The organism is Streptomyces caatingaensis (assembly GCF_001187435.1).
Taxonomy (GTDB): domain Bacteria; phylum Actinomycetota; class Actinomycetes; order Streptomycetales; family Streptomycetaceae; genus Streptomyces; species Streptomyces caatingaensis.
Genome location: NZ_LFXA01000018.1, coordinates 227,397 through 283,618, shown reverse-complemented (window position 1 = coordinate 283,618; position 56,222 = coordinate 227,397). Strand labels below are relative to the sequence as shown.

Annotated in this window: 53 protein-coding genes and 1 tRNA gene (2 of these 54 cut by a window edge); 22 read left to right on the top strand and 32 right to left on the bottom strand. The window is 73.0% G+C overall.

Features of this window, described 5'->3' with window-relative positions:
* The 3 genes from AC230_RS27960 to AC230_RS27950 form a co-directional block, all read left to right on the top strand.
* Positions 1-837, top strand: partial view of an acyl-CoA dehydrogenase gene (locus AC230_RS27960; protein ID WP_049719140.1) — the 3' end only. The gene continues 990 nt to the left of window position 1, outside the view; 837 of the gene's 1,827 nt are visible here — the last part of the coding sequence; the start codon falls outside the window, past its left edge; it ends in the stop codon at positions 835-837.
* A 74-nt stretch (positions 838-911) separates the two neighbouring features.
* Positions 912-2,201: a M18 family aminopeptidase gene (locus tag AC230_RS27955; RefSeq protein ID WP_049719139.1), complete on the top strand. Its 1,290-nt coding sequence runs from the start codon at positions 912-914 to the stop codon at positions 2,199-2,201.
* Between the two features lie 33 nt (positions 2,202-2,234).
* Positions 2,235-2,840 carry a DUF4232 domain-containing protein gene (locus AC230_RS27950; protein WP_049719138.1) on the top strand — a complete coding sequence of 202 codons (606 nt, stop codon included), beginning with the start codon at positions 2,235-2,237 and terminating at the stop codon, positions 2,838-2,840.
* An 85-nt stretch (positions 2,841-2,925) separates the two neighbouring features.
* Here the strand turns inward: AC230_RS27950 and AC230_RS27945 are convergent, their stop codons facing one another.
* Together AC230_RS27945 and AC230_RS27940 are read right to left on the bottom strand one after the other, a co-directional pair.
* Positions 2,926-4,755: an NHL domain-containing thioredoxin family protein gene (locus tag AC230_RS27945; protein WP_049719137.1), complete on the bottom strand. Its 1,830-nt coding sequence runs from the start codon at positions 4,753-4,755 to the stop codon at positions 2,926-2,928.
* 339 nt (positions 4,756-5,094) lie between these two features.
* Positions 5,095-5,373, bottom strand: coding sequence for a DUF7848 domain-containing protein (locus AC230_RS27940; RefSeq protein ID WP_049719136.1), 279 nt, complete (start codon positions 5,371-5,373; stop codon positions 5,095-5,097).
* Positions 5,374-5,708: 335 nt separating this feature from the next.
* On the opposite strand from AC230_RS27940, the gene AC230_RS27930 reads away from it, so the two are divergent.
* On the top strand, positions 5,709-6,815 hold the full coding sequence (locus AC230_RS27930; protein WP_049719519.1) for a helix-turn-helix domain-containing protein: 1,107 nt from the start codon (positions 5,709-5,711) through the stop codon (positions 6,813-6,815).
* Between the two features lie 413 nt (positions 6,816-7,228).
* On the opposite strand, the gene AC230_RS27925 is transcribed toward AC230_RS27930, so the two are convergent.
* The 5 genes from AC230_RS27925 to AC230_RS34425 form a co-directional block, all read right to left on the bottom strand.
* Positions 7,229-7,807, bottom strand: coding sequence for a recombinase family protein (locus AC230_RS27925; RefSeq protein WP_049719134.1), 579 nt, complete (start codon positions 7,805-7,807; stop codon positions 7,229-7,231).
* Between the two features lie 447 nt (positions 7,808-8,254).
* Complete coding sequence (locus AC230_RS27920) at positions 8,255-9,016, bottom strand: hypothetical protein (protein WP_157868671.1); 762 nt, start codon at positions 9,014-9,016, stop codon at positions 8,255-8,257.
* 337 nt (positions 9,017-9,353) lie between these two features.
* Entirely contained in the window at positions 9,354-10,904 is a 1,551-nt protein-coding gene (locus tag AC230_RS27915) for a recombinase family protein (protein WP_078871630.1), read from the bottom strand.
* A gap of 287 nt (positions 10,905-11,191) precedes the next feature.
* On the bottom strand, positions 11,192-11,380 hold the full coding sequence (locus tag AC230_RS27910; RefSeq protein ID WP_049719131.1) for a hypothetical protein: 189 nt from the start codon (positions 11,378-11,380) through the stop codon (positions 11,192-11,194).
* A gap of 3 nt (positions 11,381-11,383) precedes the next feature.
* Positions 11,384-11,515, bottom strand: coding sequence for a hypothetical protein (locus AC230_RS34425; protein WP_277816935.1), 132 nt, complete (start codon positions 11,513-11,515; stop codon positions 11,384-11,386).
* 184 nt (positions 11,516-11,699) lie between these two features.
* Between AC230_RS34425 and AC230_RS27905 the strand changes: the two genes are divergently transcribed.
* A complete protein-coding gene (locus AC230_RS27905; protein WP_049719130.1) occupies positions 11,700-12,932 on the top strand; it encodes a dienelactone hydrolase family protein in 1,233 nt (410 codons plus the stop codon).
* Here AC230_RS27905 and AC230_RS27900 read toward each other — a convergent pair.
* Complete coding sequence (locus AC230_RS27900; RefSeq protein WP_049719129.1) at positions 12,929-13,714, bottom strand: carbon-nitrogen family hydrolase; 786 nt, start codon at positions 13,712-13,714, stop codon at positions 12,929-12,931. The two genes, AC230_RS27905 and AC230_RS27900, sit on opposite strands and share 4 nt — an antisense overlap.
* Before the next feature lie 119 nt (positions 13,715-13,833).
* Here AC230_RS27900 and AC230_RS27895 point away from each other — a divergent pair, with 119 nt between their 5' ends.
* Positions 13,834-14,664, top strand: coding sequence for a maleylpyruvate isomerase family mycothiol-dependent enzyme (locus tag AC230_RS27895; RefSeq protein WP_049719128.1), 831 nt, complete (start codon positions 13,834-13,836; stop codon positions 14,662-14,664).
* A 65-nt stretch (positions 14,665-14,729) separates the two neighbouring features.
* On the opposite strand, the gene AC230_RS27890 is transcribed toward AC230_RS27895, so the two are convergent.
* The 6 genes from AC230_RS27890 to pdhA (AC230_RS27865) all read right to left on the bottom strand — a co-directional run bounded on the left by AC230_RS27890 (position 14,730) and on the right by pdhA (AC230_RS27865) (position 21,696).
* Entirely contained in the window at positions 14,730-16,037 is a 1,308-nt protein-coding gene (locus tag AC230_RS27890; protein ID WP_049719127.1) for an MFS transporter, read from the bottom strand.
* Positions 16,034-16,699 (bottom strand): GntR family transcriptional regulator, encoded by a 666-nt coding sequence (locus tag AC230_RS27885; RefSeq protein ID WP_049719518.1) that lies wholly within the window; start codon positions 16,697-16,699, stop codon positions 16,034-16,036. The genes AC230_RS27890 and AC230_RS27885 overlap by 4 nt, the downstream gene beginning before the upstream one ends.
* Before the next feature lie 75 nt (positions 16,700-16,774).
* A complete protein-coding gene (locus tag AC230_RS27880; protein WP_049719126.1) occupies positions 16,775-17,590 on the bottom strand; it encodes a helix-turn-helix transcriptional regulator in 816 nt (271 codons plus the stop codon).
* 366 nt (positions 17,591-17,956) lie between these two features.
* Positions 17,957-19,543, bottom strand: a complete 1,587-nt coding sequence (locus tag AC230_RS27875) for a dihydrolipoamide acetyltransferase family protein (RefSeq protein WP_049719125.1) — start codon at positions 19,541-19,543, stop codon at positions 17,957-17,959.
* A gap of 21 nt (positions 19,544-19,564) precedes the next feature.
* A complete protein-coding gene (locus AC230_RS27870) occupies positions 19,565-20,545 on the bottom strand; it encodes an alpha-ketoacid dehydrogenase subunit beta (RefSeq protein ID WP_049719124.1) in 981 nt (326 codons plus the stop codon).
* On the bottom strand, positions 20,545-21,696 hold the full coding sequence (gene pdhA / locus AC230_RS27865) for a pyruvate dehydrogenase (acetyl-transferring) E1 component subunit alpha (RefSeq protein WP_049719123.1): 1,152 nt from the start codon (positions 21,694-21,696) through the stop codon (positions 20,545-20,547). The genes AC230_RS27870 and pdhA (AC230_RS27865) overlap by 1 nt, the downstream gene beginning before the upstream one ends.
* Positions 21,697-22,066: 370 nt before the next feature.
* Between pdhA (AC230_RS27865) and AC230_RS27860 the strand changes: the two genes are divergently transcribed.
* The 3 genes from AC230_RS27860 to AC230_RS27850 all read left to right on the top strand — a co-directional run bounded on the left by AC230_RS27860 (position 22,067) and on the right by AC230_RS27850 (position 24,377).
* Positions 22,067-22,726: a response regulator gene (locus tag AC230_RS27860; protein WP_049719122.1), complete on the top strand. Its 660-nt coding sequence runs from the start codon at positions 22,067-22,069 to the stop codon at positions 22,724-22,726.
* Between the two features lie 97 nt (positions 22,727-22,823).
* Positions 22,824-23,249, top strand: coding sequence for a pyridoxamine 5'-phosphate oxidase family protein (locus tag AC230_RS27855; protein ID WP_049719121.1), 426 nt, complete (start codon positions 22,824-22,826; stop codon positions 23,247-23,249).
* A gap of 15 nt (positions 23,250-23,264) precedes the next feature.
* On the top strand, positions 23,265-24,377 hold the full coding sequence (locus tag AC230_RS27850) for a phosphotransferase (protein ID WP_049719120.1): 1,113 nt from the start codon (positions 23,265-23,267) through the stop codon (positions 24,375-24,377).
* A gap of 17 nt (positions 24,378-24,394) precedes the next feature.
* Here AC230_RS27850 and AC230_RS27845 read toward each other — a convergent pair whose 3' ends face one another.
* Entirely contained in the window at positions 24,395-26,131 is a 1,737-nt protein-coding gene (locus AC230_RS27845; RefSeq protein WP_078871628.1) for a protein kinase domain-containing protein, read from the bottom strand.
* 363 nt (positions 26,132-26,494) lie between these two features.
* On the opposite strand from AC230_RS27845, the gene AC230_RS27840 reads away from it, so the two are divergent.
* Positions 26,495-28,114: a protein kinase domain-containing protein gene (locus AC230_RS27840; RefSeq protein WP_049719119.1), complete on the top strand. Its 1,620-nt coding sequence runs from the start codon at positions 26,495-26,497 to the stop codon at positions 28,112-28,114.
* A 111-nt stretch (positions 28,115-28,225) separates the two neighbouring features.
* Here the strand turns inward: AC230_RS27840 and AC230_RS27835 are convergent, their stop codons facing one another.
* From AC230_RS27835 to AC230_RS27825, 3 genes are all read right to left on the bottom strand, one after another.
* Positions 28,226-28,786, bottom strand: coding sequence for a bacterial proteasome activator family protein (locus tag AC230_RS27835; RefSeq protein ID WP_078871627.1), 561 nt, complete (start codon positions 28,784-28,786; stop codon positions 28,226-28,228).
* Between the two features lie 82 nt (positions 28,787-28,868).
* Positions 28,869-29,381, bottom strand: a complete 513-nt coding sequence (locus AC230_RS27830; RefSeq protein WP_049719117.1) for a hypothetical protein — start codon at positions 29,379-29,381, stop codon at positions 28,869-28,871.
* Between the two features lie 61 nt (positions 29,382-29,442).
* Positions 29,443-30,423 carry an NAD(P)H-quinone oxidoreductase gene (locus AC230_RS27825; protein ID WP_049719116.1) on the bottom strand — a complete coding sequence of 327 codons (981 nt, stop codon included), beginning with the start codon at positions 30,421-30,423 and terminating at the stop codon, positions 29,443-29,445.
* A 176-nt stretch (positions 30,424-30,599) separates the two neighbouring features.
* Here AC230_RS27825 and AC230_RS27820 point away from each other — a divergent pair, with 176 nt between their 5' ends.
* Positions 30,600-31,673, top strand: a complete 1,074-nt coding sequence (locus AC230_RS27820; protein ID WP_198535629.1) for a potassium channel family protein — start codon at positions 30,600-30,602, stop codon at positions 31,671-31,673.
* 12 nt (positions 31,674-31,685) lie between these two features.
* On the opposite strand, the gene AC230_RS27815 is transcribed toward AC230_RS27820, so the two are convergent.
* From AC230_RS27815 to pdhA (AC230_RS27795), 5 genes are read right to left on the bottom strand one after another with little or no spacing between them, the layout of a single operon-like run.
* Positions 31,686-33,797, bottom strand: a complete 2,112-nt coding sequence (locus AC230_RS27815; RefSeq protein ID WP_422125646.1) for a molybdopterin molybdotransferase MoeA — start codon at positions 33,795-33,797, stop codon at positions 31,686-31,688.
* Positions 33,794-34,645, bottom strand: a complete 852-nt coding sequence (locus AC230_RS27810; RefSeq protein ID WP_049719115.1) for an NTP transferase domain-containing protein — start codon at positions 34,643-34,645, stop codon at positions 33,794-33,796. The genes AC230_RS27815 and AC230_RS27810 overlap by 4 nt, the downstream gene beginning before the upstream one ends.
* 15 nt (positions 34,646-34,660) lie before the next feature.
* A complete protein-coding gene (locus AC230_RS27805; protein WP_049719114.1) occupies positions 34,661-36,115 on the bottom strand; it encodes a dihydrolipoamide acetyltransferase family protein in 1,455 nt (484 codons plus the stop codon).
* The gene (locus AC230_RS27800; RefSeq protein ID WP_049719113.1) at positions 36,115-37,149 is read right to left on the bottom strand and encodes an alpha-ketoacid dehydrogenase subunit beta; all 1,035 of its coding nucleotides are present in this window, start codon (positions 37,147-37,149) and stop codon (positions 36,115-36,117) included. The genes AC230_RS27805 and AC230_RS27800 overlap by 1 nt, the downstream gene beginning before the upstream one ends.
* Positions 37,146-38,282 carry a pyruvate dehydrogenase (acetyl-transferring) E1 component subunit alpha gene (pdhA, locus tag AC230_RS27795; RefSeq protein ID WP_049719112.1) on the bottom strand — a complete coding sequence of 379 codons (1,137 nt, stop codon included), beginning with the start codon at positions 38,280-38,282 and terminating at the stop codon, positions 37,146-37,148. The genes AC230_RS27800 and pdhA (AC230_RS27795) overlap by 4 nt, the downstream gene beginning before the upstream one ends.
* A 169-nt stretch (positions 38,283-38,451) precedes the next feature.
* Here pdhA (AC230_RS27795) and AC230_RS27790 point away from each other — a divergent pair, with 169 nt between their 5' ends.
* Positions 38,452-38,973: an Lrp/AsnC family transcriptional regulator gene (locus AC230_RS27790; protein WP_049719111.1), complete on the top strand. Its 522-nt coding sequence runs from the start codon at positions 38,452-38,454 to the stop codon at positions 38,971-38,973.
* 18 nt (positions 38,974-38,991) lie between these two features.
* Here the strand turns inward: AC230_RS27790 and AC230_RS27785 are convergent, their stop codons facing one another.
* Entirely contained in the window at positions 38,992-39,582 is a 591-nt protein-coding gene (locus tag AC230_RS27785; protein WP_049719110.1) for a TetR/AcrR family transcriptional regulator, read from the bottom strand.
* Complete coding sequence (locus AC230_RS27780) at positions 39,579-41,099, bottom strand: 3-hydroxyacyl-CoA dehydrogenase (RefSeq protein ID WP_049719109.1); 1,521 nt, start codon at positions 41,097-41,099, stop codon at positions 39,579-39,581. The genes AC230_RS27785 and AC230_RS27780 overlap by 4 nt, the downstream gene beginning before the upstream one ends.
* Before the next feature lie 169 nt (positions 41,100-41,268).
* On the opposite strand from AC230_RS27780, the gene paaN reads away from it, so the two are divergent.
* Complete coding sequence (paaN, locus tag AC230_RS27775; protein WP_049719108.1) at positions 41,269-42,960, top strand: phenylacetic acid degradation protein PaaN; 1,692 nt, start codon at positions 41,269-41,271, stop codon at positions 42,958-42,960.
* Positions 42,961-43,411: 451 nt separating this feature from the next.
* On the opposite strand, the gene AC230_RS27770 is transcribed toward paaN, so the two are convergent.
* From AC230_RS27770 to AC230_RS27760, 3 genes are read right to left on the bottom strand one after another with little or no spacing between them, the layout of a single operon-like run.
* Entirely contained in the window at positions 43,412-44,164 is a 753-nt protein-coding gene (locus AC230_RS27770) for a TrmH family RNA methyltransferase (protein ID WP_049719107.1), read from the bottom strand.
* Between the two features lie 52 nt (positions 44,165-44,216).
* Positions 44,217-45,593 (bottom strand): HTTM domain-containing protein, encoded by a 1,377-nt coding sequence (locus AC230_RS27765; protein WP_422125655.1) that lies wholly within the window; start codon positions 45,591-45,593, stop codon positions 44,217-44,219.
* Entirely contained in the window at positions 45,587-46,270 is a 684-nt protein-coding gene (locus AC230_RS27760; RefSeq protein WP_049719106.1) for a DUF5819 family protein, read from the bottom strand. Before AC230_RS27760 ends, AC230_RS27765 begins: the two co-directional genes overlap by 7 nt.
* Positions 46,271-46,568: 298 nt before the next feature.
* On the opposite strand from AC230_RS27760, the gene paaA reads away from it, so the two are divergent.
* The 5 genes from paaA to AC230_RS27735 are packed head-to-tail and all read left to right on the top strand — an operon-like array spanning position 46,569 to position 50,179.
* Positions 46,569-47,552: a 1,2-phenylacetyl-CoA epoxidase subunit PaaA gene (paaA, locus tag AC230_RS27755; protein ID WP_049719105.1), complete on the top strand. Its 984-nt coding sequence runs from the start codon at positions 46,569-46,571 to the stop codon at positions 47,550-47,552.
* Positions 47,549-47,836, top strand: coding sequence for a 1,2-phenylacetyl-CoA epoxidase subunit PaaB (paaB, locus tag AC230_RS27750; RefSeq protein WP_049719104.1), 288 nt, complete (start codon positions 47,549-47,551; stop codon positions 47,834-47,836). The genes paaA and paaB overlap by 4 nt, the downstream gene beginning before the upstream one ends.
* A gap of 11 nt (positions 47,837-47,847) precedes the next feature.
* Positions 47,848-48,564: a 1,2-phenylacetyl-CoA epoxidase subunit PaaC gene (gene paaC, locus AC230_RS27745; RefSeq protein ID WP_049719513.1), complete on the top strand. Its 717-nt coding sequence runs from the start codon at positions 47,848-47,850 to the stop codon at positions 48,562-48,564.
* Entirely contained in the window at positions 48,558-49,097 is a 540-nt protein-coding gene (gene paaD / locus AC230_RS27740) for a 1,2-phenylacetyl-CoA epoxidase subunit PaaD (RefSeq protein WP_049719103.1), read from the top strand. The genes paaC and paaD overlap by 7 nt, the downstream gene beginning before the upstream one ends.
* On the top strand, positions 49,097-50,179 hold the full coding sequence (locus AC230_RS27735) for a 2Fe-2S iron-sulfur cluster-binding protein (RefSeq protein WP_049719102.1): 1,083 nt from the start codon (positions 49,097-49,099) through the stop codon (positions 50,177-50,179). Before paaD ends, AC230_RS27735 begins: the two co-directional genes overlap by 1 nt.
* A 19-nt stretch (positions 50,180-50,198) precedes the next feature.
* On the opposite strand, the gene AC230_RS27730 is transcribed toward AC230_RS27735, so the two are convergent.
* From AC230_RS27730 to AC230_RS27720, 3 genes are read right to left on the bottom strand one after another with little or no spacing between them, the layout of a single operon-like run.
* Positions 50,199-50,546, bottom strand: coding sequence for a rhodanese-like domain-containing protein (locus AC230_RS27730; protein WP_049719101.1), 348 nt, complete (start codon positions 50,544-50,546; stop codon positions 50,199-50,201).
* 43 nt (positions 50,547-50,589) lie between these two features.
* The gene (locus AC230_RS27725) at positions 50,590-51,393 is read right to left on the bottom strand and encodes a J domain-containing protein (protein WP_049719100.1); all 804 of its coding nucleotides are present in this window, start codon (positions 51,391-51,393) and stop codon (positions 50,590-50,592) included.
* A gap of 47 nt (positions 51,394-51,440) precedes the next feature.
* Positions 51,441-52,466, bottom strand: coding sequence for an ABC-2 transporter permease (locus AC230_RS27720; RefSeq protein WP_049719099.1), 1,026 nt, complete (start codon positions 52,464-52,466; stop codon positions 51,441-51,443).
* A gap of 82 nt (positions 52,467-52,548) precedes the next feature.
* Between AC230_RS27720 and AC230_RS27715 the strand changes: the two genes are divergently transcribed.
* Positions 52,549-52,983, top strand: a complete 435-nt coding sequence (locus AC230_RS27715) for a MarR family winged helix-turn-helix transcriptional regulator (protein WP_049719098.1) — start codon at positions 52,549-52,551, stop codon at positions 52,981-52,983.
* Positions 52,984-53,124: 141 nt separating this feature from the next.
* Here the strand turns inward: AC230_RS27715 and AC230_RS27710 are convergent.
* A tRNA-Leu gene (locus AC230_RS27710) sits at positions 53,125-53,208 on the bottom strand.
* Positions 53,209-53,568: 360 nt separating this feature from the next.
* On the opposite strand from AC230_RS27710, the gene AC230_RS27705 reads away from it, so the two are divergent.
* The 3 genes from AC230_RS27705 to AC230_RS27695 form a co-directional block, all read left to right on the top strand.
* On the top strand, positions 53,569-54,420 hold the full coding sequence (locus AC230_RS27705; RefSeq protein WP_049719097.1) for an FhaA domain-containing protein: 852 nt from the start codon (positions 53,569-53,571) through the stop codon (positions 54,418-54,420).
* 10 nt (positions 54,421-54,430) lie between these two features.
* A complete protein-coding gene (locus AC230_RS27700; RefSeq protein WP_049719096.1) occupies positions 54,431-54,973 on the top strand; it encodes an FHA domain-containing protein FhaB/FipA in 543 nt (180 codons plus the stop codon).
* Between the two features lie 75 nt (positions 54,974-55,048).
* Positions 55,049-56,222, top strand: partial view of a Stp1/IreP family PP2C-type Ser/Thr phosphatase gene (locus AC230_RS27695; RefSeq protein ID WP_049719512.1) — the 5' portion only. The gene runs 359 nt beyond the window's last position; 1,174 of the gene's 1,533 nt are visible here — the first part of the coding sequence; it begins with the start codon at positions 55,049-55,051; the stop codon falls past the right edge of the window.

Below are 56,222 nucleotides of genomic sequence, written 5' to 3'. Positions count from 1 at the left end.
GCGAACTTCATGGACAAGACCGCACCCAAGGTCACCATCACCCACCACCCCGACGTCCGCCGCTCGCTGATGACGCAGAAGGCGTACGCGGAGGGCATGCGCGCCCTCGTCCTCTACACGGCCGCCGTCCAGGACGAGATCATCGTCAAGGAGGCCGCGGGCGAGGACGCCAAGGCGCTGCACGGCATCAACGACCTGCTCCTGCCGATCGTCAAGGGCTACGGCTCGGAGAAGTCGTACGAGCAACTCGCCCAGTCCCTCCAGACGTTCGGCGGCTCCGGGTACCTCCAGGAGTACCCGGTCGAGCAGTACATCCGCGACGCCAAGATCGACACCCTCTACGAGGGCACCACCGCCATCCAGGGCCAGGACTTCTTCTTCCGGAAGATCGTCCGCGACCAGGGCCAGGCGCTCACCGCGCTCTCCGAGGAGATCAAGAAGTTCCTCGCCGAGGCGCCCGGCGGCGAGGACCTGGCCGCGGCCCGCGACCGGCTCGCCAAGGCCGCCACCGACCTGGAGGCGATCGTCGGCACCATGCTGACCGACCTCGCCGCCACCGAGAAGGACGTCAAGTCCATCTACAAGGTCGGCCTCAACACCACCCGCCTGCTGATGGCCTCCGGCGACGTCGTCGTCGGCTACCTGCTGCTGCGCGGCGCGGCCGTGGCCGCCGGGAAGATCGCGGACGCCTCCGCGAAGGACAAGTCCTTCTACGCCGGCAAGATCGCGGCCGCGAAGTTCTTCGCCGCGAACGTCCTGCCCGGCGTCTCGGTCGAGCGCACGCTCGCCGAGGGCGTGGACCAGTCGCTCATGGAGCTGGACGAGGCCGCGTTCTGAGCCCGCCCGACGCCCGTACGAGGGCCCGCTCCCAGGGGGAGCGGGCCCTCCCGCGTGCTCCCTATCCTGGCCCCATGAGCACTGCGCACCGCTTCGACCGCGGCCACACCGACGACCTCATCTCCTTCCTCGCCGCCAGCCCCTCGCCCTACCACGCGGTGGCCAACACGGCCGCCCGGCTGGAGAAGGCGGGCTTCCGGCAGCTCGCGGAGACCGAGGCGTGGGACGCCTCCGCGGGCGGCAGGTTCGTGCTGCGGGGCGGCGCGATCATCGCCTGGTACGTGCCCGAGGGCGCGGCGCCCGCCACCCCGTTCCGCATCGTCGGTGCGCACACCGACTCGCCCAACCTGCGCGTCAAGCCGCTGCCCGACACCGGGGCGCACGGCTGGCGCCAGATCGCCGTGGAGATCTACGGCGGCACGCTGCTCAACACCTGGCTCGACCGCGACCTCGGCCTCTCCGGCCGGATCACCCTGCGCGGCGGCGAGCACCGCCTGGTCAACGTCGACCGCCCGCTGCTGCGCGTCCCGCAGCTCGCCATCCACCTCGACCGGGGCGTCAACGACGGCCTGACGCTGGACCGGCAGCGCCACATGACGCCGCTGTGGGGCCTGGGCAAGGCCGAGGAGGGCGACCTCATCCGCTTCGTCGCCCGGGAAGCGGGCGTCGAGGCGCGGGAGATCACCGGCTGGGACCTGATGACGCACAGCGTCGAGCCGCCCGCCTACCTCGGCCGCGACCGCGAGCTCGTCGCCGGGCCGCGGATGGACAACCTCCTCTCCGTGCACGCCGGTACGGCCGCGCTGGCCGCCGCGTCGGCGTCCGGCGCGCTGTCGTACATCCCCGTCCTGGCCGCCTTCGACCACGAGGAGAACGGCAGCCAGTCCGACACGGGTGCGGAGGGGCCGCTGCTCGGCAACGTCCTGGAGCGCTCGGTATTCGCGCGCGGCGGCACCTACGAGGACCGGGCGCGGGCCCTGGCCGGCACGGTCTGCTTCTCCTCCGACACCGGGCACGCCGTCCACCCCAACTACGCGGAGCGGCACGAGCCGGGCCACCACCCGGTGGCCAACGGCGGCCCGTTGCTCAAGACCAACGTCAACCAGCGGTACGCGACGGACGGCGGCGGGCGGGCGCTGTTCACCGCCGCGTGCGAGCGGGCGGGCGTGCCGTACCAGCACTTCGTCTCGAACAACTCCGTTCCCTGCGGCACGACGATCGGGCCGATCACGGCGGCGCGGCACGGCATCACCACGGTCGACATCGGCGTCGCTATCCTCTCCATGCACTCCGCGCGCGAACTGTGCGGCGCGGACGACCCGCATCTGCTCGCCTCGGCGCTGACCGCCTTCCTCGAAGGCTGAGCCGTCCGCCGTACCGTCCCCGGGGGAACCACCATGACCGCCCGTCCTCATCTTCCCGCCGCCCTCGCCGTGTTGACGGCCGTCGCCGCGCTGTCCCTCACGGGGTGCGGCGGGGGCGGGAGTTCGGACTCCTCCGACGCGAAGTCCTCCGCTTCCTCCGCTTCCTCCTCCTCGGAGGCCCCCGACATCGGCGCGGAGGGCGAGGACAGCGCGGCCTCGGGCGCGGCGAAGGGGGACGCGTGCGCGCCGTCCGACGTCAGGCTCCAGGCGCGGCCCGCTCCTTCGGGGCGCGTCCTGCTGGTCGCGACGGCGTCCAAGGCGTGCACGGCGTACGGCTTCCCGTTCCTCCGCTTCGACAAGGACCAGGCGACGGCCGACATGGTCGCCGCCTCGAAGCCGGCGTCGCCGGTGCGGCTGGCCCCCGGCAAGTCCGCTTACGCGGGGGTCGTCCCGACGTCGAAGGACGGCGGCACGCCGCGGGAGGCCACGGAGCTGTCCGTCTCCTTCCAGGCGAAGAACGGCGACCCGGTCGAGGGCGGCGAGACCAGGGCCGCGCTCCCCGGCGGGAAGCTGAAGATCGACGACGGGGTGCGGACGACGTACTGGGTGGCGGACGAGGCGTCGGCGCTCAAGGGCTGACGCCGCCCGCTCCCTCCGGCCCGCCCTCTCCCCCGCCGGAGGGGGCGGCCCCCGGGACACGGCGAGAGGACGGGCCGGGACGGACTCACCCGTCCAGACCGGCCAGCACCAGCGGCAGCCGCTCCGCGCCCCCGGCGACCACGCGCACCGGAACTCCCCAGTCCTGCTGGTGCACATGGCACGCCGGGTACTCGTTCTCCGGGTCGTCGTCGCACGACGCCGCCATCGCGGACACGTGCAGCACCCCCTCCGCGACGTCCGGGGACAGCACCAGCCGGCGGCCGAGGTCCGTGCCCTTGCCCGCGCCCTCCGCCAGCAGCTCCGGCGGCGTGGCGCTCACCAGCAGCCGCGTGGACGGCCCGTACCGGGTGTCCAGCTTCTGCCCGGCCGGCGCCTGGAAGACGACGTCCAGCAGCAGCTCCCCGGGGGCGACCTCGGTCGCCTCCCGCCGCGTGCGGTGCGCCACGGACTCCACGCGCACCGCCTCCTCCGGCAGCCGCAGCCGCGTCAGCCGGTGCCGTGCCGACTCGACGACGAGGATGTCGTCCGAGCCGGGCACGAGCACGGCGCCGGAGGGCTCGCGCAGATCCGTCGCCACCGTGCTGACCTGGCCCGTCGCGGGGTCGTAGCGGCGCAGCGCGTGGTTGTAGGTGTCGGAGACGGCGACGGAGCCGTCCGGGAGGACGGTGACGCCCAACGGGTGCTGGAACAGCGCCTGCCGCGCGTCCCCGTCCCGGTGCCCGAAGTCGAAGAGCCCGGCCCCGACGGCGGTCCGCACGGCGAACCCGTCCCCGTCCCGCTCCACGTACCGCAGCGCGGAGGTCTCGGAGTCGGCGACCCACAGCCGGTCGCCGTCCGCCGCCAGCCCGGAGGGCTGCGCGAACCACGCGTCGGCGGCGGGGCCGTCCACGAGCCCCTCGTTCGTCGTGCCCGCGACGGCCTCGACGGCGTCCGTCGCCGGGTCGTACGTCCAGAGCTGGTGGACGCCGGCCATGGCGATCCAGAGCCGGTCCGCGTACCAGGCCAGGTCCCAGGGGGACGAGAGCGCCACCTCGCGGGCCGGGCCGGACGTCGCCGCCCCCTGCCACCACTGGCGGCCGGTGCCGGCGACGGTGGTGACCCGCCCGGTCGCGGGGTCGAAGGCGCGCAGCGCGTGGTTGACGGTGTCGGCGACGACCACCCGCCCGTCGGGCAGGAGCGCGAGCCCCTGGGGCTCGCTGAACCGCACGGGCTCGTCGCTCAGCCCGCGCTCCCCGGTGCCGATCCGCCGGACGACGGTCTCGCCGTCCCCGGCCAGCTCCACGAGCTGGTGCCTGGTGGTGTCCGACACCAGGAACCCGCCGCCCGGCAGGGCCAGCACCTTGCCCGGGAAGCGCAGATCGGTCGCGACCGGCTCGGGCGCCACGTACGGCCCGTCCCCGCGCCGCAGCGTCCCCTTGGCCGCGTGCTCGGCCTCCAGCTCGGTGACCAGCGCCTCCAGCGCGTGCGCGTGCCCCTCGCCGGCGTGCTGGGCGACGACGTACCCCTCCGGATCGATCACGACGAGCGTCGGCCACGCCCGCACCGCGTACTGCTTCCACGTCGCGAGCTCGGGGTCGTCCAGGACGGGGTGGTGGACCCCGTAGCGCTCCACGGCGTCCACGACCGCCCGGTGCTCGGCCTCGTGCACGAACTTCGGCGAGTGCACGCCGACGACCACCGTGGTGTCCCGGTGCTTCTCCTCCAGCTCCCGCAGCTCGTCGAGCACGTGCAGGCAGTTCACACAGCAGAACGTCCAGAAATCTACAACAACGCACTTACCTCGCAGGTCCGCGAGGGACAGATTTTTGCCACCCGTGTTGATCCACCCGCCCTTGCCTATCAGCTCGGGAGCACGGACACGGGGACGGCGCGGAGCGGGGGAAGCAGCGTTCATGCACCCAGGGTGCCATCCGTGTATGAACGGAGGATCACAGGCGCCCGACCGGGCCAATCGAAAGCCCCACCCGCACGCCACGGGGGCAGCGCACGAGCAGGGCCCTTCTCCCTCACCGCTCCCGCTGATCCGCGCAAAACCTGCACGGGAACGGGCACGGCGGATGCTCGTTGACCCGAGGTATGTAGACGACACCAGAGCGAACGTTCAGCGCCCCGCCGTACTCGGTCCACCACCCCTCGGGAGAGTCCGCGTACGGGCCGTCAAGGTCGTCCACAAGGCTCACCGGCTCCGGGGCCTGTAACGGGACTGCCGGACACCTCTGGAGTCTCGCGGGGGTCACCGCTGCGCCGCCCGTTCTTGCCGGGCGAGACGGCCCGCCAAGACGGCCCCCGGGGGCGTGCCCACGACGATCGCGTACCCGAACGTCTGCCAGAAGTGGCGGTGTCCGGTGTCACGGGTGTGGTTGAAGGTCCATGCCTCGGCTTCCGCCTGGCCGTCCTTGATGATGAAGCGTTCGCCGCAGCCCTCTTCAGCGCAAAAGACGGCGAACTCTGCGGCCGTGGCCGGGTCCTGGAGCGTCGTCCAGTCCGCGTACCAGTGGCGACTACGGCTCACTTGGCGCCCCCCGCCCGCGCAACGCAGTCCGTGTGCCAGTACACGACGACCGGGGAGCCGGAGGCTCGTTCGATGTCCCCGCGTCGGCAGATCTTGTCAGTGCGGATGGGTTTCCGGCACATCCCGCACGTCTGCCCCTTCGGGGGGTAGGTCACGTACTCGTACGGGTGCCCGGTCTCGCGCGTTCTCGCCATCGTCGCTGTCCCCTCGCGTCCAGGTGTGCCGATCGTCCCGGCGGATATGGGGCCCGGATAGGGGCATCGCTGGGGGCAAGTGTTGTTCGATCAGCCGTTCTTATGCCGTCAAGGACCAGCGGTAGGGGCAAGATGGGCTTCATGACCATCGGGGAACTAATCAAGGACCTCCGCAAGGCTCGCGGCTGGAGCCAGGGCCGGTTAGCTTCAGAGATCAACAAGGCATTCGGTACCACGCTGACTCGGGAGTACATCGGCCGTTGGGAGCGTTCCGCAGTGACACCGGGACCGTTCTACCTCCGGTGCTTGTCCGCAGTCCTAGATGTCCCCCTGGCTGTCCTTGAGGATGAAGTGAACCGACGGACGTTCCTCTCCGATGTCGCTGCCACCGCGATAGCCCCGGTGGTCGCCTCCGACCTGCTCAGCATGGGGTTCGCCGCACGGCTTCAAGGCGGCCCATCCGTAGACAGGTGGGAAGCCAAGTTGGCCACGTACGGTACCGAGTACATGAGCCTTGGCGCTGCTGATATTCAGCGGCGCGTGAGCGGCGAACTCGTCGTGGTTCAACAGCAGTTGGAGGACCCGCACCTCTGGTCCGTCGCCGCACGGCTCATGACGTTGTACGCCAAGACTTTCCCCGGTTCGGACGGCGCCAAGGCAGTGCACTGGTATCGCCTAGCAGCGCGCGCAGCGGACCACTCTGGAGACGACGAGGCGCGCGTCTGGGTCCGGGGGCGGGCCGCTATCGCCCTGGGGTACGAGGGCGCCTCTCTGGGGGTCGCAGACGTCCTTGCCGATCAAGCCCTAGCTGTCGGTGCTGACAGGCCCTCTCTGGGGCTCCTGAACGCCGTCTACGGCAAGGCCCACGCCGCAGCACTCCGGGGCGACAGTGAGGCGGCCCGCAACCTGGACACCCATGGCCGCCGGATCTTCGACCGGGCAGGGTCGTACGAGCAAACCAGCGACTATGCCGTTCCGTGGTGGCGACTCAACGTATTCCGGTCCCTGCTACTGGCCCGCCTCGGAGATGAGAAAGGGGCCCTTGAAGCGCAGGAACAGGCGGCACGAGAGCTACCCGCAGAGTTGCCCCGGTTCGCTACCCACCTAGAACTGCACCGGGGCCTAATGCTTGCCCGGTCCGGGGACAGCGCAGGAGGGGCCGCCTATGCCCAAGCCGCTATGGACGCGCTGCCGCCCGAGAAGCACAGCCTCACGCTGCGGATGCTCATGGACGAGATCAGGGCCTGAGAGCCTGTGGAACCGGTCCCCTAGCCAGCCCAGCGAAGGGTCAGCCACAGGTGCTCAGGCACTCGGACGAAACCCCCAGACGCGTACGCGGACGGCGCTGCTATCGGCCCCCGGCACGGGAGAAGGCGCTTAGGGGCCACTACCCACCCCTTGACACGCCGTTCCGACCCGCTACCAAGGCGTTCACAGGGCATATCTCAGGCGCAGTGAGACACGTTGCAGCAGGTCAAAGCCAATGTTTCGGGTCGAAAAACGGTGTCACACTCAGCACGCGAACGCGGAGCTTGGACCGGGATCGCCAGACGTACGAACGAGCGAACTTCCGCAGCGCCCTGCCCCCTCGCTGCGCCGACACAGCGAAAGACCGCCTGTCGTGAAGACAGACGGCCTCTCAAGCCTCGGGGCGCAGCGGACTACGACGCGTCGCCCAACGCCCGGTACAGCGTCGCCCGGGACACACCAAGCGCCTTCGCTATCGCCGTCACGCTCTCGCCCTTCGCACGGCGCGCCTTCGCAGCGGCAAGCTTGTCAGCGTCCATCACGGCCGGACGCCCCCCGGTACGCCCCTGCGCCCTGGCAGCGTCCAGCCCCGCCCGGGTCCGGTCCTTGATCAGGGCCCGCTCGAACTCCGCCATCGCGCCCACCACCTGAAGCATCAGCCGGCCGTCCGCCGTACCGGGGTCGATGCTCGCCAGCGCACCCGTCAGGACCTTGAACCCCACCCCCCGTTCGGCAAGAGCGTCCACCATCGTCACAAGGTCAATCAGCGACCGGGCGAACCGGTCCAGCTTCCACACGCACAGCGTGTCCCCGGGGCGCAGGTAGTCCAGCGCGGCAGCAAGCTCCGAGCGATCCGTGTTCTTCCCGCTCGCCTTGTCCGTGAAGATCCGGGCGCAGCCAGCATCCGACAAGGCGTCAAGCTGCAACTGCGCTTCCTGGTCGTCCGTGGAGACTCGGGCGTAACCGATGAGGTGTCCGGTGTTCGTCGTCATGCCCCGACTGTCTCACAACCCGTCTCAGAACATCAAGGGTTTCGGAGAGGTTGTGAGACGGGTTTTGAGTCACGATCCCGGCCCGTCCGGCGCGTCGGCGAGGGTGTCTCACAAACCATCGTTTGATGGACGCCCTGCCGACAGTCACTCACGGCAACGACCCACCGAAATGCCCGAATTGGCCATGCGAGGAAAAAGTCTCCCTGCCGATCAGTGCAGCGAGGGAGAGGGGGCACCCGCCTGGGAGTGGTGACGATGTGACGAACTGAGGCATGATTCTGTATTCCCTAAGAGTTCTCTATAGGGATACAGAGACCTACCCTCACTTCGTCACTTCGTCACCCGCGCCGCCGACCGGGCGACTGGAAAACCCGTACACCCGGCGAAGTGCTATACGGTTCCGGTCTCCGGCGGCAGGCTCAGCGGGTCATCCCCCACCCCTTGGCGTCATTCGCCCAGCGCCACGCCCCGCCAACCCTCATAACCCGCAAGCTTCCGGCGCGCACCAAACCGCCGGTCCATCGCAGCGAATAGCGCGCGTTTACCTGCCGTCGCGCCCAGCGAACGAGCCAACACGGGTTCAGCGACGCAGAACGCATCCCACACGGCCGTCGTGCGTACATGGACGCTCCGGGGCGCAGCGGCGAGACGCTTGACCCACTCGCCAGGATCACGCATCGGAGCGCGGAAGCTCTCGAACTGCGAAGCCAGCGAAAGGAGTTGAGTCGCCCGGCTGTTGGGGGCCGACAGGATCTCCGAAGCTACGGAGCCAATCACCGGAACTACGTCCGGATCGATGGGCGCAGCGGGAATATGGATGTACGACGCATCCCGTGCCAACTCGTCCGCAGCCTCATTCAGGTACTCTTTCGCGCCCGGGTCGGTGGCTGCGTTTGCCTGGATTCGCAGCTCGCGCATCTGATCCATCAGGTACTTCCAGCGCGCCCGCGCGTCCACCGCCTCAGCGTGAGCAGCGTGCAGCCCAGCCCCAAGGTCGCGCAACCACTCACCCATGCCACGCCGGATCAGCGGCAGATCACGGCGTTCCCCGCCCGGCGTCGTCCAGTCCGCCCCCGTCCACACGAACGGCGTCGGGCGCCCCGCCTTGTCGGCGTGCTGCGCCGCCGTCTCCAGCGCGCTGCGAGCGACCGCGTCGTCTATGTACTTCCCCAACTTACCCAAACCCCCATAAGAAATATGTTCAATCACTTTTCTCCCCGCTGTCCGCAGATCGCGAAGCGATCGAGGACCCCAGTAAGTGACCCAAGGTGACCCAAGAACCACCCATCAAGTGACTCTGTAGTCGTGCAAAGTCCCAGGTCACCCGCCATTTAGGTGAAAAGAGAGCAACAAAAACACAAAACAAGCTATAGGGCAAACGGGAAACGGGGTCCGTTTCGCCATCCACCCCACCTCGCCGAACACGGCAAACCCTAGGCGCACCAGCCGACAACGCCCCTCGGAGTCCATGTGCGCCCCCAGGAATGCCGAACGGCCCGGCACCGGGGAATCCCGGCATCGGGCCGTGACAGGCACTCAGGCAGGCTTACAGAGGCATAACTTCCCTGACCGTCGCCCACTCAATCCGGACTCGCTGCTCAGGCACGAATCGTCGTCCGCGCTGTCCCTTGCTGACCTCAACGCGCTCGATCGCAAGCGACAACCGTTCCCGGCGCTCTACATTCGTGGAGTCACCCCACGCTTCGCGCAGGATCTCGCTGTCCAGCATCGGAGTCACGTCCACCGATGGCATCGGCAGCGTCGCCAAGTCGGCGCGCAGTCCGTCTATGCGTTCCCTGAGCCGCCCCGTCAGCCGGTTATACCGCTCCACCGCCGCAGCCCCCTTGAACTCGCCGCGCACGTAGCGAGCATCTTCAAGGTCGGCCAACCTCGCTTCCTCATCCTCGATCTCCGCCTTGATGGCGTCCCGCTTGGCGAACGTCTCCGGATCAGACCGGTGAACCCAGCGGTCAGCCATCGCGACCACCAGAGGGTCAGTCGGCTCAAGAGCGGGAAGCTTGGACAGGAAGCTCTCGGCGACGTATTCGTCTACGCGGTCGGCCATCGCGTTGGCTCCGGGACACTGGTTCCCCGCGCGGCGCGCCATGCATTGGTAGCTGTTGCCCACACGGTGCATCCGCCGCCCACAGCCCGGCACCCCACAGAAGATCAACCCCGTGAGCAGCGCTGTCCCTTCGGCCTTCGGACGGCGCTTGCCCGCGTGTACGAACGTCCGCTCCTCAAGCTGCCGGAGGATCTTGTCTCGCTCGCCCACGGTGACGATCCCCTCCCCGATCTCCACCGTGTCCAACGTCTCCGGATCCCGGTACGGGAAGACGCGCCCCGTGTACTTGCGCTCCCCATCGTCCGTCTCCACGCTCTCGGTCTCGGGCATGAGCCCCGCGAACGCTGGCGACCGCAGAAGCTGCATGATGCTCGCCGCGTTCCACTGCCCACCACGAGGAGACAGAATCTCGTACTCGTTGAGCAGCCGGGCGATCTTCACCAGGGACTTACCGGCCAGCGCCTCATCCGCTATCAGACGGGCGTAGACGGCGTCCTCAGCATCATGGACGAGCTTCTTGGTCTCGGGGTCCACCCGCAGCCCGTAAGGCGGCTGTCCGCCGATCCACTGGCCCTTGCTACGGAGGTAGCGCTTCGCGTGCCCGACACGGGTGCCCAGGTTCTTGGACTCCGTGCGCGCCAGTTCGGCGAGCATGGCGACGATCATCCGGGCCGAGTCGTTCGACGTGTCCAACCCGTCCATGACGGAGACCAGCCGGCCGCTCGCCTTCTCGATGTCGTCAAGGACCTTGCCGACCTGTCCGATGCCCCGGCGCGACAGCCGGTCGAGCTTCCAGACGATCAGGGTGCCGACCACTCCGGCGGTGACAGCCGCAAGTGCGGCGTCGAATCCCTTGCGCTCCACGGTCTTGTAGCCGGAGCGACCTCTGTCGATGTGAACCTTGCGGACCGTCAGACCGTTGCGCTCAGCCCACGCACGGCAGTCCGCTTCCTGCCTCTCAATTGCCGTCTTGCCGTCCCTGTCCAGCGACAGACGCAGGTACAGGTCACAGATCGAGTCTTGGTGCACCACGTAAGTGTCTCCTGGAAGTTCCGTGGTTCGTTGTGAACTTCCAGAAGTCGAGGATGACGATCCGCCCGCGCAGCTCCGCGAGCCCGAGCTCCTTCCCGCCCGTATTGAGCCAGCCCCCCTTGCCGATCAGCTCGGGGGCACGGACGCGGGGGCGACGGGGCGTGGGAGCACTCATGACACAAGGGTGCCATCCGCGCATGAACGCACGATCACAGGCGTCCGACAGGATCGGCGGACGGCCCCGCCCACACGTCTCGCAACAGGGACGCGCGGGCGGGGCTACGGGGTCAGACGAGGCCGATCCCGGCCTGCGCCTTGATCGTGTCCACGGCGTCACTGCTGAGCCAGCGCAGAGGCACGACGGTCCACCGGTCGCCCTTGCGCATGATCACGGCGTTGCCGTCCTTGGTGCGCCCGATGTGGGTGAACCCGTGGTCGCGCCGTAGGTCCTTCGCCAGGTGCTCGCCGTGGATCATGCGCTACTTCCCTTCGCGCTCCTCATCGTCGGCCCTGCTGCTGTAGACGCTACCGTTCTGCGAAACCTGCGTACCGGGGTCGGTCGCCTGGTCCCGGTTCTCGTTCGGGCCCCAGTCGTCGTCCTTCTCGCCCATCCCGCACGCTCCTTCCGGATCAAGGCTGTGCCGACAGGGAGCTGCGTCGCCCGCTCCGGGCCGGTAGGTGCCGACTCCCAGACGCGTACAGGACCGGCCGCAAGTGCGGCGTCGAACCCCCTGCGCTCAACAGTGACCGTCCGGGGCGGGAACGCCGAGCGGCTCCTTTACCGTCCCTTTAACCGTGAAGAGACCACATATTCGATCCCCGCGCGCCCTCGTGGCCGCCTCCGCCGCCCTCGGGCTCGCCCTCGCTTCCGCCGGGACCGCCGAGGCGGCGGCCCGGGAGCCCGGGACCAGGGCGAGCCTCACCCAATACGCGCTCGCGCCGGGGCTGTTGAAGATCACCGGTGGCCGGACGCCCGGCAACCCGTCGCAGGTGCACGGGGTGTTGGGGATGCCCGAGGGGAAGGGACCGCATCCGGTGGTCGTGGTGATGCACGGGGCGCATCACAACTGTGTGACGGCCAGGAAGGGGGACGGCGTCACGCAGAACCCGGTGAAGACCACATGGCCGCTGGTGTGTGCCAAGCCGGGGAAGAAGGAGAAGGGGGTCGGGCCCGACTACCTGCGGCAGGACGCCGGGCTCTCGCACCTCGTGGAGGCGCTGACGCGGAAGGGCTTCGTCGCCGTGTCGATCGACGTCGTATCGCCCGAGATCTGGTGGGGCGGCGAGACCGATCCGGTGAAGGGGTACACGGATCTCGTCGACGCACATCTCAGGCTGCTCTCCGACCTCGACAAGGGCGTCAGCCACGGGCTGAAGGTCCCCGATGCCAAGGGGCGGATCGACACCTCGCGTGTCGGGCTCGTCGGGCACAGCCGTGGCGGCGGGTACGTCCTGTCGCAGAAAGCCGCCCAGCGGAAGGGGCTGTTCGGCGTCGTGGCCGTCGAGCCGGCGGAGAACGCCGAGAAGGCCACCCACAAGGTGCCCGTGCTCAACGTCCGCGGCGCGTGCGACGAGGACACCGGCCCCGAGGCCGGGCTGGCGACGATGAAGGGGCTGGCCGAGTCCGGCCGGACCGAGGTCGCGGCCGACGTGCTGCTCGCCGGTACCGGGCACCGCATGCTCAACACCAACCTGGCGCCCACCGACAAGGGCGGCGGCAACGGCGGCTGCAAGCCGACGAAGGTGGTGAACCCGGCCGCCGCCCGCGCCCAGGTCGCGCAGCTGACCGCCGCCTTCCTGGACCAGGCCCTGCACAGGGCGGGCTCCTACCGGCTCCCCGCCGTCAAGGGCCTCGCGCCCAAGGGCGGAAACCTCCGCAAGGGCGGTCCGGCCGTCACGTTCCGTGCGGCGCGGCAGGAGACGTACACCGATCCGCACCGGATCCGGGAGACGTCGTCGAAGGAACGGCTGCTGCCGGCGGTACCGAAGGGGCTCAAGGTCGACAAGGTGCCGGACGACGGGATCTAGCGGCCCAGCACCCGGTTGCGCAGGGCGGGGAACTCCTCGCGGGTGCGGGACACCCGTGCCATGTCCAGGTCCGCCCGGAGGATCTCCTCGCCGGGGCCCGCCTCGGCGAGGACCTCGCCCCAGGGGTCCACGACGATGCTGTGCCCGGCCTGCTCGACGCCGCCGTTGGTGCCGGCCGTGCCGACGGCCAGGACGTACGCCTGGTCCTCGACGGCCCTGGCCCGGGCCAGGAGGGTCCAGTGGGCGCGGCGGGCGGCGGGCCAGCCGGCGGGGATGACGAGGGTTTCGGCGCCGGCGTCCACCAGGGCCCGGAAGAGTTCCGGGAAGCGCAGGTCGTAGCAGGTCGCCAGGCCGATCACGGTCTCCGGGAGCTGTGCCGTGACGACGTCCCGGCCGGCGCTCATCAGGACGGCCTCGCCCTCGTCGAAGCCGAAGAGGTGGATCTTGCGGTAGGTGCGGACGAGCCGTCCCGACGGATCGAACACCAGTGAGGTGTTGAACAGGCCGTCCGCACCGGCCTGTTCGATGATCGAGCCGGCGTGCAGCCACACGCCCGCCTCGCGCGCGGCGGCCGACATCAGCCGGGCCGTGGGGCCGTCGGCCGGCGACTCGGCCTCGTCGGGGAGGTGGCCGGCGCACGCGAAGGCGCCCGTGGTCCACATCTCGGGGAGGACGACGAGGTCGCTGCCGCTCTCCGCGCGGACGAGACCGGCCGCGCGCTCGCGCCGTGCGTCCGGGGACTCCGCCGCGTCGACGGCGAGCTGGATCAGGGAGACGCGCACAGTCACCACCACTTTCCGCCCACGAAACCTCTGCCGGGTCACCCGTGCGCAGCGTAACTTAAGAGACCCAGACAGCACTTGCCCCGCACCGCAGCACACACCGCACGACGAGGGATCCCGTGACCGTCCACCCCAGCCTTCAGCCGGCGATCGACGCCTGGACCCATTCCATCGAAGCGGTCGCCGAGTTGGTGAAGCCGCTCGCCGAGCGCGACTGGAACCGGCCGACGGACTGCCCGGGCTGGTCCGTGCGCGACGTGGTCTCCCACATCATCGGGGTGGAGAGCGAGATGCTGGGCGAACCGCGCCCGATCCACACGCTGCCGCGCGATCTCTACCACGTCACCGACGAGTTCTCGCGGTACATCGAGGTGCAGGTGGACGTGCGGCGCTGCCACACGGCGCTGGAGATGACCTCCGAGCTGGAGCTCACCGTCATCCGCCGGTCGCGGCAGCTGCGCGGCGAGACCCGCTCGCCGCGCGCTCCGGTGCGCTGGCCGCTCGGGAGTGGCCCGGAGCAGACGCTCGAACAGGCGTTGACCACAAGGGCCTTCGACGTGTGGGTGCACGAGCAGGATCTGCGCCGGGCGCTGGGCGTGCCCGGCAACCTGGACTCGCCCGGGGCGCTGATCGCGCGGGACGTCCTGGTCGCGGCGCTGCCCCGGGTGGTGGCCGGGCGGGCGGGCGCGCCGGCCGGTTCGGCGGTGGTCGTGGACGTGCACGGGCCGGTGGAGTTCCTGCGGACCGTACGGGTGGACGCGGCGGGCCGGGGCTCGGTGGACTCCAGCGTCTCGCTCGGCCCGGCGGTGACGCTGACGACGGACTGGGAGACGTACACCCTGCTGGCCTGCGGGCGGGTGCGGCCGGAGGCGGTGGACGGCCGGCTCTCGGTGGAGGGCGACCCGGAGCTGGCGGCGGCGATCCTGCGGGAGTTCGCGGTCACGCCGTAGGGCGCGGGGCGCCGCCGCCCCGCGCCCTCGTCACGCCCTCGCGGCGGCACCGGTCCGCCGGCCCCTCACGGCGACACCGGCACGTGCACCGTCTCCACCCGCGACGCCACGACCCGTTCGCGCTCGCGGCGCTGGGCGCGGCCGCTCAGGCGGAGGATCTGGACGAGGCCCACGGCCTGGAGGGCGAAGACGGAGGTGAGGGCGGCCCGGTAGTCCCCGCCGGTGGAGTCGAGGATCAGGCCGATGGCCAGCAGGGTCGTGATGGAGGCGGTGAATCCGCCCATGTTGACGATGCCGGACGCCGTGCCCTGCCGCTCCGGCGGGTTGGCGGGGCGGGCGAAGTCGAAGCCGATCATCGAGGCGGGTCCGCAGGCGCCGAGCACCGAACAGAGCGTGATCAGCAGCCACATGGGGGCGTGCGGCCCGGGCCAGGCGAGGGCCGCGCCCCACAGCAGGGCGGTGGCGCCGATCGTGCCGAGGGCGAGCGGCAGCCGCGCGGCGTGGTGGCGGCCGATGATCTGGCCGTAGACGAGGCCGACGGCCATGTTCACCAGGACGACGAGGGTGAGGAGTTCACCGGCGGTGCCCCGGTCGAGGCCCTCCGCCTCGACGAGGAACGGCATGCCCCACAGCAGCAGGAAGACCATGGCCGGGAACTGGGTGGTGAAGTGCACCCACAGGCCGAGCCGGGTGCCGGGCTCGCGCCAGGCGAGGGCGATCTGCCGGCGGACGTACCCGGCGCCGGGGTGCGGGGCGGGCGCCGGTTCGTACCCCCGCGGGTGGTCCTGGAGGAAGGCGGCGAGCAGGACGAGGACGACGGCGCCGGCCGCGGCGCTGCCGGCGAAGGTGGCGGTCCACCCGTGGGTGTGCAGCAGCTGGGCGAGGACGAGGGTGGAGACCAGGTTGCCGGCCATCCCGAACAGCGCCGCCACCTGGGCGATCATCGGGCCGTGCCGGGCGGGGAACCAGCGGGCGCCCAGCCGCAGGACGCTGATGAACGTCATGGCGTCGCCGCAGCCGAGCAGGGCGCGGGCGGCCAGCGCGCCGGCGTAGGAGTGGGAGAGGGCGAAGCCGAGCTGTCCGGCGGTGAACAGCAGGACGCCGAGGGCGAGCACCTTCTTGGTGCCGAGGCGGTCGACCATCAGGCCGACGGGTATCTGCATCCCGGCGTAGACCAGCAGTTGGAGTATGGAGAAGGTGGACAGCGCCGAGGCGTTGATGTGGAAGCGCTCGGCCGCGTCGATGCCGGCGACGCCGAGGCTGGTGCGGAAGACGATGGCGACGAAGTAGACGGCGACGCCTATGCCCCAGACGGCCACCGCGCGGCGGCCGCCGGGCGGGTCCCCCGGCAGGGCCGTGGCCGAGGGGCTCATCGGACGTCCCCCTGGGCGAGGTCGCGCACCCAGCTCACATGGCGGTCGACGACGGCGACCGCCGCGGCCGCGTCCCCGGAGCGCAGGGCGTCGAGGATCTCGGTGTGCTCGGCGATGTTCTTGGCGATCCGGTCGGGGTGGGCGTGCATGGCCGCCACCCCCATCCGCAGCTGGCGGTCGCGGAGCTGGTCGTAGAGGCGGGAGAGGATCTGGTTTCCGGCACTGCGGACGATCTCGGCGTGGAAGGCGCGGTCGCTCACCGAGACGGCGGCCAGGTCGCCCTCGGCGGCCTGCCGCCGCATGGCCTCGACGAGCTCCTCCAGCCTGCTGATCAGCGCGGGCGCGGCGGGCACCGCCTTGGCCGCCGCGTGCTTCTCCACCAGCAGCCGGGTCTCCACCACATCCGCGATCTCCTGGGCGGACACGGCCAGCACGAGCGCCCCCTTCTTGGGGTAGAGCTTGAGCAGTCCCTCACCCTCCAGCCGCAGCAGCGCCTCCCGCACCGGGGTGCGCGACACCCCGACGGCCTCGGCCAGCCCGCCCTCGGTGAGCAGCGTCCCCCCGGCGTAACGCCGGTGGAGGACCCCGTCCTTGACGTGCGCGTAGACGCGCTCGGCGGCGGGGGGCTGTCTGACCTGTGCGGAAGCGGGGGAAGAAGGCATGCGCACAGCATAGATACAAGACAGATGCTTGATGAGGGCGTGTCCGCGATCCGGACGGCCGGTGGTACGGACCGGCTATGGACGCTCGTCGTCCAGCGGGGTGATGAACACGAAGCGCAGGTCCTGGCGTTGTATCGGCAGCAGGACGTGGCTGGTCACCCGGATCTCGGCGTGGTCGTGGTACGGCAGGCGCAGCCGGAAGACGTGTCCGTCGCGGTGTTCGACGACGTCGTGCTCCTCGGCCCAGATGCGCCGGCAGGCGGCGTCGGAGTCGAGCACCTCGCGGACGAGGGCGCGCAGTCCGGCGTTGCCGGGGTTGCTGTTGGCCGCGACGCGGAGCATCGCCAGGTACGTCCGGGCGCAGCTGTCCTCCCAGTCGAGCATCTGCTCGCGGGCCTCGGGGTGGAGCAGCGCCCAGCGCATGAGGTTGGCCCCGGGGCGCAGCACCCACGGGAACCACTCGCCCATGAGGCGGTTGGAGGCGACGACGTTCCAGGCGATGTCGGAGAGGTAGGCCGGGTACGTCGTCTGCTGGACCAGCAGATCCCTTACGCCCTGCGGGAGTTCGCCGGCGGCGGCGCGCGGCTCGGGCGGGCGGCGCCCGCAGACCGCGAGGAAGAGGGTGAGCGTCTCGGCCTCGCTCAGCCGCAGGGCGGCGGCGACCCGCAGGAGGAAGCCCTCGGAGAAGTCGCGCCGGCGGCCGGCCTCCAGCGCGCGGTACCAGCCCTCGCTGACGCCGGTCAGCCGGGCGACGTGCTTCTGGGACAGCCGGCGGCCGGGGCGGGGCTGGGTCCAGCGCAGTTCGGGGACGGTCCGCGCGTCGACGCGGGCCCGCCAGGCCCGGAGCAGACGGCTGATGGACTCGCCGTCGCGCACGTCGTCCAGGTCCACGGGGCCTCACATTTCCGACACTGCAAGTGTCGGTCAATCCTAAGTAAATTGCCCCACACGGGCCATTCCGCCCCTCGGGGCGGGGATGCTCCGAGGCCGCTCACGCCTGTGGAGGGCCCGGGTGCGCCGGGCTCCGCACCGGAGGGGGGTGGGGAGCGGGCGCCCTCCGGGCCCTCCGCGCTTTTCGTGCCCCCGCCCCGCCCTTTCTCCCCGGAGGGGGTGCCCCCGGTTTCCGGAGGGCTTCGCCCCTGTGCCGCCCCGGGCGCGGGTGCCGCGCGCGGGGCGGCCGGGGGCTTCGCCCCCTGGGCCCCGGAACCGCTGCCGGGCACCCCCCACCGGGGGAGAAGGAGCGGGGCCGGGAATGACCTAGCCCCAGGTCAGCAGCCGCTTCGGGTGCTCCAGCACGGCGGCGACGTCGGCCAGCACCTTCGAGCCCAGCTCGCCGTCCACCAGGCGGTGGTCGAAGGACAGCGCCAGCGTCGTGACGTGCCGCGGCTTGACCTCGCCCTTGTGCACCCAGGGCTGGAGCTTGATCGCGCCGAGGGCCAGGATGGCGGCCTCGCCCGGGTTGAGGATGGGCGTGCCCGTGTCCACGCCGAAGACGCCGACGTTGGTGATCGTCACCGTGCCACCGGCCATGTCCGCCGGGCTCGTCCTGCCCTCGCGGGCCGTGCTCACCAGCTCGGAGAGCGCCTTGGAGAGCTCCGGGAGCGTCTTCGCCTGGGCGTCCTTGATGTTGGGGACGATCAGGCCGCGCGGCGTCGCGGCGGCGATGCCGAGGTTGACGTAGTCCTTGCGGACGATCTCCTGGTTCTCCTCGTCCCAGGCCGCGTTGACGTCCGGGTTCCGCCGGATCGCGACGAGCAGCGCCTTCGCCACGATCAGCAGCGGGTTGACGCGCAGCCCGGCCATGTCCGGGTCGGCCTTCAGCTTCTGGACGAGCTTCATCGTGCGGGTGACGTCGACGGTGATGAACTCCGTGACGTGCGGCGCGGTGAAGGCGCTCGCCACCATGGCCTGCGCGGTGGCCTTGCGGACGCCCTTGACCGGGATGCGGGTCTCCCGGGCGGGGGCCCCGCCCACGACGGCCCCGGCCCCGGCCGGCGCGGCGGCGGCCGCCGGTGCCCCGGCCGTGACAGCCGCCCCGGCCTGCGCCCCGGCGAGCGCCGCCTGCGCGGCCGCGTGCACGTCCTCCCGGGTCACGATCCCCCCGGCCCCGCTCGGCGTCACCCCCGCCAGATCAACGCCGAGATCCTTGGCCAGCTTGCGCACGGGGGGCTTGGCGAGGGGGCGGTCGGGGCGGGGGGTGGTGCCGGCGCTTGGGGCAGGGGTCACCCCAGGGGCAGCGGTACCGGCCGCGGCCTGGCCCGCGCCGGGGGCGGCGCCCGCACCCGGGACGGTGCCCGCACCCGTTGCAGGGGCCGCACCCGGGGCAGCCGCACCCGCGGCGGCAGCCCCCGCCGCAGGAGCCGCGCCCCCGTGCCCGTTCAGCTCCGCCTGGACCGCCGCCGCGTACGCCGCCTTCGGGGCGGACTCCGGCGGGGTCTTGCGCGGGCGGCGCTTGGTGGAGGACGGCGCGGCGCCGTACCCGACCAGGACGGCCTGGCGGCCCTGCGGCTCCTCCTCGGCAGCGGCCGGAGCCGCCTCCGGAGCCGGGGCGGCGGGAGCCGCGGCCGGCCCCGCCCCGGGCTGCGTGTCGACGGAGATGATCGGCGTACCGACATCGACCGTCGTGCCCTCCTCGAAGCGCAGCTCGTGCACCACGCCGTCGAAGGGAATGGGCAGTTCGACGGCCGCCTTGGCGGTCTCGACCTCGCAGACCACCTGCCCGTCGGAGACGGTGTCCCCGACGGCCACGTACCACTTGAGGATCTCGGCCTCGGTGAGGCCCTCGCCCACGTCGGGCATCTTGAACTCGCGGAAGCGCTGGTCGCTCGCTGTGCTCGCAGTCATCGTCACGACTCTCCTCGGCCCTCAGTACGCAAGCGCGCGGTCTACGGCGTCGAGTACCCGGTCCAGCCCCGGCAGGTACTCGTCCTCCAGCCGCGACGGCGGATAGGGGGCGTGGTAGCCGCCGACCCGCAGGACGGGGGCCTCCAGGTGGTAGAAGCAGCGCTCGGTGATCCGGGCCGCGATCTCGGCGCCGGAGCCGAAGAAGACCGGGGCCTCGTGGACCACGACGAGCCGGCGGGTGCGCTCGACGGACGCCTGGATCGCGTCGAAGTCGACCGGCGAGACGGACCGGAGGTCCAGGACCTCCAGCGACTTGCCCTCCTCGGCGGCCGCCGCGGCGGCCTCCAGACAGGTCTTGACCATGGGCCCGTAGGCGGCCAGCGTCAGGTCCTTGCCGGCGCGCACCGTGCGGGCGGCGTGCAGCGGCCCGGGGACGGCCTCGCGGTCGACCTCGGAGCGGTCGTGGTAGCGCCGCTTGGGCTCGAAGAAGATGACGGGGTCGTCGCACTCGATGGCCTGCTGGAGCATCCAGTAGGCGTCGGAGGCGTTCGACGGCGTGACGATCTTCAGGCCCGCGACATGGGCGAACAGCGCCTCGGGGGACTCGCTGTGGTGCTCGACGGCGCCGATGGCCCCGCCGTACGGGATGCGGATGACGACCGGCAGCTTGATCTTGCCGAGCGCGCGGGCGTGCATCTTGGCGAGCTGGGTGACGATCTGGTCGTACGCGGGGAAGACGAACCCGTCGAACTGGATCTCCACGACGGGCCGGTAGCCGCGCAGCGCCAGGCCGATCGCGGTGCCGACGATGCCGGACTCGGCGAGCGGGGTGTCGATGACGCGGTCCTCGCCGAAGTCCTTCTGCAGACCGTCGGTGACGCGGAAGACGCCGCCGAGCTTGCCGACGTCCTCGCCCATGACCAGGACCTTGGGGTCGGACTCCAGCGCCGTGCGCAGCGAGGCGTTGATCGCCTTGACGATCGAGAGCTTCTCGGTGGCCATCAGTTGCTCTCCTCGTCCGCGAACTGCGCCTGGTAGGCGACGAATTGCGCGCGTTCCTCGTCGACCAGCGCGTGGCCGTCGGCGTAGATGTGCTCGAAGATCGCCGTGTCCGCGGGGTCCGGCATGGTGCGGACGGTGTCGCGGACGCGCTTGGCGAGGGCGTCGCTCTCGGCCTCCAGGGCGGCGAAGAACTCCTCGCCGGCGTGGCCCTCGCGCTCCAGGTGGCGGCGCAGGCGCAGGATCGGGTCCTTGGCCTCCCACAACTCCCGCTCCTCGTCGCGGCGGTAGCGGGTGGGGTCGTCGGAGGTGGTGTGGGCGCCCATCCGGTAGGTGAACGCCTCGACGAGCATGGGGCCCTGGCCGGTGCGGGCGCGCTCCAGGGCGGCCTTGGTGACCGCGAGGCAGGCCAGCACGTCGTTGCCGTCGACGCGGACGCCGGGGAAGCCGAAGCCCTCGGCGCGGCGGTAGAGCGGGACGCGGGTCTGCTTCTCGGTGGGCTCGGAGATGGCCCACTGGTTGTTCTGGCAGAAGAAGACGACGGGGGCGTTGTAGACCGCGGCGAAGGTGAACGCCTCCGCGACGTCGCCCTGGCTGGAGGCGCCGTCGCCGAAGTAGGCGATGACGGCCGAGTCGGCGCCGTCCTTGGCGACGCCCATGGCGTAGCCGGTGGCGTGCAGCGCCTGCGAGCCGATGACGATCGTGTAGAGGTGGAAGTTGTTCTCGTTGGGGTCCCAGCCGCCGTGGTTGACGCCGCGGAACATCCCGAGGAGGTTGGTCGGGTCCACCCCGCGGCACCAGGCGACGCCGTGCTCGCGGTAGGTCGGGAAGACGTAGTCGTCGTCGCGGGTGGCGCGGCCGGAGCCGATCTGCGCGGCCTCCTGGCCCAGCAGGGAGGCCCACAGGCCCAGTTCGCCCTGGCGCTGGAGGGTGGTGGCCTCGCCGTCGAAGCGGCGGGTCAGCACCATGTCGCGGTACAGGCCGCGCAGTTCCTCGGGCGTCACGTCGATGGCGTAGTCGGGGTGCTCGACCCGCTCGCCCTCGGGCGTCAGCAGCTGTACGAGCTCCGGCTTGTCCGGCCCGGCGGCCGGCTTCTTCGCGCCTGCGCGTTTGCCGCTGCGCGGCTTGCGCGCGGCGGTGCTGTCCACGGTCACGTGTGCTCCTCCGTCTGTCCGGCCCCCGGGGTCGCCGGTGGCCGTTGGGGGTCCCCCCGCCGTGGGGCTGGGGGGTGCTCGCCCGCTTCCCGACGGCACACGGGGTGGGTGTGCCGAGGCCGAACCGGGCGCGACAGGCGCCCCGGCGAATGGCCTGCAACAGGCACGTTACCCAGTACCCGGCATTCCTGCGAAACCCTCTCTGACCTGCGATTTTGCTTGGATTTCCAAGTAAATCGAGAAAGGGCCGCAGCGGTACTGGTCAGAGCCTTGCGAGCCTCCCCCGCCGGAGCGGAGTTACCGCCGGAACGACCGCACGTTATCCCGGAGGACAAGAGCAGGGGAAGACTCGATGTGTGAGACTGACACTGTGCGCGAACAAGGAAAAATCACGGTATTTCTGCTTGACGACCACGAGGTGGTGCGGCGCGGCGTCCACGAGATGCTCTCCGTGGAGGAGGACATCGAGGTGGTCGGCGAGGCCGGTACCGCGGCCGACGCACTGGTGCGCATTCCGGCCACCCGGCCCGACGTCGCCGTTCTGGACGTTCGCCTTCCGGATGGCAGTGGAGTCGAAGTATGCCGTGAGATCCGCGCCCAGGACGAGGGCATCAAATGCCTGATGCTCACCTCGTTCGCCGACGACGAGGCGCTTTTCGACGCGATCATGGCCGGGGCCTCGGGATATGTGCTGAAGGCGATTCGCGGCAATGAGCTGCTCTCCGCCGTCCGCGACGTCGCCGCCGGGAAATCCCTGCTCGATCCGGTCGCGACGGCCCGGGTGCTGGAGCGGCTGCGGGACGGCAAGGACCCCAAGGGGGACGACCGGCTCGCCTCCCTCACCGACCAGGAGCGCCGCATCCTCGACCTGATCGGGGAGGGCCTGACCAACCGGGTGATCGGCGAGCGGCTGCACCTCGCCGAGAAGACCATCAAGAACTACGTCTCCAGCCTGCTGTCCAAGCTCGGCATGGAGCGCCGCTCCCAGGCCGCCGCGTACGTGGCCCGGCTCCAGGCCGAGAAGCGCTGACGGGACGGGCCGGGCCGTCCGTTTAGGGACCAACGTCCCGCCCGCGACAGGGCGGGTGGCTCTACGGACACCCTGGGTGACGGTGCAGAGTAAGCGCATGCCTTCAGACGAGTACCGAGCGCTCGAACTGCTCGACAGCGCCCCCTACGGACGGCTCTCCGTGACCATGCGCGCGCTCCCCTTCGTCATCACCACCCGGCACATCGTCTCCGACGGCAAGATCCTCATCCGGCTGCACGGCGGCTACGGCTACGGACGCGCCTGCGACGGCTCCGTCGTCGCCTACAACGCCGACAACTTCGGCGGCCGCGAGGAGGGCGACGAGAACGTCTGGCACATCCAACTCATGGGCACCGCACGGACGTTCACCCCCGGCCCGGCCGAGCTCCCGCGCTTCGGCCCGGCCCCCCGCACCGCCGACGACAGCCCCTTCATCCCCGAATACCTGTGCATAGAACCGCAGTTCATCACCCTGCACCACCTCGAAGGCGTACCCGCGCGGACCGCCGCGCACGCTTCGTGAACTAACATTTGGGGCGTGCCGCGCTCACTTGTCCACCACGCACCGCCCCACGCCCCACCCCCCGACGGCACCCTGCGCACCCTGCTGCGCCGCTACCGGCAGGCGGGTGAGCCCGTCTCCTGCGAACCGCTCACCGAGGGCCTGCTGAACCGGGGTTACCGGCTCTCCACCAGCCGCGGCCGCTTCTTCCTCAAGCACCACCTCGACGGCGACCCGGACGCCATCGCCCGCCAGCACGCCGCCACGCTCCGGCTGGGCGCGCTGGGGCTGCCGGTCGCCCCGCCGGTCGCCGACGACGAGGGCTCCACCGTCGCCGTCCTCGGCGGCCGCTGCTACGCCCTCCACCCCTGGGTGGAGGGCCACCACCGCGACGGCGGCGGGCTCACCGAGGCCCAGTCCCGGCGGCTGGGCGCGCTGCTGGGGCGGGTGCACGTCAGCCTGGAGACGGTGATGGAGGGCGTCGCGGGCGAGTCCGCCGGGGACGGGCCGGGGGACGGGCCGGGGGACGGGCCGGGAGGACCCCCGCTGACCCCCTCGGGCCGCTGCCCGGCCCCCGGCGCCGCGGCCGACCCCGAGGAGACCTACGCGCTCATCGAGGAGCTCCTGGTCCTGGTGCGCCGCCGGCCCCGCGACGCCTTCGACGAGCTGGCCGAGCACCGCCTCGTCGAGCGCCGCGCCCTGCTGGAGCAGCACGCCCACCGCCGCCCGCCGGCCGCCGCCATCCCCGCCCGGGGCTGGGTGCACGGCGACTTCCACCCGCTCAACCTGCTCTACCGGGGCGCCGAACCGGCCGCGATCGTCGACTGGGACCGGCTGGCCGTCCGCCCGCGCGCCGAGGAGGCCGTCCGCGCGGCCGTGATCTTCTTCCTGCGGCCCGACGGCACCCTCGACTTCACGAAGATACGGCCCTACGCGCGGGCCTACCGGCGCAGCACGGGCGCCGGCCCGGCCGAACTCGCCGCGGCGGTGCACCGGGTGTGGTGGGAGCGGCTCAACGACTTCTGGATGCTGCGCTGGCGCTACCAGCTCGGCGACCACCGCGCCGACCCCGGTTTCCCGGCGTCGGCGGCGCTGGCCGTGTGGTGGACGCGCGCGTACGAGGACGTGCACGACGCGTTCACCGACTAGCGGCGGCCCCCCGGGGGTCAGGGGGTGATGTGGCCCTGGGTGTCCGCGCCCTGGGTCGTGCCCTTGCTGGTGCCGGTCGAGGTCCCCTGGCTGGTGCCCGTCGACGTCCCCTGCGACGTGCCCGTCGAGGTGCCCTGGGAGGTCCCCTGGCTGGTGCCCTGGTTGGTGCCCTGCGACGTGCCCTGGTTCGTCCCCTGGGACGTGCCCTGGTTGGTGCCCTGCGAGGTGCCCTGGTTCGTCCCCTGCGACGTGCCCTGGTTGGTGCCGGGCTTGTTGTCGGTCGGGTCGCCGCTCGGCTCCTTGCTCGGGTCGTTGGACGGCTCGTTGCTCGGCTCCTGCGTGTGGCGGTTGCGGTGCCGGGTGTTGCCCGAGTAATCGTCGTCGCCGGTCGAGGAGTTGTCGCCGGTCGTGCCGCCGCGCTCCGGGACGGAGGAGGACTCCTTGTCCTTGGGGGTCGCGGAGGAGGACTGGCTGGAGCCGGGGGTGGAGGGGGCCGTGGCGGGGGTGTCCTTGGTGTCCTTCTCCGAAGGGCCCTTGTGATCCGAGGGCCATGCCACGAACGCGACCACCGCGGCCGTCGCCGCGACGACCGCCGCGATGAAGATCCAGAGCTTGCCGTTGCCGCCCCGGCCGCGTCCGCCCGGCTCGTAGTCGTCGTCCCCGCCGCCGCCGGCGCCCTGCGGCAGGATCCGCTGGGGGGAGGTGTCGCCGTGCTGCGGGTGCGGCATGGCGGTGGTCTGCGCGATGCCGGCCGCGCCGAGCATCTGCGTGGCCGCGGTGGCCGCCGCGACGGGGCCGGTGTCCCAGGCGCCGGTGTGGCCGCCCGCGTCGTGCAGCATCTGGAGGCTGTACTGGACCAGCCCGCGCATCTCCTCGGCGCTCTGGAACCGGTCGTCCGGGTCCTTGGCCAGCGAGCGCATGACGAGCCCGTCGAGCTCCGGCGGGACGGTGTCCAGCACCTGGGACGGCGGGACCGGATTGTCCTGGACGTGCTGGTACACCACGGAAAGCGGCGTCTCGCCGGTGAACGGCGGGCGCAGCGCCAGGAGTTCGTAGAGGAGGCAGCCGGTGGCGTAGAGGTCCGAGCGGGCGTCCACGGTCTTGCCGAGGGCCTGTTCGGGCGAGAGGTACTGCGGGGTGCCCATGACCATGCCGGTCTGGGTCATGGTCGACTGCGCGCCGTGCAGGGCCCGGGCGATGCCGAAGTCCATCACCTTGACGTGGCCCTGGTTGGTGATGATGACGTTGGCGGGCTTGATGTCGCGGTGGACGATGCCGTGCTGGTGGCTGTAGGCCAGCGCGTCCAGCACTCCGGAGACGATGATCAGCGCCTGCTCGGGCGGCGGGGCCTCGGCGTTGAGCAACAGGTCGCGGATCGTACGGCCTTCAACCAGCTCCATGACGATGTACGGCACGGTGCTGTGGCCGTTGACGTCCTCGCCGGAGTCGTAGACGGCGACCACCGCGTGGTGGTTCAGCCCGGCGACGGACTGTGCCTCGCGGGTGAAGCGGGCCTTGGAGACCGGGTCCTCGGCGAGGTCGGCGCGGAGCAGCTTGACCGCGACCGTGCGGCCGAGGCGTACGTCCTCGGCGGCGAAGACCTCGGCCATGCCGCCGCGGCCGAGCCGGTGGGTGAGGCGGTAGCGGCCGTCCCCGACCATGCCGCCGTTACCCCACATTTCCGGCACATCGGGCATTCCGCCCCCGGTGGCGTCAGGGTCGGACGGACCCTGGGCGCTCTGCGTCTGTGCCATCAGTCCTCGCCGTCGTGTCTGGCCGCTCGCGTGGGGGCCTGAACCTTGGGGCAGTGCTCACGCAGCGCCCCGGGGCAGTACCTCGGGGCGATACGAAGCAATGCAGTTCTTCCGCTAGGCACGCTACAGGTTCCGGGATGCGCACCGGTCGGGGATGGACGGGCAATCAAACCCGCAGCGGGCCGCGCAAGGCAAATTCCGTGACGGCTTGTCGCGCATCCGGTCACGGAACGGGCACGTGGCTTGACGTGCCCCCGGCCTGCGGCACACTTGGCCGGGATATTGTCCGGCCGGAGGGATCTGGCCGGATCAGACCTTTGCGACCGGGCCCGGAACCGGCTCGCCGATGGGGGAAACAGGAGCATGAGCCAGGACGGCGCACAGGGCCGCTACGCGGGACGGGCCGTCGGCGGCGGCCGCTACCAGCTGCGCGACCTCCTCGGCGAGGGCGGCATGGCCTCGGTGCACCTCGCCTACGACTCGGTGCTGGACCGCCAGGTGGCGATCAAGACCCTGCACACGGAGCTGGGCCGCGAGTCGTCCTTCCGCGAGCGCTTCCGCCGCGAGGCCCAGGCCGTGGCCAAGCTCACGCACACCAACATCGTCTCGGTCTTCGACACGGGCGAGGACGCGCTGGACGGCACGACGATGCCGTACATCGTCATGGAGTACGTCGAGGGCAAGCCGCTGCGGTCGGTGCTCGACGCGGACGTGAAGCAGTACGGGGCGATGCCCGCCGCCAAGGCGCTGAGGATCACGGCGGACGTGCTGGCGGCGCTCGAGGTCAGCCACGAGATGGGGCTGGTCCACCGGGACATCAAGCCGGGCAACGTGATGATGACCAAGCGTGATGTGGTCAAGGTCATGGACTTCGGCATCGCGCGCGCCATGCAGTCGGGGGTCACGTCGATGACCCAGACCGGCATGGTCGTGGGCACCCCGCAGTACCTCTCGCCGGAGCAGGCGCTGGGGCGCGGGGTGGACGCGCGGTCCGACCTGTATTCGGTCGGCATCATGCTCTTCGAGCTGCTGACCGGGCGGCTGCCCTTCGACGCGGACTCGCCGCTGGCCATCGCGTACGCGCACGTCCAGGAGGAGCCGGTCGCGCCCTCCACGATCAACCGCTCGATCCCGCCGGCGCTGGACGCGCTGGTGGCCCGCGCGCTGAAGAAGAACCCGAACGAGCGCTTCCCGTCCGCCGCCGCGATGCGCGACGAGTGCGCGCGGGTGGCCTCGACGGTCCACGGCTCGCCCTCGCCGGTGATCAGCGGCGACGCCCCGGCGCCGCGCAGCGGGGCGGGGGTCTCCTCGGCGGTCTTCCCGCCGGTGGACCGGCAGGCGGTCCCGGGCCCGGGCATCCAGTCCGTCCAGACCCCGTACCAGCCGTCCTCGTACGCCGCCCCCGGCTACCAGCAGCCCACCCCGGCACCGGGGTACCCGACGCCTCCCCCGTACCAGGCGCCCCCGGCCCCGGCCCCGGCCGCCCCGGTGTCCAAGGGCAACAAGCCGGTCATCATCGGCTCGGCGATCGTCGCCACCCTGGCCGTCATCGCCGTCATCGCCGTCGTCCTCGTCAAGAACGGCTCCTCCGACGGCGGTCCGGACACCCGGGCGAACGAGAACACCTCCCGGACCTCCTCGCCGTCCCCGGCCGGCGGCACGGGCGGCGGCGGCACGTCCAACGAGAACAAGCACAAGGAGGGCGACCGGGCCAGGGTCGTCGAGAAGGAGCGCTGCACCAACGCGCGCGACAGCTTCCTCGACAAGACCAAGAAGAACATGCCCGACCTGCGCTGGGTCCACATCGACTCGGTGAAGTCCTGCCTCCAGGCGGCGAGTTGGAAGTACCGCGAGGACAAGCAGGACGAGAACACCTGGGGCAAGGGCATGGTGATGCAGCAGAGCCCGCAGCCCGGCGACGCGTTCGACCCGAAGAACACCACCATCGTGATCACCGTCTCCACGGGCGACCCCTCCTCCTGACGGCGGACACGCCGACGGGCCGGAATCCCGAGGGGGGTTCCGGCCCGTCGTGCGTTCCTGTCACGGAGGTGCGCTGGTCAGAGATGCGCTCCCGTCACGGAGGCGCTCCCGTCACAGATACGGCCCCGAGCGCGCTCCCTGCTGGGGGCGGCCGCCCTCGTGGTCCTCCTCGGCGATGCCCGCCGGGAGGGCGCGGCGCATCTGTTCGAGCTGGGCGCGGGCCGCCATCTGCTGGGCGAAGAGGGCCGTCTGGATGCCGTGGAAGAGGCCCTCCAGCCAGCCCACCAACTGGGCCTGCGCGATGCGCAGTTCGGCCTCGGTGGGGACGGTGTCGTCGGTGAACGGGAGCGAGAGGCGCTCCAGTTCCTCGACGAGCTCGGGGGCGAGCCCGTCCTCCAGCTCCTTGACGGAGCTGTGGTGGATCTCCTTGAGCCGGACGCGGCTGGCCTCGTCCAGAGGAGCCGCCCTTACCTCCTCCAGCAGCTGCTTGATCATGCTGCCGATGCGCATGACCTTCGCGGGCTGTTCGACCTGCTCCGTCACGGGGACCTCGCGCGACTCGTCGTCACCGGCCCCGCCGCCGGGGCCAGCGCTGCCGAGAGCCATGCCGTCCGGTCCCACGACCAGGACGTGCGGGCTCTCCTGCGACCGTTCGTTCCTCGGCATATCCATGCCGCCATTCTCTCGCACAGGTGATTTCCCCCAGGTGATGCCCCTGTATGCGGCTGATCCACCCGGGTCGGGCCGGGCGGCTTCAGCGGCGCCGCAGCCGCAGGCCGAGGAAGCCGATGCCGAGGCCGGTGAGGGTCAGTCCGGTGCCGAGCGGGAGGACGCGCATCACGTGCTCGGGGGGCGCGCCGGAGGCGTCGCCCCGCGCCGCCGCCCGGCCCTCGGCCCGCACGGGCCCGGGGGGCGGGGCGGGCGAGGACGGCGTGGGCGAGGGGGACGGGTCCGGCACGGGCGTGGCGGCCGCCCCGGCGGGGGTCTCCGACGCCTCGGGGGCGGCGCCGGGCTCCTCCGGGGGCGCCTCCTCGTCCGGGCGCTCCGCGGGCGCCCGCGAGGGCTCAGGGGCGCGTCCGGGGTGCGCGCGCCCCTGGCCCGCGACCGTCCCGGCGAGCCGCCCGGGGTCGGCGGCGGACGGGACCGGGCCGCGCGGCACGTGCCGCGGCGACGGCCCGTCCTCGGCCCGCGCCGTTCCCGGCGCCAGGACGAGCACGGCCGCCGTCGTCAGCCCGACGAGCACGCCCGGGCGGGTTCCGGCGATCACCCCTCCACCGTCACACGGCGGGCGCCCTTGGGCACGCCGGGCGGCCGTCCGGGTGACGGGCTCAGCCGGTCGTCAGCAGCACCTTGCCCACGTGCGTGCTCGCCTCCACGACCCGGTGCGCCTCCGCCGCGTCCCGCAGTGGCATGACCCGGTCCACGACCGGGCGCACGCGGCCGCCCGACACCAGCGGCCACACGTGCTCGCGCACGGCCGCGACGATCGCCGACTTCTCCGCGAGGGGGCGCGAGCGCAGCGCGGTCGCCATGACCGCGGCGCGCTTGGACAGCAGCTTGCCCAGGTCGAGTTCGGCCTTGCGGCCGCCCTGGAGGCCGATGACGGCGAGCCGGCCGTTGACGGCGAGGGCGTCCACGTTCCGCGCCAGGTACTTGGCGCCCACGATGTCGAGGATGACGTCCGCGCCCGCGCCGCCGGTGACCTTGGCCAGCTCCTCGACGAAGTCCTGCTCGCGGTAGTCGATCAGGATGTCCGCGCCCAGCTCGCGGCAGCGCTCCAGCTTCTCCGCGCCGCCCGCGGTGACCGCGACCCGCGCCCCGACCGCCTTGGCGAGCTGGACGGCCATCGTGCCGATGCCGCTGCCGCCGCCGTGCACGAGCAGGGTCTCGCCGGGGCGCAGATGGGCGAGCATGAAGACGTTCGACCAGACCGTCGCGGTGACCTCCGGCAGGGCCGCGGCCGTCACCACGTCCAGCCCGTCGGGGACGGGCAGCAGCTGGCCGACCGGGACGACGGCCTTCTCCGCGTACCCGCCGCCGGCCAGCAGGGCGCACACCTCGTCGCCGACCGCCCAGCCGCTGACCCCCGGGCCGAGCGCGGCGATCCGGCCGGAGCACTCCAGGCCGGGCAGGGGGGAGGCGCCGGGCGGCGGGTCGTAGAGACCCTGGCGCTGCATCAGGTCCGCTCGGTTGACGGCGGTCGCGGCGACCTCGATCAGCACCTCTCCTCCGCCGGGCACGGGATCGGGTACCTCGGCCCAGACGAGCGCGTCGGGTCCGCCGGGTGTGGGGATGGTGATCGCATGCATGGCGCGAGGCTACTCCCGGGGTCGGACAGCGCGGCGGGCAGCGCGACGAGCACGTCGGCGGACAAAGCGCCGGTATACGGGATCATGGACGCGTGCCGAACTCACCGACCCACGGACCGCCCCACGGACCGGGCCGCGCGGAGAGCGCCCGCAGCCGTCTGAGGAACAGCCGCCGGATGCTGCTGCGTTCGCTCTGGCGCCGCACCCGGGCCGAGGCGGAGGACGCGGAGGCGGGGCGCTCGGTGATACTGCCGGTCCAGCACGTCACCGCGCCGCTGCGGCAGGTGCTGCGCCGGCTGGTGATGGCGCTGGTCGTCCTCGGCGTCACGACGCTCGTCGTCTACCTGGACCGGGACGGCTACCACGACAACGCGGGCGGCCCGCTGGGCTTCCTGGACGCCGCGTACTACGCGACCGTCACCCTCTCCACCACCGGCTACGGCGACATCACACCGGTGGGCGCGGGCGCCCGGCTGACGAACATCCTCGTCGTCACACCGCTGCGCGTGCTGTTCCTGATCATTCTGGTCGGCACCACGCTGGAGGTACTGACCGAACGGACGCGCCAGCAGGTGCGCATTCATCGTTGGAGATCGCGGATGCGGGACCACACCGTCGTCATCGGCTACGGCACCAAGGGCCGGCACACGATCGAGACGCTCGTCGGCCAGGGGCTGCCGAAGGAGAAGATCGTCGTCGTGGACCCGCAGAAGAAGGCGGTCGACTCCGCCGCCGGCGACGGCATCGCCGCCGTCCTCGGCGACGGGACGCGCTCGACGACGCTGCTGCGCGCCGAACTCCCCAACGCGGCACAGGTGGTGATCACCACCGAGCGCGACGACACCGCCGCCCTCGTCACCCTGACGGCCCGTCAGCTCAACCGCCACGCGACGATCGTCGTCGCGGTGCGCGAGGACGAGAACGTGCCGCTGCTGCGGCAGAGCGGCGCCGACACGGTGGTCACCAGCTCCAGTTCGGCCGGCCGGATGCTCGGCATGTCGATGATGAGCCCGTACGTCGGGGACGTCCTGGAGGACCTGCTCACCTACGGCACCGGCCTCGACGTCGTCGAACGCCCCGCCACGAAGGCGGAGGCGGGCCGCTCCCCCCGCGACTGCGACGACCTCGTCGTCGCCCTCGTCCGCGGCCACCGCCTGCTCCACTACACCGACCCCGAGGCGGCGACGGTGCATCTCACCGACCGGCTGATCACCATCCGGCAGGCCCCCGCCTCGACGGCGGAGGAGTGAGCGCGGGCGCCGCTACTGCCAGGGCAGGTCGAGCAGGGCGACCCGGCCGCGCGAGGTGCTGCCGCCGGGCGGGATCACCGCCATCGCGTCGGCCGCCGCCAGGCCGCGCAGCATCGCCGGGCCGTGGAAGCGCAGCGGGCGGGCGCCGTCGCCGCCGCGCAGCACGACGGGCACCAGGCGGGTGTCCGAGGGGTGGCTCGGCACGGGGCCGCCGAGGACGGCCCGGCGCAGCGACGGCGCCGGGCGGCCGGAGAGCGTGCGCAGCAGCGGCTCGGCGAGGGTGAGCAGGCCGGCGACGGCGGCCAGCGGGTTGCCGGGGAGGCCCACGAGGTGCCGGTCCTCCGCGAGGCGGGCGAGCAGCATGGGGTGGCCGGGACGGACCGCGACGCCGTCCACGAGCAGCTCGGCGCCGAGCCGTCGCAGGGCGGGGTGCAGGTGGTCACGCGGGCCGGAGGCGGTGCTGCCGGTGGTGATCACCAGATCGGCGTCCGCGCCGGCGAGCGCCTCGTACAGCGCCTCGGCGTCGTCGCCGAGCCGGTGCTCCGCCGTCACCTCCGCGCCCAGCGCCCGCAGCCACGGGCCGAGCATCGGGCCGAGCGCGTCCCGGATCCGGCCGTCGTGCGGCAGGCCCTCGTGGACGAGTTCGTCGCCCAGGACGAGGACCGCGACGCGGGGACGGGCGGTCACGGACAGCACGTCGTAGCCGGCGGCCGCGGCCAGGCCGAGCACGGCGGGCGTCACCGGGCTGCCGGCGGGCAGCAGTCCGTCGCCGCCGCGGCACTCCTGGGCGCGCGGCCGGATGTCCTGGCCCTGCCCGGCCCGCCGGGTGGCGTACAGCTCGCCCTGCGCGGTCGTCCGGCCGTGCTCGCGGCGCAGCACGGCCGTCGCCCCGGGGGGCACCCGGGCGCCGGTGGCGATGGGCACGGCGCAGCCGTCGCGCAGCGGCTCGGCGCCCGTCCGGCCCGCGACGATCCCCTCGTCCGCCGGCTCCCCCGGGAGGCGCCAGGGCCCGGGGCCGGCGACGGCCCAGCCGTCCATGGCGGCGGTGTCGAACGGCGGCAGGTCCGTCAGCGCGTCCAGCCCGCCGGCGAGCGTCCGCCCGAGCGCCTCCCCGAGCGGCACCTCCTCGGCGGGCAGCGCCTCGGCCGCCCCGGCCGCGATACGGCCCGCCGTGGGCCAGGGCGTGGGGGCGCGGTGACCGCCGCCGCGCCCTCCGGCGCGGGAACGCTCCTGGGTCGGCGGCCCGGGCGCGGCGGCGTGGTCGGCCCGCTCGCCGTGCGCGGCGGTGTCGGCGCGCCCGTCGTCCGCGGCCCCGGACGCGGCGGCACGGCCGCCGTCGGGTGCCCCACCGCGCTCCGGGGCGCCCGAGGGCGCGGGGCGCTCACGCCGGGCGCCGGGGGACGCGGCGGTGCACCCGTCGTCGGATACCCCGCCGCGCGCCCGGGCGCCCGGGCCGCCGTCGGCGCCGGGGCGCTCACGCCCGGCGCCCTCGGACGGGAACGCGGCGGCGCGGAGGTCACCGGCCGCCTCACCCCGCGCGGGGGCGGCGTCCGCAGCCACGTCCGCGGGGGTGCCGCCGGAACGGTCCGGGCGCTCGTCCGCAAGAGCCGGCGCGTCGAGCCCCACCGGGCGGCGCGGGCTCCGGACATGGGTCCGGGCCGTCGCGGCGTCCGCCGCCGGGACGGCCGGCGCGGCGTGCCGCCCGCGCGGGACGGAGCCCCGGGCCGCACCGCTCCTGCCGCCGTCACCGGTGACGTCGCGGACCGACCGCCAGACGTCGGTCAGCGCCCCGTCGTCGGCGGCGGCCCGCCGCACCCCCGGGAAGCCGCCGGAGGCGGGCGCGGCGCGCCCCGCGCCCGTCCGGCCGTACGGATCCGCCCCCGCGTGGTCGTAGTAGCGCACGCCGTCGAACGGCACGTCCAGCGGCGGGACTTCGCGCGGACGGGTGGTGGACGGACCGTCGGCGGCGGAGGGTCCGGACAGCTCGTCGAACGGCAGGTACCCGCCCTCCACCGGCCCCACGGCGCGGCCCGGCGCCCCCCGGTCGCCCGCGAGGATGGCCAGTGCCTCGTCCGTGGCCCGGTCGAGGGCCGCGCCGTCGGCGTCGCCGTCGCGGGCGCTCACGCGGGGGCCCCGGAGGCGTCGCCGTCCTCCTCCGCCCAGCGCGCGGCGAGGGCGGCGATCCGGTGGGCGGCGCGGGTCACCTCCTCGGGGCCGCCGCCGCGCTGTGCGGCCGCGTAGCCGACGAGGAAGGTCGTCAGGGGGGCGGCGGGGCGGGCCACGCCGTGCGCCGCGTCGCGGGCGAGATCGAGGAGTCCGGCCCTGTCGACGTCGAGTTCTATGCCGAGTTCGGCCTTGACCGCGGCGATCCATTCATCCAGCACGGTCCTATCGTCCCTGATGCGCGCGCGGGCCGCGCCGATGTCCTGCCAGGTGTCGCAGTCGAAGGACGCCTCGTGGTACGGGAGGCGCGCGAGGGACAGTTCGGTGGTGAGGAGGCGCACGGGAAGCCCGCTGAGCGTGCCGTGTTCGGTCGCGAGCAGGGCGATCTCGCGCCGGAGCGGCTCCGTCCGGTAGGCGGCGAGGAGCGGCTGGTCGCGCCCGTCCGCGTCGGTGGCCAGGGCTCCCTCGGCGGCACCGGCCCCGGCGACCAGCGCCCGCACGGCGTCCGCCCCGAGGAACGGCAGGTCGGCGGAGAGGACGAGCACCGTCCCCGCCGTGACGTGCCGCAGGCCCGCGTGGAGTGCGGCCAGCGGGCCGCCGCCGGGCGGGTGTTCGCGCTCCCAGACCACGGGCCGCGCCGTGGGCCGGCGCGGCCCGACGACCACGGTCGTCGCCGCGCCGGCGCACGCGCCGAGCACCCTGTCCAGCAGGGAGCGGCCGCCGATGCGCACCCCGGGCTTGTCCGCCCCGCCCAGCCGCCGGGCGGCTCCTCCGGCCAGGACCACCGCGTCGTACTGCGTTTCCGTCACCCGACGAGTATGGGTTCAGAGCGTCCGGAGCAGCACGGCGGGCCGCTCGACGCGGTCGGCGACGTACCGCAGGAATCCGCCGGCCGTTCCCCCGTCGCACACCCGGTGGTCGAACGCGAGCGACAGCTGCACCACGTGCCGTACGGCCAACTCCCCCTGGTGGACCCAGGGTTTGGGGACGATCCGGCCGACGCCCAGCATGGCCGCCTCGGGGTGGTTGATGATCGGGGTGGAGCCGTCCACACCGAACACGCCGTAGTTGTTGAGGGTGAACGTGCCGCCGGTGAGCTCCGCCGGCGTGATCCGGCCCTCGCGGGCGGCCTCGGTCAGGCGCCCGATCTCCGCCGAGAGGCCGGCCGCGCCCATGGTGTGCGCGTCGCGGACGACCGGCACGACGAGCCCGCGCGGGGTCTGCGCCGCGAACCCGAGGTGGACGGCGGGCAGCAGCACGATCTCCTGCGCCTCCGTGTCCACCCTGGAGTTGAGCTCGGGGAACTCGGCGAGGGCGGCGGTGCAGATCCGGGCGAGGAGGGCGAGCAGCGAGACCTTCGCCGCCCCGGGGAGCTCGTTCATGGCCCGGCGGGCGGCCAGCAGCTCCGTCGCGTCCGCGTCCACCCAGCAGCTGGCGTCGGGGATCTCGCGGCGGCTCCGGCCGAGCTTCTCGGCGACGGCGCCGCGCAGCCCGCGCAGGGGGATGCGCTCGCCCTCGGCGGCGGATGCGGGGACGGGTGATGCGGGGCCGGGTGCGGGGGCGGGTGATGCGGGGGCGGGTGCGGACGCGGGGGCGAACCCGGCCGCGGCCGCCGCCCGTTCGACGTCCGCCCGCAGGATCAGCCCCTCGGGCCCGCTGCCGCGCACCCGGGTCAGGTCGACCCCGCGCTCGCGGGCGATGCGCCGCACGAGCGGCGAGATCACGGCCACCTTGCCGGCCACGGCGCCACCGGTCACCGCGCCGCCGACGGCCTGCCGGCCCCCACCGGCGCCACCGGTCACCGGCGCGTCCGACCACACCGCCCCGTCGTCGGGCCTGGGCACCGCCTGCGGCGGCCCCGGCGGTGCCCAGGGACGGCGGATCCGGGCCCGGCGGGGGACCGGAGCCCCGGTGCCGTAGCCGACGAGGACGTTGCCGGAGCCCTCCTCGGCGGACGGCCCGGCCGCGGCCGCCCCCGAAGCCGCACCGGAGGACGCACCGGCGCCCGGCCCCGGCCCCGCCTCCCCCGCCGCGTCCCCCACCGCCACCGTCAACAGCGGCGCACCCACCGGCAGTTCCGCACCCTCCTCGCCGAAGCGGGCCGTCACCACGCCCCCGTACGGGCACGGCACCTCCACCATCGCCTTGGCGGTCTCGACCTCGACCACCGGCTGGTCCACGGCGACCACGTCGCCGACCTCGACGAGCCAGCGCACGACCTGCGCCTCGGTGAGCCCTTCGCCCAGGTCGGGCAGGGCGAACTCCTTGACCACGGCCATCAGTTGGCACCCCCCGACGTCCACTCGGACTCCCACTGCAGCCGGGCGACCGCGTCCAGCACCCGGTCGACCCCCGGCAGATGGTGCTTCTCCAGCATCGGCGGCGGATAGGGGACGTCGAAGCCCGTGACCCGCAGCACCGGGGCCTCCAGGTGGTGGAAGCAGCGCTCGGCGACCGTCGCGGCGAGCTCGCCGCCGGGACCGCCGAAGCCGGCGGCCTCGTGGACGACGACGGCCCGCCCGGTGCGCCGCACGGACGCGACGACGGTCTCCTCGTCGAGGGGGACGAGGGAGCGCAGGTCGACGACCTCCAGGTCCCAGCCCTCGGCGCGGGCGGCCTCGGCGGCCTCCAGACAGACGGGTACGGACGGGCCGTAAGTGATCAGCGTGGCGGAGGAGCCGCGGCGGCGGACGACGGCGGTGCCGATGCCCGGCACCTCCTCGGGCCGGTCGGGCTCCCAGTCGGCCTTGGCCCAGTACAGCCGCTTGGGCTCCAGGAAGACGACCGGGTCGTCGGAGGCGATGGCCGCGCGCAGCAGCCCGTACGCGTCGGCGACGGTGGCGGGCGTGACGACGTGCAGGCCGGGGGTGGCCATGTAGAGCGCCTCGGAGGAGTCGCTGTGGTGCTCGACGCCGCCGATGCCGCCGCCGTAGGGGATCCGGACGGTGATCGGCAGGGGCAGCCGGCCGCGGGTGCGGTTGCGCATCTTGGCGACGTGGCTGAACAGCTGCTCCAGCGACGGGTACCCGAACGCGTCGAACTGCATCTCCACGACCGGCCGCAGCCCGTACATCGCCATGCCGACGGCCGTGCCGAGGATGCCCGCCTCGGCCAGCGGCGTGTCCGTGCAGCGGTCGTCGCCGAACTCCTCCGCCAGCCCGGCCGTGATCCGGAAGACGCCGCCCAGCGTGCCGACGTCCTCGCCGAGGACGTGGACGGCGGGGTCGGCGGCCATGGCGTCGCGCAGCGCCCTGTTGAGGGCCTGGCTCATGGTGGCGGGCCTGCGGCCCGTCGCGGTGACCGCGGTGGTCATCGGTCCGTCCCTTCCTCGGCGGCCGCCAGCTCCGCCCTCAACTGCTCGGCCTGGCGCCGCAGTCGGCCGGTGCGCCGGGCGTAGACGTGGTCGAAGAGCTCCATGGGGTCGAGGACCGGGTCCTCGTTCATCCGGTCGCGCAGCTCGGCGGCCATCCGCTCGGCGGCCTCCCGCTCGGCGGCGACGTCCTTCTCGTCCAGCAGCCCGCGCCGGGCCAGCTCCCGCTCCAGCAGCTCGACGGGGTCGTGGGCGCGCCAGGCGGCGACCTCGGCGTCGGTGCGGTAGCGGGTGGCGTCGTCGGCGTTGGTGTGGGCGTCGACGCGGTAGGTCAGGGCCTCGACGAGGGTGGGCCCGCCGCCCGCGCGGGCGCGGCGCACGGCCCCGGAGAGGACCTCGTGGACGGCGGGGGCGTCGTTGCCGTCGACCAGGCGGGCGGGTATGCCGTAGCCGACGCCCTTGTGCGCCAGGGAGGGCGCCGCGGTCTGCTTGGCCAGGGGGACGGAGATGGCGAAGCCGTTGTTCTGCACGAGGAAGACGACCGGGGCCTTCCAGACGGCGGCGAAGTTGAGCGCCTCGTGGAAGTCGCCCTCGCTGGTGCCGCCGTCGCCGACCATGGCGAGCGCGACCACGTCGTCCCCCGCGAGGCGGGCGGCGTGCGCGAGGCCCACGGCGTGCGGGAGTTGGGTGGCGAGCGGGGTGCAGAGCGGGGCCACGCGGTGCTCGCGGGGGTCGTAGCCGGTGTGCCAGTCGCCACGCAGCAGGGTGAGGGCCTGGACGGGGTCGAGGCCGCGGGCGATGGCGGCGAGGGTGTCCCGGTAGCTGGGGAAGAGCCAGTCGCGCTCCTCCAGGGCGAGGGCGGCGGCGACCTGGCACGCCTCCTGGCCGGAGGAGGAGGGGTAGACCGCGAGCCGGCCCTGCCGGGTCAGCGCGGTGGCCTGGGTGTTGTAGCGGCGGCCGCGCACCAGGTGGCCGTAGAGCAGCCGGAGCAGCCCGGGGTCGAGCGCGTCGGCGGCGGGGGTGCCCAGCAGCCGGTACGGCTCCTCGTCGGGCAGCAGCGGCGCGGGATCGGTGCGGGGCCGCCAGGCCCGGGACGGGGGCGGCCGGTGCGAACCAGGCTGCTCCAGGACCGTCATGACGAGCACCTCCTCGGGGGCGGGCGTGACCGGAAAGCACCCTGTGCTCTCCCTACCGATTGTTCGGTCGCCGGGGCATTTTGGCTACAGGCGGCCCCGGCCTGTGGACAAACGGTTTTCCACAGCCTGAGATATGAACAGCGCGTCCATGAAGGGGAGGCATGGCGGTATGCGGGACGAACAGATGGCCACGTCGAGCGATTCGGGCCACAGAGCGCCGGCGCGGCCGCTCGACGAGATCGACCGCTCGATTCTGCACATGCTCCGGACCGACGGCCGGGCCTCGATACGGTCCGTGGCCGAGCGCGTCCACGTGTCCCGCGCCAACGCCTACGCGCGGGTCAACCGGCTCATCGACGACGGGGTGATCCGGGGCTTCGGGGCGCGCATCGACCAGGAGCGGGCGGGGCAGGGCGCGTCGGCCTACATCACGCTGAAGATCGTGCAGAACTCCTGGCGGACGGTGCGCGACAAGCTCCGCACACTGCCCGGCGCGGCCCATATCGCCCTGGTCGGCGGGGACTTCGACGTCCTGCTGCTGGTGCACACCAAGGACAACCGGGCGCTGCGGGAGCTGGTGCTCACCCGCATCCAGGCCATGGAGGAGGTGCTCAGCACGCGCACCCTGCTCGTCTTCGAGGAGCAGGACCTGGACGAGCGGGATCCCAAGGAGGGGCCGGCCCCGGCCTGAGCCGCCCCGCCGCGGCCGTCAGCGATCGCGCAGGCCCGCGAACGCCGTCAGGATCACCGCGTCCGCCACCTCCTGGGCGGTGGCCGCGCCCCGGCGCTGCGGCCGGTACCACTCCACCACCGAGTTGATCATTCCGAAGAGCAGCCGGGTGGCCAGCCGGACGTCCACGTCGGAGCGCAGGTCGCCGTCGGCCGCGGCCTCCTTGAGCAGCGCCGCGACGCGGTGGTCGAACTCGCGCCGGCGCTCCATCGCCCAGCGCTCGGTGTCCGTGTTGCCGCGCACGCGCAGGAGCAGGGTCACGTACGGCAGTTCGGCGATGAGCACCTCGACGGTGCGCCGGGTGACGTACTCGAGGCGGTCGACGGCGCGGCCGCCGGTGGCGCCCGGCTCGTCCAGCACCGCGAAGAGCCCGTCGAGCGCACGGCTTATGGCCAGCCGGAGCAGCTCCTCCTTGCCCTTGACGTGGTGGTAGATCGAGGACTTGGAGATGCCGGCCGCCCGGGAGAGGTGCTCCATGGAGGTGCCGTCGTAGCCGCGCTCGTTGAACACCGCGACGGCGACCGCGAGCAGCGATTCTGGCGTGTAGGTGTCGCGCTTGGCCATGGTCATGATTGAAGCAGGCTCTCCTTGACGGCCGCACGGCGGCGCAGTGGCTGGGACGGCGCGTAACGGCCGCCGGGGTATTCGGACTCCATCGTCCGCAGGAAGCGGCCGACCCAGGCGGGGCCGAGCGCATCGCCCCATTCCAGCGGCCCGCGCGGGTAGTTCACGCCGAGCCGCATGGCGGTGTCGACGTCCTCCCGCGAGGCGACGCCGCGCCCGGCGGCGTCCTCGGCGAGGTCGACGAGGAGCGCGACCGTCCGCGCGACGATCAGGCCGGGGACGTCGTCGAGGACGCTGACCCGCTTGCCGAGCGCCTGGAACAGGCCGGTGGCCGCCCGCACGCCGGCGCCCGGGGAGGCGGCGAGGGCGATCCGCCCACAGCTCCGGTAGTCCAGCGCCAGGTCGAACAGGACGGTCGGCCGGCCGGTGGCGGAGGCCGCGCCGCCGTCGGTGAGCGCCAGCCGTGTGCCGTCGGGCAGGACGAGGTGCCCGTACGGGCCGTCCCCGTCCGCGGGCCCCGAGCGGGTCACCGGAATCCCCGCCTCCGCGATGAGGCCGGGCAGGGCGGCCGCCGCGGGGGGCAGCTCGCCGCGCAGCTCGACGGAGGCGGGGGCCTTCTCGGGCCCCGCCGTGCGCGGCTCCGGACGGGCGGCGCCCTCCGCGTGGTCGTACCAGCCGCGGCCGCTCTTGCGCCCGAGCAGCCCCGCCTCCACCAGCCGCCGCTGGGCGAGGGACGGCGTGAACTTGGGGCTGTGGAAGAACGCCTCGTACACCGACCGGGTGACCGCCTCGTTGACGTCCTGCCCGATGAGGTCGGTCAGCTCGAACGGCCCCATCGCGAAGCCGCCGCTCTCGCGCAGCACGGCGTCGATCGTCGCCGGATCGGCGGCGCGTTCCTCCAGGACGCGCAGGGCCTCGGCGTAGAAGGGCCGGGCCACCCGGTTGACGACGAACCCCGGGGTGTCGGCGCAGCGCACGGGCTTCTTGCCCCAGGCCGCCGCGGTGGCGTACGCGGCCCCGGCCGCGGCCGGGTCGGTGGCGTGGCCGCTGACGACCTCCACCAGCGGCAGCAGCGGGGCGGGGTTGAAGAAGTGCATCCCCACCAGCCGGCCGGGGCGGCGCAGCGGGCCCGCGACGGCCGTCACCGGCAGGGACGAGGTGTTGGTGGCGAGCAGGCAGGCGTCGTCCACGACGGCTTCGAGATCGGTGAACAGCCCTTGCTTGACGTCGAGTCGCTCGACGACGGCCTCGATCACCAGGGCGGACCCGGCGAGGCCGGCGAGCCCGTCGACGGGGCGCAGCCGGGCCGCCGCGGCGTCCCGCTCCGCGCCGGTCGTCCGGCCCTTGGCGACCAGCCGGTCCAGCCGGGCCACGACGGACGCGGCGGCCTCGGCGGCCCGGCCCGGCACCGCGTCGTACAGCCGCACGGGATGGCCCGCGACGAGGGCGACCTGGGCGATGCCCTGGCCCATCGTCCCCGCGCCGACGACGGACACGGTGCGCTCCGGCTCGATTGCGGTCATGTCTGTGATCCTCCCCGATGGGGTGCGGGCGGATTCTCCCGGGCCCCCTTGTCCCGACCGATCGTTCGGTTAATGTATCTGGCGGGTACGACAACGGCACCCCGCCGTGCGCGCCCGGCGCCATGCACCAGCCGCATCCGAGTTCCGCCCGACGAGGAGTTGGTCAGCCGTGACCGCCGCACTCAGCACCGACCAGTTGGCCGAGAGGCACGCCGCCACGCTCGACGCGGCCCTGGACGCCCTCCGCACCCGCGCCTACTGGTCGCCGCACCCCGAACACCCCAAGGCGTACGGCGAGAACGGCACGCTGGACGCCGCCGCCGGCCAGGCCGCCTTCGAGGCCCTGCGCGAGCGCCGCTTCGAGCTCGACCAGCCCGGCACGGACGGCTGGACGGGCTCCGAGGTCTCGCCGTACGGCCCCCGGCTGGGCATCGAGTACCCGCACGCCGACGTCGCGGTGCTGCTCCCCGCCATGCGCGCGGCGATGCGGCCCTGGCGCGAGGCGGGCCCGCGCACCCGCGCGCTGGTCTGTCTGGAGATCCTCAAGCGGATCAACGCACGGACGCACGAGATGGCGCACGCCGTCATGCACACCAGCGGGCAGGCCTTCACGATGGCCTTCCAGGCCGGCGGCCCGCACGCGCAGGACCGGGGCCTGGAGGCCGTCGCCTACGCCTGCGCCGCGCAGTCCGAGGTGGAGCGCACGGCCGAGTGGGTCAAGCCGCAGGGCAAACGCGAACCGCTCACGATGGCCAAGGAGTTCACCGCCGCTCCGCGCGGCATCGCCCTCGTCATCGGCTGCAACACCTTCCCCACCTGGAACGGCTACCCCGGTCTCTTCGCCTCCCTCGCCACGGGCAACCCCGTCCTGGTCAAGCCCCACCCGCGCGCCGTCCTCCCCCTCGCCCTGACCGTGCGCACCGCACGCGAGGTGCTGCGCGAGACGGGCTTCTCCCCCGACCTGGTGGCGCTCGCCGCCGAGCGGGACGGGGAGGGCCTCGCGAAGACGCTCGCCGTCCACCCCGACGTCCGGATCATCGACTACACCGGCTCCACCGCCTTCGGCGACTGGCTGGAGGCCAACGCCCGCCAGGCGCGCGTCCACACGGAGAAGGCCGGCGTCAACACGGTCGTCGTCGACTCCACCGCCGACTACCGGGGCATGCTCTCCAACCTGGCCTTCTCCCTCTCCCTCTACAGCGGCCAGATGTGCACCACCCCGCAGAACCTGCTGATCCCGCGCGGCGGCATCGCGACGGACGCGGGCCACAAGACGTACGACGAGGTCGTCTCCGATCTGGCCGAGTCCGTACGCCAGTTGCTGAGCGACGACACCCGGGCCAACGCCCTCCTCGGCGCCCTCGTCAACGACCAGGTCAAGGAGCGCCTCGACGCGGCCTCCCGGATCGGCGAAGTCGCCCTCGCCTCCCGGGCGGTGACCCACCCCGACTTCCCCGACGCCACCGTCCGCACCCCCGTCGTCGTCAAGCTCGACGGCTCCAAACCGGACGCCGAGGCCGCGTACTTCTCCGAGTGCTTCGGCCCGGTCTCCTTCGCGGTGGCCGTCGACTCCACGGCCGACGCCGTCGACCTGCTGCGCCGCACGATCCGCGAGAAGGGCGCCATGACGGTGAGCGCCTACACGACCTCCGCCGAGGTGGAGCACCTGGTCGAACAGGTCTGCCTCGACGAGTCCGCCCAGCTCTCCCTCAACCTCACCGGCGGCGTCTACGTCAACCAGACCGCCGCCTTCTCCGACTACCACGGCACCAGCGGCAACCCCGCCGCCAACGCCTCCCTCTGCGACCCCGCCTTCGTGACGACCCGCTTCACGACGGTGGAGGTGCGGCGGCATCCGTAGCGGGCGGCCGGCAGCGCTTCTGCGCGGGTGGGGCCAGCAGCGCTTCTGCGCGGGTAGGGCCGACAGCGCTTCTGCGCGGGTGCGGCGGACGCAGCCCCGGGGGCGGATCCCCGCTGGGGCCGGGGGGGCAGGGGCGCAGCCCCGCCAGGGCTGGGGCGCAAGGGCGGCCCCCCCGCGCCGGGGCCGGGGTGCAGGGGCGGAGCCCCGCCGGGGCCAGGGGCGCAGGGGCGGAGCCCCGCCAAGGCGCGGGGGCGCCCCCGCCCCCGCCGCCCCGCCCGTGGGGCACGGCCCGTGGGGCTGCGCCCCACGCGCCCGCGCTGGGGGTCGAGGGGCGCAGCCCCGGAAGAAACGGTGAAAGGGCGGGGCTGGGGCAAACCCCCCGCAGCCGGCACCCGCCAGCCGGCACCCGCCAGCCGGCACCCGGACCCGGCACCCGGACCCAACACCCCCGCTACACAGGCCCACCCCAGTGGAACAGCACCATCCCCACACTCGTGGCGAGGTTGTAGCTCGAAACCCCCACCCGCATCGGCAACGACACCACCCGATCCGCCCGCCCCCGCAACTCCCCCGACACGCCGTACCGTTCGGACCCGAACACCAGCACCGCGTCGTCGGGGAGGGCGACCGACCGGATGTCCTCCCCGTCCGCGTCCAGCGCGAACAGCGGCCCCCCCGGCACGTCCTCGTACGACACCCGTTCCACCGCCGTGGCGAAGTGCAGCCCCGCCCCCGCCCGGACGGCGTTCTGGTGCCAGGGATCGAGATCCCCGGTGGTGACGACGCCCGTCACCCCGAACCCCGCGGCGAGCCGCACCACGGCCCCCACGTTCCCCAGATTGCGCGGATTGTCGAGGACGACGACCGGCGCGCGCCGCTCCCGGGCCCGGAGCGCGGCGAGGTTCGCACGCCGGGAGGGCCGCACCGCAAGCCCCGCGACCTCCGTCGTGTGCCCACGGGGCACCAGGGAGCGCAGGACCGCCCGGTCCACCTCCACCATCAGGGCGGAGAGGGCCGGAGCGACGTCCGGCGCCAGCCGCCCGGCCAGCGCCAGCACCCCGTCCCGGTCACAGGTGAGGACGGGCCCCACCTCGGCCCCGAACCGCAGCGCGTGCTTGAGCGCGTGGAATCCGTCGAGCAGGACGGCGGACGGGGCCAGCTCGTCCCACCGCCGCACGGCGCCATCGGTCACGTCCTCGGTCATGCCCCCACCCTAAGCCTCTGACCTGGGCAGAGACCCGGCCGTCAGCCGGCCGTCAGCCGGCCCGCACCCGATCACGACCAGGACCACGACCGGGATCGGGACCGGCGTCGGAAGCGGCACCGGTACCGGCATTGGCACCGGCATCGGCATCGGCACCGCCCACCCCCCGCTGCCCCGGCACCCCCACCGGCACCCGCTCCGCGACCCACCGCGCCCGCCCCGCCACGAGCTCCCCGCCCCGCCGCAGCCAGGACGTCGGCAGGAACACCGCATCGACGAAGATCATCACCAGCGAGAAGAACGGCAGCCCCAACAGCACCGCGATACCGAGGTGCTCGAACATCATCAGCACCAACAGCACGTTCTTCACCCGGCGGTTGAGCAGCGTGAAGGGGAAGGCCGCCTGCGCGGCCACCGTCCCGTAGCTGAGCAGCAGCACCACGACGCCACTCGCCGCCAGCGCGTGCGACAGCGCGGGCCAGGGCGAGAAGTAGTCGAGGTGCAGGGGGTAGTAGAGCGCGGTGCCGTCCTGCCAGAGCGACCCCTGGATCTTGTACCAGCCGGCCGCGCCGTAGATCAGACAGACCTCACCCATGATCACCAACAGGGCGGCATTGTGCAGGAGATGACCGAACGCGGCCAGAACGGCCCGCACCTGCCCCCCGGCGAGCGCGGCCCCCCGCACCCGCACCAGCCACCACACCCCGTGCAGCAGCCACACCGCCCACAGCGCGGCGGCCCAGCCGACGCCGGGCACGGGCCCGTGGTCCGTCCACGTCAGCGCGGGGTCGGCGAGGAGGGTCGCGGCGAGGAGCCCGGCCCCGCAGACGGCCCAGAGCACGATCCCGGTCACGTCCCGCCGCGGGTCGCCGGCCGCCCCCCGGGCCGCCGCACTCCGGCCCTCCGCCCCCCGGCCCGCCGCGCCCCGCCGCGCGGCCGCCCCCCGGCGCGCCGCCCGCCGCGCGTCCAGCGACCACACCTCACCGCACCGGGTGAACACGGTGTAGATCGCCATGAGATGGAGGACGTTGTCGCCGCCGTCCCCGACGAAGACGCTGCGGTTCTGCAGCGACAGCACGCCGATCATGTAGAGCACGGACGTGGTCCGCGTCCGCCAGCCGAGCATGAACAGCAGGGCGGAGACCATGGCGAAGAGATAGACGAGCTTGAACCACCAGCCCGCGCCGGACCACACGAGCACGGTGAACGCGTGGTTGTCGGCGATCAGCCGCCGGGCCAGCTCCCAGCTCCAGGGCGCGTCCGGCCCGTACAGCTCCTGGCTGTTGAACCACTCGCGCACCAGGAAGAACAGCCAGGTGAAGGAGAGGCCGATGCGGATCGCGGCCGTCTGGTACGGACCGAGGGAGGCCGAGGTGACCCGGGCGAAGGCGGCGGCGCAGGACCCGCGCCAGGTGGCGACGCTCACCAGGACCTCACCACGCCCAGGTCGGAGGGGGTGACCCGCCACCAGTCCAGCTCGCGGTGGACCGGCTTGGCGGGCGGCTGCTGCCCGGCCCACGCCGGCGGCGCGACGCTCGTGGTCACGGAGCGGAGCTGGACGCGGTGCAGCCGGGTGCCGTCGCGGTCCAGGTTGAGCCGGGAGACGGCGAGCCGCCGCAGGTAGTCCTCGGCGAGGTCGCCGCGCAGGCCCGTGGAGCGCCCCCGGTCGTCGTGCGTGTTGCCGTAGAAGTCCCAGGCGCGGCGCAGCTGGTTCTGCTGCGCGTGGCTGGGGAGGGGGTTGTGGAGGATGGCGGCACCGTCCTGGGCGGAGAGATCGGTCCAGGGCGTCACCTGGACCTCGCCGTCGGGGCGCGTCACCTGGGCGCGGACCTGGACGGCGATGTTCTGCTGGAGCGGGTTGGGGGCGAAGAACTTCCAGTTCTGCTCGTACTCGGGCAGGACGTAGTCACCTATGGTCGCCGCGTGCTGCTTGCTGACCGTGTTCGGCGGCGCCACATGCAGAAACATGATCAGCAGGTGGGTGCCGGCGGCGAGGGCGACGGCCAGGGCGCCCAGCGCGACGATCCAGCGCGCGGGCCGGGACAGCGCCACGGGCGCGGCGTTCCCCGCCTCTGCTTCCCGCTCGCGTCCGTCGTCCGTATCCATCGGGCCCCGCTTCGCCGTCGTCGTCCGTGTGCCATGTCCGGGCCGGCGCCGAAGAAGGCGCGGCCGCATGCGAACGGTACCGAGGCGGACCCGGCGGCGCAGCGGCCGTTGGACCCGATCCCGCTGTGGCACGCGCCATGCCCGCCCTCCGCGGGCGGTTGTCCACAGCCGGTTATCCACAGGCTTGACACCTCCCCGGGGCCCCCTCACCATTGAACCGAACGATCGGTCGGTCGGTTGCCCGGAGCCGCGGGGAGCCCGCCCCGGTCGCACCGGACCTCACCGGAGGGGGCATCGCATGACGGCGGCAGCACCGGAGACGGTGGAGACGAGGGACGCGCCGGCCCTGGAGGCCGCGTTCGAGGCGGCGGTCGCCGCCGACGAGCGCATCGAGCCGCGCGACTGGATGCCGGACGCCTACCGCGCCACCCTCGTGCGGCAGATGGCCCAGCACGCCCACTCCGAGATCATCGGCATGCAGCCCGAGGCCAACTGGATCACCCGGGCCCCCTCGCTGCGCCGCAAGGCCATCCTCATGGCCAAGGTGCAGGACGAGGCCGGTCACGGCCTCTACCTCTACAGCGCCGCCGAGACCCTGGGCGTCGGCCGCGACGAGCTGCTCGACAAGCTCCACTCCGGCCGCCAGAAATACTCCTCGATCTTCAACTACCCCACCCTGACCTGGGCCGACGTCGGCGCCATCGGCTGGCTCGTGGACGGCGCGGCGATCACCAACCAGGTCCCGCTGTGCCGCTGCTCCTACGGGCCGTACGCGCGGGCCATGGTCCGCGTCTGCAAGGAGGAGTCCTTCCACCAGCGCCAGGGCTACGAGCTGCTGCTCGCCCTCAGCCGGGGCACCGGGGCCCAGCACGCGATGGCCCAGGACGCCGTCGACCGCTGGTGGTGGCCCTCCCTGATGATGTTCGGCCCGCCGGACGACGCGTCCGCGCACTCCGCCCAGTCGATGGCCTGGAAGATCAAGCGCCACTCCAACGACGAACTGCGCCAGCGCTTCGTCGACATCTGCGTCCCGCAGGCCGAGTCCCTCGGCCTCACCCTCCCCGACCCCTGCCTCCGGTGGAACGAGGAGCGCGGCCACTACGACTTCGGCCCCATCGACTGGGACGAGTTCCACCAGGTCCTCCGCGGCAACGGCCCGTGCAACGAGCAGCGTCTGGCCCGCCGCCGCAAGGCCCACGAGGACGGCGCCTGGGTCCGCGAGGCGGCCCTGGCGTACGCCGCGAAGCACACCGGAGCCGAGCCCGAGGAGGCAGCCAAGTGAGCACCACCGACTGGCCGTTGTGGGAGGTCTTCGTACGCAGCAGGCGCGGCCTCGCGCACACCCACGCCGGCAGCCTCCACGCCCCGGACGCCGAACTGGCCCTGCGCAACGCCCGCGACCTCTACACCCGGCGCTCCGAGGGCGTCTCCCTCTGGGTGGTGCCCTCGGCGGCGATCACCGCCTCGTCCCCGGACGAGAAGGATCCGTTCTTCGGGCCCGCCGCCGACAAGGCGTACCGCCACCCCACCTTCTACGAGATCCCCGAAGGGGTGCGTCACCTGTGACCCCCGCGTCCATGAGCCCCGCGCACGCCGCCGCCCTGGCGCTCGGTGACGACGCCCTGATCCTGTCGCACCGGCTGGGGGAGTGGGCCGGCCGCGCCCCCGTCCTGGAGGAGGAGGTCGCCCTCGCCAACATCGCGCTGGACCTGCTCGGCCAGGCCCGCGCCCTGCTCTCCCTCGTGGGCGACGAGGACGAGCTGGCCTACCTGCGCGACGAGCGCGCCTTCCGCAACGTCCAGCTCGTCGAGCAGCCCTGCGAGGACTTCGCCGCCACCGTCGCCCGCCAGCTCCTCTTCTCCACCTACCAGCACGCGCTGTACGGCCAACTCGCCGGGGCCGACGGCCCGTTCACCCCGCTCGCCGCCAAGGCCGTCAAGGAGACCGCCTACCACCGGGACCACGCCGAGCAGTGGACGCTGCGGCTCGGCGACGGCACGGCCGAGAGCCACGAGCGGATGCGGCGCGCCGTGGAGGGCCTGTGGCGCTTCACCGGCGAGCTGTTCCAGCCGGTCGAGGGCCTCCCGGAGATCGACTGGCAGGCGCTGCGCGCCACGTGGACGGAGCGGGTCACGGACGTACTGGAGCGGGCGACGCTCGCGGTGCCCACCGGGCCGCAGTCGGCCGCCTGGGCGGCGGGCGCCGGCCGCCAGGGCGTCCACACCGAGCCCTTCGGCCGCATGCTCGCCGAGATGCAGCACCTCCACCGCAGCCACCCGGGGGCGACATGGTGACCACCCCGACCCCCTTGGAGGAACGCCTCCGCGCGCTGGCGGGCTCCGTCCCCGACCCCGAACTGCCCATGATCACGCTCGCCGAGCTCGGCGTGCTGCGCGACGTCCGCGTCACCGGCCCCGGCCGCGTCGAGGTCGAGCTCACCCCCACCTACACCGGCTGCCCCGCCGTCGAGGCCATGTCCGCCGACGTCGAGCGCGTCCTGCGCGAGCACGGGCAGGCCGAGGTGTCGGTGCGCACCGTGCTCTCCCCCGCCTGGTCCACCGACGACATCACGGCCGAGGGACGCCGGAAGCTGGCCGCGTCCGGCATCGCCCCGCCCCGCCCCGGCCACCGGGCCGGCGGCCCGGTCGCCGTGGAGCTGGGCCCCACCCGGCACGCCGGCGCCCCGGCCCCGGCGGAGCCGGTGCGCTGCCCGCACTGCGGCTCGGCCGACACCACGCTCCTCAGCCGTTTCTCCTCCACGGCCTGCAAGGCCCTGCGCCGCTGCTCGGTCTGCCGCGAACCGTTCGACCACTTCAAGGAGTTGTGATGGCCGCGGCCCGCCCCGGCGTCTTCCACCCCCTGCGGATCGCCGCCGTCGACCCGCTCACCGACGACGCGGTCGCCCTCACCTTCGAGGTGCCCGAGGAGCTGCGCGAGGAGTTCCGCCACGCGCCGGGCCAGCACCTGACACTGCGGCACCGGGCCGAGGGCACCGAGGTGCGCCGCACCTACTCCGTCTGCGGGCAGGCGCCGGCACCCGGCGACGGCGGGCCGCGGACGCTGCGCGTGGGCGTCCGGCTGGTGGAGGGCGGGGCGTTCTCGACCTACGCCTTCAAGGAACTGGCCGTCGGCGACGTGCTCGACGTGATGACGCCGGCCGGCCGCTTCGTCCTGGAGCCGCGCCCCGGGCACTTCGCCGCGATCGTGGGCGGCAGCGGCATCACCCCCGTCCTGTGCATCGCCGGCACCCTGCTCGCCCGCGAGCCGGCGGCCCGGTTCACGCTGCTGCGCAGCGACCGCACGACGGCGTCCACGATGTTCCTGGAGGAGGTCGCCGACCTCAAGGACCGCTACCCGGACCGCCTCCAGGTCGTCCAGACCCTCTCCCGCGAGGAGCAGCAGGCCGGTCCGGCCTCCGGCCGCCTCGACGAGGAGCGGCTGACCGCCCTGCTGCCGGCGCTGCTCCCGGTGGAGGCGGTGGACGGCTGGTTCCTGTGCGGCCCGCACGGCCTGGTCATGGGCGCCGAACGGGCCCTGCGCGGGCTGGGCGTGGCCCGCGGGCGGATCCACGAGGAGATCTTCCATGTCGAGGACGCCCCCGCGCCGCGCCGTCCGGCCGCCGCGTCCCCGGCGCACAGCACGCTCTCCGCGACCCTCCACGGCCGCGGCGGCACCTGGCCCGTCCAGGACGGCGAGCCCCTGCTGGAGACGGTCCTGCGCAACCGCCCGGACGCGCCGTACGCCTGCAAGGGCGGCGTCTGCGGCACGTGCCGGGCGTTCCTGGTGTCGGGCGAGGTCCGCATGGACCGCAACTACGCCCTGGAGGAAGAGGAGTTGGCGTCCGGCTACGTCCTGGCGTGCCAGTCGCACCCCACGACGGAGCGGGTCGAACTCGACTTCGACCGCTAGGGGTCGGGGAGGCCGGGGGTCAGATCACCGAGCCGGGCGCGCCGTTCCCGTCGACCACCGGCCGTCCCGCCGCGGCCCACGCCTCCATGCCGCCGGCGACGTTCGCCGCGTCGATCCCCTGCTGGAGCAGGTACGCGGTCACCTGGGCCGACCGGCCGCCCGAGCGGCAGATCACGTTCACCCGCCGCCCGTCGTCCACGGTGTCCGACAGCTCGCCGAACCGCGCCACGAAGTCGCTCATCGGCACGTGGAGCGCGCTCTCCGCGTGGCCCGCCTCCCACTCGTCCTTCTCACGCACGTCGAGCAGGTGGTCGCCCGCCGAGAGATCGTCGACGCTGACCGTGGGCACAGGGGATCCGAAAGTCATGTCCCCGACGCTACCCGAAGCCGCCCGCCGCCGGTCCGCCCCGCTACCCCGCCGGCCCCGCCAGCCGGGCCTCGCGCTCGGCGATCTGCGCGCGCAGTCCGGCGGCGACCTCCTCCAGCAGCCCGTCCGGGTCCTCCGGGGCCATCTTGATCATCGAGCCGATGGCGGACGCCTCCAGCTCCGCGGCCACGGCCGAGAGCATCTCCTTGCGCCGGGCCAGCCACTCCAGCCGCGCGTAGAGCTCCTCGGCGCGGTCCGGCCGCCGCCGCTCGGGGGCGGGGCCGGCGGCCCACTCGCCGGCCAGTTCCCGCAGCAGCGCCTCGTCCCCGGCCGCGTAGGCGGCGTTGACGCGCACCATGAAGGCCTCGCGGCGCCGCCGGTCGTCCTCGTCCGGCGCGAGGTCGGGGTGGGCCAGGCGGACCAGCTCGCGGTACGCCTTGCGGGCGCCGTCCCCCGGCCGCACCCGCCGCGGCGGGGTGACCGGCTGCCCGGTGAGCATCGCCGACGCCTCGGGCGGGAGCCCGTCCGCGTCCAGCCAGCCCCCGAAGAGCTCCTCCACCCCGGGCATCGGCTGGACCAGCGCGCGCGCCTCCTGGGCCCGGCGCAGGTCCTCCGGATCGCCGGAGCGCGCCGCGACGGCCTCGGCGATCAGCGCGTCCAGCTCCTCCAGCCGTGCGTAGAGGGGCCCGAGCCGCTGGTGGTGCAGGCGGGAGAAGTTGTCGACCTCCACCCGGAAGGTCTCCACGGCGATCTCGAACTCGATCAGCGCCTGCTCGGCCGTCCGCACGGCCTGTTCCAGCCGTTCGGTGCCGGGCTCCGACGGAACTTCGGTCTCCGGATTCGTCACCCGCCCAGCGTACGAGTTCCGCGGCCCGCCCCCGTCCGGATCCGGGCTCAGACGCCGACCGCCTCCTCCATCTCCTCCTCGGCCTCGGCGGCCCGCTCGGCCACCACGCGTCCCCGCCGCTCCACGAGCCACGCGGCGCCCAGCACCACCAGGCCGGCCGCGAGCCAGGCCAGCAGCGTGCCCACGTGCCCGCCGAGCCCGTGCCCGTCGAAGTAGACGAGGCTGCGCGTGCCCTCCACGAAGCCGGCGCCGTTCCAGAAACCGTGCAGGGCCCTGAAGAAGCCGTTCTGGAGCTCGGGCCGGAAGACCCCGCCGGAGCTGGTGAAGTTCAGCATGACGAACAGCACCATCACGCCCAGCGTCGTCCACCGCTTGAGGAAGGTGTGCAGCCCGGTGCCGACGAACAGCACGCCCGCCGAGTAGATCCACGCCAGGCCCCACGTGCCCCACAGGTCGTGCTCGACCAGGTGGAAGACCGGGCCCGCCAGCACCGTCCCGATCACGCTCACCACCAGCGAGACCGCGGCGGCCAGCGCCGCCCGTATCCGCAGCGGCAGCGCCCCGCCGGCCCCGCCGATCACGGCGACCGAGGCGTACGAGCCGATGCTCAGCGCGACGAGCAGGAAGAAGATGCCCTGCCCGGTCGGGTCGTGCCCGGCGGGCGGGACGACGTCCGTCACCTTCATCGGGGCACCCTGGCGCGCGGCGACCGGGGTGAAGACCTTCTGCACGGCCGAGGCGGTGGTGTCCGACCCGGCCGTGGCGACCAGCAGTTCGGGCGCGCGCCGGTCCGGTACGTACGCCCCGAAGACGTCCTGGTGCTCCAGCGCCCGCACGGCCGCGTCCCGGTCCGCCACGGTACGGACGGACAGCTTGTCGCCCGCCTTCTCGCCGATCGCCGCCGCCAGGTGCTCCGCGCGCGGGCCGGAGCCGACGACCGCGACGGGCAGCTCGTGCGGGGCGGGCTGGGCGAAGGCGCCCAGGTAGGCGAGCCCCATGCCGACGCACATCAGCAACGGGGTGAGCAGGTGGGTCAGCACGTGCCGGAGCGCGCCACGCGTCGCGGGCCTCATGGGCACCCCTCTCCAAATTGGTTGGCTTATACAACTCTCTATCCAGTTGTACTATACAACCAAAGCGACGGAAGGAACCCTCGTGCCGCACCGAGCCGATTCCCTGGACACCATCCAGCGCGAACTGACCGCCTTCGCCCGCCGGGCCCGCGCCGCCGCAGCCCAGCTCCACCCCGAGCTCTCGCTCGTCTCCTACACCCTCCTCGCCCACCTCCAGGACCAGCGCGGCTGCCGCGCCACCGACCTCGCGGCGCACTACCTGCTCGACAAGTCCACGGTCAGCCGGCAGATCGCCGCCCTGGAGCGGCTCGGCTTCGTCGAGCGCCGCACCGACCCGGACGACCAGCGCGTCCAGGTGCTCCACCTCACCGACCGCGGCACCGCCGTCCTCGACCAGGTCGCCGCCAGCCGCCGGATCGCCTTCGAGGAACGCCTCGCCGACTGGGACGAGGACGACCTCGCCCGCTTCGCCTCGTACCTGCTGCGCTACAACGCCTCGGCGGCCACCCGCGATTGACCGGCCGCCCGGAAGAAGAAACCTGAAGGAGCCCGAAGAAGCCCGAAGAAGAGGGGGCGCTGAGAGATACGGCACACCCACCGCCGCCCGGACACGACGAAACGGACCCCGTCGCTCTCACGACGGGGTCCGTTCTCACTGTGCGCGAGGGGGGAGTTGAACCCCCACGCCCTTGCGGGCACTGGAACCTGAATCCAGCGCGTCTGCCTATTCCGCCACCCGCGCATTGGGTGTGTCTCCGGCTTCCGCCCTGCTTTCCGGACTTCCGTCCGGTTCGCGGTGCGTCCGCCTTCCGACATGCAGAACATTAGCACGCTCCGGAGGGTGCCTTCACACCCGTCGTCCGCCGAGGGCCCCCGGGAGGCCACCGGGGCGTCCGCGGGGACGCCCCCGGTTGCGGGACACTGGCTTCCCGGCCGCTCTACGATCCGGGTGAGGGAGTGCGGGGGCCGCGCGTGGGCGACACTCATCACTCCTGGCGCCGAAGGGGAACCAGCCGTTTTCCCGGCGCGTGGATACGATCAGTAAGCAGTATCAGGAACGGCACCGAGCATCACAGGCGTCACCGAGGGAAGGAGGTGCCCCGTGGGAGTACTGAAGCGCTTCGAGCAGCGACTCGAAGGTCTCGTGAACGGCACCTTTGCCAAGGTGTTCAAGTCCGAGGTGCAGCCCGTCGAGATCGCGGGCGCGCTCCAGCGGGAATGCGACAACAACGCCACCATCTGGAACCGTGACCGCACGGTCGTTCCCAACGACTTCATCGTGGAGCTGAGCGCCCCGGACTTCGAGCGGCTCAGCCCGTACTCCGGCCAGCTCGGCGACGAGCTGGCCGGCATGGTCCGCGACTACGCCAAGCAGCAGCGCTACACCTTCATGGGGACGATCAAGGTCCACCTGGAGAAGGCGGACGACCTCGACACCGGGCTGTACCGGGTGCGCAGCCGCACCCTGGCGTCCAGTGAGTCCCAGGAGGCCCACGGCGTCGCACCGCACCAGCCGGCGTACGGCGGCGCCCCCCGCGGCGGCTCGCCCGTCACCCATGGCGGTGGCTACCCGGAGCGCCCGGCCGGCGCCCCGCCGATGCCCTCGGCCCCGCCGCCCGGCGCGGCCCGTCCCCAGCCCCGCGCGGGCGGACCGGGGGCCGGCGCGGGGGAGCGCACCCGCCGCTGGATCGAGATCAACGGCACCCGCCACCAGATCTCCCGGCCCACCCTGGTGCTGGGCCGCAGCACCGAGGCGGACGTCCGGATCGACGACCCCGGCGTCTCCCGCCGGCACTGCGAGATCCGCACCGGCACCCCCTCGACCGTCCAGGACCTGGGCTCCACCAACGGCATCGTCGTGGACGGGCAGCACACCACGCGCGCTACGCTCCGCGACGGCTCACGCATCGTCGTGGGCAGCACCACCATCGTTTACCGGCAAGCCGAAGGGTGAAGCGGGGGCAATGTCAGAGCTGACCCTCACGGTCATGCGGTTGGGTTTCCTCGCCGTACTGTGGCTGTTCGTCATCGTGGCCGTCCAGGTCATCCGCAGCGACCTGTTCGGCACCCGGGTGACCGCGCGCGGCTCCCGCCGCGGCGGCGACGGACGCCCGGCCCAGCGGGCCGACCGGCAGGCCACCCCGCCGCCGCAGCGCCGGCAGGAGGGCGGGCGGCGCGCGGGCGGCCGGGACGCGGGCCGCGGCCGCCGCGGCGCGCCCACCAAGCTGGTGATCTCGGAGGGCTCGCTCACCGGCACCACCGTGGCCCTGCAGGGCCAGACCATCACCCTCGGCCGGGCCCACGACTCGACGATCGTGCTGGATGACGACTACGCCTCCAGCCGGCATGCCAGGATCTACCCGGACCGCGACGGCCGCTGGATCGTCGAGGACCTCAGTTCGACCAACGGCACCTATCTCGACCGGACCCGGCTGACCACCCCGACCCCGATCCCGCTCGGCGCGCCGATCCGCATCGGCAAGACCGTCATCGAGCTGCGGAAGTAGTAGGACCATGACGACCGGAGGGTGGGCATCGAGGTGGGCAAGGGGCTGTACCCGGAGCCGACTGGCGAGGTGCGCATGAGTCTGTCGCTGCGTTTCGCCGCCGGATCCCACAAGGGCATGATCCGGGAAGGCAACGAGGACTCCGGTTACGCCGGCCCCCGGCTGCTCGCCATCGCCGACGGCATGGGCGGCCAGGCCGCCGGCGAGGTGGCCAGCTCCGAGGTGATCTCCACCCTGGTCGGCCTGGACGACGACGTCCCGGGGTCCGACATCCTCACCTCCCTCGGCACCGCCGTCCACCGCGCCAACGAGCAGCTGCGCGCGATGGTCGAGGAGGACCCCCAGCTGGAGGGCATGGGCACCACGCTCACCGCCCTGCTGTGGACGGGCCAGCGGCTCGGCCTGGTGCACGTCGGCGACTCCCGCGCCTATCTGCTGCGCGACGGCGTCCTCACCCAGATCACCCAGGACCACACCTGGGTCCAGCGGCTCGTCGACGAGGGCCGGATCACCGAGGAGGAGGCCACCACGCATCCGCAGCGCTCGCTGCTGATGCGCGCGCTGGGCAGCGGCGACCACGTCGAGCCCGACCTGTCGATCCGCGAGGTGCGGCCCGGCGACCGCTATCTGATCTGCTCCGACGGGCTCTCCGGTGTCGTCAGCCACGAGACCATCGAGGAGCGGCTGGCCGGCTACCAGGGCCCCCAGGAGACCGTCCAGGAGCTCATCGAGCTCGCCCTGCGCGGCGGCGGCCCGGACAACGTCACCGTGATCGTCGCCGACGTGCTGGACGCGGACGGCGGGGACACCCTCGCCGCCCAGCAGTTCACCGACACCCCCGTCGTCGTCGGCGCGGTCGCCGAGAACCAGTTCCCCCTCGGCCACCTGGGCGCCATGCAGACCCCGGCCGGCCGCGCCTCCGAGCTGGGCCGCGCCCCGGCCGCGGAGGACCCGCAGGGCTTCGGCCCGCCCGGCAGCGGCCCGGTGGCGGGCGACGGCCCGGAGGGCGCGTTCGGCGCGTTCCACGACGACTACGACGACGGGATCGAGCAGGCCCGCCCGCCCCGCCGCGGCGGCTGGATCAAGCGGTCGCTGATCATCGCCGTGGTGCTCGGCGTCGTCGGCGGCGGCCTCTACGGCGGCTACCAGTGGACGCAGACGCAGTACTACGTGGGCGCCAAGGACAACACCCACGTCGCCCTCTACCAGGGCATCAACCAGGACCTCGCCTGGATCAGCCTCAGCAGGC

Excerpts from the sequence above, each read along its gene's own strand:
- AC230_RS27910 (WP_049719131.1), bottom strand. The coding sequence starts at position 11,380 with ATGATCCACGGCGAGCACCTGGCGAAGGACCTACGGCGCGACCACGGG.
- AC230_RS27945 (WP_049719137.1), bottom strand. The coding sequence starts at position 4,755 with ATGAACGCTGCTTCCCCCGCTCCGCGCCGTCCCCGTGTCCGTGCTCCC.
- AC230_RS27760 (WP_049719106.1), bottom strand. The coding sequence starts at position 46,270 with ATGGATACGGACGACGGACGCGAGCGGGAAGCAGAGGCGGGGAACGCC.
- AC230_RS27720 (WP_049719099.1), bottom strand. The coding sequence starts at position 52,466 with ATGAGGCCCGCGACGCGTGGCGCGCTCCGGCACGTGCTGACCCACCTG.
- AC230_RS27825 (WP_049719116.1), bottom strand. The coding sequence starts at position 30,423 with ATGCATGCGATCACCATCCCCACACCCGGCGGACCCGACGCGCTCGTC.
- AC230_RS27835 (WP_078871627.1), bottom strand. The coding sequence starts at position 28,786 with ATGGATATGCCGAGGAACGAACGGTCGCAGGAGAGCCCGCACGTCCTG.
- AC230_RS27845 (WP_078871628.1), bottom strand. The coding sequence starts at position 26,131 with ATGGCACAGACGCAGAGCGCCCAGGGTCCGTCCGACCCTGACGCCACC.
- AC230_RS27770 (WP_049719107.1), bottom strand. The coding sequence starts at position 44,164 with ATGACCGAGGACGTGACCGATGGCGCCGTGCGGCGGTGGGACGAGCTG.
- AC230_RS27780 (WP_049719109.1), bottom strand. The coding sequence starts at position 41,099 with ATGACCGCAATCGAGCCGGAGCGCACCGTGTCCGTCGTCGGCGCGGGG.
- AC230_RS27885 (WP_049719518.1), bottom strand. The coding sequence starts at position 16,699 with ATGCCTTCTTCCCCCGCTTCCGCACAGGTCAGACAGCCCCCCGCCGCC.
- AC230_RS27730 (WP_049719101.1), bottom strand. The coding sequence starts at position 50,546 with ATGACTTTCGGATCCCCTGTGCCCACGGTCAGCGTCGACGATCTCTCG.
- paaD (WP_049719103.1), top strand. The coding sequence starts at position 48,558 with ATGGTGACCACCCCGACCCCCTTGGAGGAACGCCTCCGCGCGCTGGCG.
- AC230_RS27735 (WP_049719102.1), top strand. The coding sequence starts at position 49,097 with ATGGCCGCGGCCCGCCCCGGCGTCTTCCACCCCCTGCGGATCGCCGCC.
- AC230_RS27855 (WP_049719121.1), top strand. The coding sequence starts at position 22,824 with ATGCCTTCAGACGAGTACCGAGCGCTCGAACTGCTCGACAGCGCCCCC.
- AC230_RS27930 (WP_049719519.1), top strand. The coding sequence starts at position 5,709 with ATGACCATCGGGGAACTAATCAAGGACCTCCGCAAGGCTCGCGGCTGG.
- AC230_RS27950 (WP_049719138.1), top strand. The coding sequence starts at position 2,235 with ATGACCGCCCGTCCTCATCTTCCCGCCGCCCTCGCCGTGTTGACGGCC.
- AC230_RS27800 (WP_049719113.1), bottom strand. The coding sequence starts at position 37,149 with ATGACCACCGCGGTCACCGCGACGGGCCGCAGGCCCGCCACCATGAGC.
- AC230_RS27925 (WP_049719134.1), bottom strand. The coding sequence starts at position 7,807 with ATGACGACGAACACCGGACACCTCATCGGTTACGCCCGAGTCTCCACG.
- AC230_RS27955 (WP_049719139.1), top strand. The coding sequence starts at position 912 with ATGAGCACTGCGCACCGCTTCGACCGCGGCCACACCGACGACCTCATC.
- AC230_RS34425 (WP_277816935.1), bottom strand. The coding sequence starts at position 11,515 with ATGGGCGAGAAGGACGACGACTGGGGCCCGAACGAGAACCGGGACCAG.
- pdhA (WP_049719112.1), bottom strand. The coding sequence starts at position 38,282 with ATGACGGTCCTGGAGCAGCCTGGTTCGCACCGGCCGCCCCCGTCCCGG.
- paaA (WP_049719105.1), top strand. The coding sequence starts at position 46,569 with ATGACGGCGGCAGCACCGGAGACGGTGGAGACGAGGGACGCGCCGGCC.
- AC230_RS27875 (WP_049719125.1), bottom strand. The coding sequence starts at position 19,543 with ATGACTGCGAGCACAGCGAGCGACCAGCGCTTCCGCGAGTTCAAGATG.
- paaC (WP_049719513.1), top strand. The coding sequence starts at position 47,848 with ATGAGCCCCGCGCACGCCGCCGCCCTGGCGCTCGGTGACGACGCCCTG.
- AC230_RS27890 (WP_049719127.1), bottom strand. The coding sequence starts at position 16,037 with ATGAGCCCCTCGGCCACGGCCCTGCCGGGGGACCCGCCCGGCGGCCGC.
- AC230_RS27700 (WP_049719096.1), top strand. The coding sequence starts at position 54,431 with ATGTCAGAGCTGACCCTCACGGTCATGCGGTTGGGTTTCCTCGCCGTA.
- AC230_RS27785 (WP_049719110.1), bottom strand. The coding sequence starts at position 39,582 with ATGACCATGGCCAAGCGCGACACCTACACGCCAGAATCGCTGCTCGCG.
- AC230_RS27805 (WP_049719114.1), bottom strand. The coding sequence starts at position 36,115 with ATGGCCGTGGTCAAGGAGTTCGCCCTGCCCGACCTGGGCGAAGGGCTC.
- AC230_RS27840 (WP_049719119.1), top strand. The coding sequence starts at position 26,495 with ATGAGCCAGGACGGCGCACAGGGCCGCTACGCGGGACGGGCCGTCGGC.
- AC230_RS27790 (WP_049719111.1), top strand. The coding sequence starts at position 38,452 with ATGCGGGACGAACAGATGGCCACGTCGAGCGATTCGGGCCACAGAGCG.
- AC230_RS27870 (WP_049719124.1), bottom strand. The coding sequence starts at position 20,545 with ATGGCCACCGAGAAGCTCTCGATCGTCAAGGCGATCAACGCCTCGCTG.
- AC230_RS27820 (WP_198535629.1), top strand. The coding sequence starts at position 30,600 with ATGCTGCTGCGTTCGCTCTGGCGCCGCACCCGGGCCGAGGCGGAGGAC.